Raw genomic sequence first — 55033 nt, forward strand, 5'->3', positions numbered from 1 at the left:
TGACGCGCGCGAAGTGGTCGTGACCGCTGACCGGGTTGCGCACGACGACCGCGAGGTTGAGCGAGAGACCCGAGATGTACGGGAAGGGGTGCGCGGGGTCCACGGCGAGGGGGGTGAGGACGGGGAAGATCTGGTGCCGGAACAGCGTGAAGAGGCGGGCCTGCTCCTTCTCCGTCAGCTCGCTCCAGCGGACCAGGTGGATGCCCTCCTCCGCGAGGGCGGGGGCGATGTCCTCGTGGTACGTCGCGGCGTGCCGGGCCATGAGCTCGCGCGAGCGGGCCCAGATCATCTCCAGCACCTCGCGCGGCTGGAGACCGGAGGCGGAGCGGGTGGCGACGCCGGTGGCGATGCGGCGCTTCAGTCCGGCCACCCGGACCATGAAGAACTCGTCCAGGTTGCTGGCGAAGATGGCGAGGAAGTTCGCGCGTTCGAGGAGGGGGGTGTTCGGGTCCTCGGCGAGCTCCAGGACCCGCTCGTTGAACGCGAGCCAGCTGCGCTCCCGGTCGAGGAAACGACCCTGGGGCAGCTCGGGCCCGTCGTACGGCGACTCCTCGTAGGCGTCGAGGTCCGCGTCGATGTCGGGTTCCAGGTCGGAGACCGCGGCCGACACGGTGTGCGGGCGGTGCGCGGCTATGGAGCCCACTGAGGGCTGTGCGTGCTGGACCTGTGCCGTGGCGTCTGACTGGCTCATAAACCCATTGTTCCGCGCCAGCAGCGTGACAGGCGCGTCTGAACGTGCGGGCGGGATCGCGGCGGACCCTTTGGGGGGCTGATTCCCCTCGGGGGGCGGCGAAGGCTCGGGCACGGCGGGGTTCATTCACCGAGCGTCGCAAGGTCATCTGAACCGACGGTTACGGCGACATGGCGTGCGGGATATCGGGGGGCGGCTCGCGGGGGTGGCTCGTGGGTGTCGCGTGGGGTGGCGCGGAGGATGCTCGCGGGCTGACGGCCGGCCGGGAAACACAGGGTGCGTACGTCCTTCCCCCCGTGGAGGGACGTACGCACCCCTGGTCTCGCGGGTTCAGGCGGTGCGGCGGCGCAGCAGCCAGAAGGCGGCGGCGGTCACGGCGGCCGTGACGGCGAGCACGATGCCGGTCTCCACGAGGTGGAGCGGCCAGTAGTGGGACTCGGGGTGGTAGGTCAGGTACGAGCCTTGGACGCCCATGTCGTCGAGGCAACCCTGCGTCCTGGCGGTCGAGCCGCCGTAGCACCGGGTGACGTCGAGGTCCCGGACATGTCGGCCGTGGACGATGGCGCCGCTCTCCACCACCCACGCGGACGCGGGATAGTCGAGCTCCGCGGGCGACGCGGTGATGGTCACGGCGGGCCAGAAGGAGGCGCGGCACTGCGCCACGACGTAGCCGAGCAGCCCGGTCGCGACGACGGAGACCGCGAGGGCGGGCAGTGCGCGGCGTATCAGGAGCGCGGTGACCGCGCCGACGGCGAGGGCGCACAGGGCGTACGCGACGGTGGCCGGGCCGCGGGAGAGGTACGCGTCGTCGGACATCCAGCCGTGGTACTGCGGGTCCTGGGTGGCGTTCCAGGCCCAGCGGTACACGAGGACCAGGGCGGTGGCGCCGACGGTCACGACGAGCGCGGGTACGGCCAGCTTGGCGGCCAGCCAGCGGGTGGGGGAGACGCCCTGGGTCCAGGCGAAGCGCGCGGTGCCGCTCTCCAGCTCGCGCCCGACCAGCGCGCCGCCCGCGTACGCGGCCACGGCGAGGAAGAGGTACGAGGTCAGCAGGCCGATCCAGTCGACCGACACGCTGTGGCCGACCCAGTCGATGGCGCTGTCGCACAGGTCTTGGCCCATACGGTCACAGACCTCCGCGGCAGCGCGCGCGTCCCTGTCGGCGGCCTCGGTGGCCCATACCAGCCAGCCGCACAGGACCACCACGAGGCCGGCCCAGACGACGAGGGCGGCGCGGTGCACGCGCAGCACCGTGCGGGCGGTGCCCCAGGCACGGGGCAATGGTCCGGGCCGGCCGACGGTGGAACGACGGCTCGCATCGACGGCGGTGGTCATACGGGACTCTCCTGGCGGGTGGGGAGGGTGATGTGGCGTGTCCGGACGGTGGCGGGGGAGGCGGGGGCGGGGCTGTCGGCGGTGGTCATACGGTCCTCTCCTCGCCCGCGCGCGGGGTGGTGGCGGTGGTGCGCCTGAGGAGGACGAACGCGGCCACGGTGAGGGCGGCGGCGACTGTCAGCAGGAGGGCGGTCGTGGTCAGCTGGAGCGGCCAGTAGTGCGACTCGGGGTGGTAGGTGGCGTAGTAGCCGGTCGCGTCGAGCTTTGCGTACGCATCGGCACAGCCGTTCGGGAGGAGAGACGCGCAGCCGATGTCCGGGATGTGCGCGCCGGTGGAGGTGACCAGGCCCGAGTCGATCATGATGCCCACTCTGTCGGGGCCGGCACTGAGGCTCGTGACCTTGGTGACGCCCGGCCACAGGTGCGGCAGGGCCTGGTCGGCGAGCACGCGCGCGGCGCCGACGAAGCCGAGGGCGAGGACCAGCGCGGGCAGGGTGCGGCGCAGCAGCAGGCCGGCCAGGGCGCCCCCGGCCAGGCCGAGCAGGGCGAAGGCGACCGTGGTGGGGCCGTTGGTGTGCAGGGTGAGGTTGTCGTACCAGCTCTTGGTGGTGTCGATGCGGTTGACGCCCGCCGACCACATCAGGTGGTGCAGCGCCACCAGCAGGCCGGTGCCAGCGGCGATCAGGACGGTCGGCACGGCGAGCTTGGTGGCCAGCCAGCGGGTCGGGGACACCCCCTGCGTCCAGGCGAGCTGTGCGGTGCCGTGCTCCAGCTCGCGGCCGAACAGCGAGGCACCCGCCCAGGCGGCGACCGCGAAGGGGAGCGCGGTCAGCGCGCCGGTCGTGTACATGTACACGCTCTTGAAGCGGACGATCGCGTCCTGGTCGTACTCGCAGAGGCCGTCCTCGGGGCAGGCGCGGTACTGCCGCCAGGCGTCGGCCGCACTGTCGGTGAGCGGCCCCCACAGCCACACCAGGGCGACGGCGAGGGCGACGACGAGGCCGGTCCAGGCGTACAGGGCGCTCCGGTGCAGCCGCAGCAGCCAGCGCGGTCCGGGACGGCGTTCGGGGGTGCCCTTCGAGGCGGCCGGGGAGAGGGCGAGTGCGGTCATACGGCGGCCTCCTCGGGCGCGGCCGGGGTGAGCGGAGCGGCCTGCGGGTTGCGCAGGTAGGCGAGGAGGAGGTCCTCCAGGGAGGGCGTCGAGGTGCGCCAGTCGTCGGCGAGCGGGCCCGCCGGCCGCACCAGGGCGGAGAGCTGACGGCCCGTGATCCGCGACTCGACGACCATGTGCGGGGCGAGATCCCGGCCGGGGTCCCGGGCGAGGTCCGAGGCGCTGGACTGCGTCGGTGCGCTCACGCGCGCGTGGGCGGCGAGCAGGTCGTCGATCTCACCGGCGAGGCGCACCCGACCGCCGCCCACCAGCAGCAGGTGGTCGCAGGAGTCCTCCAGCTCGGCCACCACATGCGACGACATCACGATCGTCGTGCCGTACTGCGCCGCGCAGGCCATCAGGGTGCCCATCAGCTCGTGCCGGGCCAGCGGGTCGAGGTCGGCCATCGGCTCGTCGAGGAGGAGCAGTTCGGGCTGCTTGGCCAGGGCCAGGGCGAGTGCGACGCGGGTGCGCTGGCCGCCGGAGAGGGAACGGATCCTCTTCTTGCGGTCGAGATCGCCCGCGGAAACGATCCGCTCGGCTGTGGTGGCGTCCCAGCGGCCCGGGTTGAGGTCGGCGCCCACGAGCAGCGTCTCGGCGACGGTGAGCTGCGGGTACAGGGGCTTGTCCTGGGCGACGTAAGCGACACGCGCGCGTGCGGACGCCGGGTCCGTCCCCAGGACGGTGATCCGGCCCTCGGTGGGGGCCAGCAGACCGGTGGCAAGGGCGAGGAGCGTGGACTTGCCCGCGCCGTTGGGCCCGACGACGGCACAGACGCGCCCGGCGGGGAGCCGGAACGTGCAGTCGCGCAACGCCCAGCCCCCGCGTCGGCCGAAGCGCTTGCCGAGCGCGGTTGCCGCCATGGCGGTGTCGGTCATGAGGGGTCTCCCTGGGGGTGCTCTCGCTCACGGGTGGTGAGGGTGTCGGATACGGCAGGCACGGCGGGTGCCGTGGATACGGCGAACTGTTCGTCGAGTACGGCTGTGAAGAGCGCGGAGACGTCGTCGCGGTCCAGCCCGGCCGCTCGGGCCCGGACCGCCCAGCCGTCCAGTTCGGTGCGCAGGGGCGAGTCGGCCGGGGCGGTGCTCAGCCCGCGCCGCACGAAGGTGCCGAGGCCGCGCCGGGCCTCCACCAACCCGTCGCGCTCCAGCTCGCGGTACGCCTTCAACACGGTGTTCGGGTTGATGGCGGTCGCCTCGACGACCTCGCGGGCGGTGGGCAGCTTGTCGCCGGCCTGCAGCATGCCCAGGCGCAGCGCCTGCTTCGTCTGCTGGACGATCTGGACGTAGGTGGCGACGCCGCTGTGCCGGTCGATGCGGTATTCGACCACTGGACAACCACCCTTTCACTAATTGAGTAGTGAAAGGGTGGTGGAACGCGGCGCGGAAGTCAAGATCGGCAGGTGGGGCGAGTGGGGGCAGGTGGAGCAGGCGGGGGGAGTGGGGGTCGGTGGGGCAGGCGGGGGCAGTGGGGGATGTGGGGGCGGTGCCGGTGGGCCCGAAAAAATCGTGTGGGGAATCGTGAACCGATCGGCGGGGCTCGTCCGATGAGGGGTTGTGAGCGAAACGAGAAGCGACGGGGAGCTGCTGCGGGCCATCGCGGCGGACCGGGACCGTCACGCCTTCGAGGAGCTGTACCGGCGGTACGCACCGTGGCTGACCGCGCGCCTGCGCGGCCGCTGCGCCGACGCCGGGATAGTCGACGACGTCGTTCAGGAGACGTTCCTCGCGGTGTGGCGCGGCACCGCCCGCTACCGCGAGGAGAGCGCCTCCGGCGACGCCGCGGGCTGGCTGTGGCGCATCGGCGCGCGGCGCCTCGTCGACGCCGTGCGCGGCGACGGGGCGCGCGGCCGGCTGCGCCAGGCACTGACCCGTCTGCGTCACCGTGACGAGGCCTCGGCGGAGGAACGCGTGCTCGCGGGGGTGGAGCACGGAGACCTCGCCGGGGCCCTCGTCCGGCTCTCGCCGGAGCTGCGGGCCGTCCTGCAGGCGACCGTCATCGACGGGCTCACCACCCGGGAGGCGGCCGTTCTGCTCGGCATTCCGCCCGGCACCGTCAAGACGCGGGCCCAGCGTGCCCGCAAGCAACTGCGGGAGGCGCTGGCATGAGGCGGTACGTGTGCGGAGTGGGCTCGCGCGCTCGCGTGGGCGACGAGCAGTCGAGGGAGGACCTGGCATGACGTGGCACGTGGCGGAAGAAGACCTGCGCGCCTACGCGCACGGCGAGTTGGCGCCCCCCCTGCTGTGGTCCGCCGACACCCACCTCACCGGGTGCGCGCAGTGCCGGGCCCGGCTGGCGGCGACCACCGACCCGGTCGCGCTGGACGCCGGCTGGGAACGGCTGGACGCCGAGTTGGACGCGCCGCGCCCGAGCCTGCTCGAACGGCTGCTGGTGCGGCTCGGCGTGGCCGACCACACCGCGCGGCTGCTCGCGGCGACTCCGGTACTGCGCCGCTCCTGGCTGCTGTCGGTGCTGTTCCTGCTGGTCATGACGGTGCTGGCGGTGCGTGTGGCGGACCAGCCCGCGCTGTTCCTCGCACTCGCCCCGCTGCTCCCGCTCGCAGGCGTCGCCCTGTCCTACGGACCGTCCCTGGACCCGACGTACGAGATGGCCGTCGTCGCCCCGCTGCACGGCTTCCGGCTGCTGATGATCCGTACGGTCGCGGTGCTCACCGCGGGCCTGGTCTTCAACGGCCTGGCGACGCTGGCCCTGCCGGGGTACGGGCTGCTGGCCCTGTCCTGGCTGCTGCCCGCGCTCGCCCTGACCGCGACGGGCCTCGCGCTGACCGCCCGGCTGGGCCCGGTCGTCGCGGCCGCCCTGGTCGGCGGCGCCTGGCTGACCCTGCTGATGGTGGCCACGGCCCGGACGCCCGAGCACGACACACTCGCCCCCTTCACGGCGGCGGGCCAGTCGGCCGCGGCAGCGGTGGCGGCCCTGGCCGCCCTGCTGCTCTACCAGTCCCGAGACCGCTTCGACGCCCGCCCCCTGGCCGGCTTCCCAGAAGGCGGCACACGATGACCCACCCACCAACCCCGATGCCCCTCACCCCGACGCCCCCTACCCGCGCGGCCCGCGTTCCAATGACCTCGGTTCCGGCGTCTCTCGGCCCGGCCTTCAGGAGTTCCACATGACCACGGCCTCTGTCTCCGGCTCCACCACCGTGACGGTCACCGACCTCTCCCTGCGTTTCGGCGGCACCCGCGCCCTCGACGGGGTGTCGCTGCGGCTGGGTCCTGGTGTCACCGGGCTGCTCGGACCCAACGGCGCCGGAAAGACCACCCTGTTGCGGGTGCTGGCCACGGCAGTGCCGCCCGACGGGGGCTCGTTCACGGCCCTCGGTCACGATCCGAGTACCGCCACCGGCCGCCTCAACCTGCGTCGCACCCTCGGCTATCTCCCCCAAAGCCCGGGATTCCACCCGGACTTCACCGCCTTCGAGTTCGTCGACTACGTGGCGATCCTGAAGGAACTCACCGACCGCGCCGCCCGGCTGCGTGAGGTGCGGCGTGTGCTGGAGGCCGTCGACCTCTCGGAGGTGCGCGGCAAGCGCATCAAGCGGTTGTCCGGCGGCATGCGGCAGCGCGTCGCCCTGGCCGCCGCCCTCGTCGGCGGCCCCGGCTTCCTCGTGCTGGACGAGCCGACCGTCGGCCTCGACCCCGAACAGCGCATGAGATTCCGTGAGTTGATCGCCCAGGCGGGCGAGGGCCGCACGGTGCTGCTGTCCACCCACCAGACCGAGGACGTGGCGATGCTCTGCCACCGTGTCGTGGTCCTGGCCGGCGGCCGGGTCCGCTTCGAGGGCACCCCGGCCGACCTGACGGCCCGCGCGGCCGGCCGGGTCTGGAGCAGCGCGCAACGCGACCCGAAGGCCCTGGCCGGCTGGCGCACCGGCACCGGCGCCTTCCGTAACATCGGCGACCCGCCGACCGGCGCCGACCTCCTCGAACCCACCCTGGAGGACGGCTATCTGCTCGCCCTCGACGGCGAGAGCGCGGAGGCGCCGGCATGAGCACCAGCATGAGCACCAGCAACCCGACGGTGGGCCAGCCGGCCCCGACGCGCACCGAGTCCCCACGCGAGGGCCAGCGCGCCGGAGCGGTCCTCGCCCTTGCCCGCTTCGAGACCCGCGAACTGCTCCAACAGGTCCCGGTGCTGTTCTTCTTCGCCCTCTACGTCGGCTTCGTCGTCCTGCGGCTGATGAGCAGGGACGGCATGGACGACTTCCCCGTCCTCAACACGGTCGACCGCCGGACGCAGGTGGCACCCCTCCTCTTCGCCGTCGCCCTGCTCATCTGCACCAACTCCGCCACACTGCGCTCCCGCAAGCACGGCACGGTCCAGCAGTTCGACGTGCTGCCCATGGAACCCTGGCGGCGCACCCTCGCCCATGTGCTGTCCGTGATCCCCTACGCGGCACTCACCGCGCTCGTCGTCGTGGCCGAGTTCACCCGGGAGGCCCTGAAGCCCGGCGCGATCGGTCACGGCTCCCTCGGGGAACTGGCCGTCGGGCCGCTGAGCGTCCTGATGGCGGGCATCACGGGCGTGCTGCTGGCCCGCCTGCTGCCCTCCCCCTTCATCCCCATACTCTTCGTCATCGCCCTGTACGTGCTGATCACTTTGGCTTCCGCCGTCGTCGGCATCGACGGCAAGTGGGTGGGTTGGCTCTCCCCGATCCTGTTCTCCGATTCCAGCGGCGGCGACCCGGTACCGGCTGACCTCCTCGGCCGTCCCGCCGGCTGGCACGCGCTGTATGTGACGGCGGCGTGCGTCCTGCTGGCCTGCGCGGCACTACTGCTCTCGGGCGGGCGGACCCGAGCCGTCAAGGCGGCGACCGCTCTCGCCCTCGCGGCCACCGTGGTCGGCGTGATCGGCCAGATCCCGCGCGACACGGCGGCCCTGGACGCGGCCCGCAAGACGGCGTCCGAGACCCCGCAGAAGGTCCAGTCGTGCACGCGGTACGGCGGCTCGACGTACTGCTCGTTCCCCGAGTGGAAGGGCGTGCGGCCGGAATGGGCCGAGGTCGTCGACCGGCTCCAGTCCCTGGCGGGAGGTTCGGCGGCGCAGGCTCCGCTGACGGTCCGCCAGCGCATCTACAACGGTGAGGAGGTCGACGCCGCCCTGGACCCCTCCTCCACCCCGGGCGAGGTGACCGTCGGCACACGCTGGGGCGGCAACCGCGTCCCCGAGTTCGCGGTCGGTGCCGCCTCGGTCCTGGTGGGTGGTTCGGAGAGCGTGACGCTTCAGGAGATGTGCGACGCCCGCACGGTGACCGTCATGTGGCTGGTGCTGGGCGCCGACCCCACTCCGATGGCCACGTTCCAGCACGTGCGGCTGGACGACACCACCAGCGGTTCGGGCCAGGTCCTGGCCCCGACGAACGGACTGAGCATGACGGCGACGCAGACGGCGGTGGTCCGCGAACTCCTTGCCGCCCCGCGCGCTGAGATGACGGCCCGCGTCAAGGCCCACTGGGCGGAACTGACGTCCGCGAGCACGACGACCGCCCAGGCCGCGAAGCTGCTGGGCGTCGAGGTGCCGAAGGAGGCGGAGAAGTGCGAGAAGTAGGAGGACGAGAAGCGGAAGCCGCAGTCGAGGCGGAAGCCGCAGTCGAGGCGGAAGCCGCAGTCGAAGCGGAAGCCGAAGCCGAAGCCGAAGCCGAAGCCGAAGCCGAAGCCGAAGTCGAAGCGGAAGCGGAAGCGAGGCGGGTTCCCACGGTCCCGCTCCGGTCCTTGCTGCCGCTGGTGTGGCGCAGTCTCCCCTGGCAGGCGCTGGCCACGACCGGTGGGATGGGCCTGCTGCTGGCGGCGACGGTACGTCTGCCGGAGCACGCGCCGGACGCCGACCTGGGCCGGCTGGTGCTGCGCCTCACCGCGCTCACCGGAGCTCTGGGCCTGGCCTTTCTCCTGGACGACCCTGCCCGCAACACGACCGCGGCGACACCGGTGGGCCGCGCCCGGCGAACCGTCCTGCGCCTGGCCCTTGTGGCCCCGCTCACCTTCCTCTGGTGGGCGACGGCCCTGCTCCTCCTCCCCGCGCCGACCCGCCCCGGACTCGGCCCGGCCACGCTGGAAGCGGCGGCGATGGCCTGCGCCGCCCTCGCCCTCGCGACGATCGCCGTCCGCCTCACCGCAACGGCGGAAGTGGGCAGAGGCACGGCGATCTGGCTGGCAGTGGCGGCCGGAGTGACCGTGCTGGTCCCCAACAGGTGGGGCCTGCTGGGAACACCCCACGACCCCTACTGGGTGGCGACCCAGCTGAGATGGGCGGTGGTGCTGGGCGTGACGGTGACACTGAGCGCGATATGGACACCGGAGCCTTTGAAGGGGCGCCGGTTCTTGAGCCCGTCCGGCGTTTGAGGGCGAGCCCCTTCAGGGCCGAACAACGAAGGCTCACGTCTCCGTCCGGTACATCAGATCCGTCTCGTACGTGGTGAACCCCAACCTCTCGTACACAGACACCGCCGCCTTGTTGTCGGCATCGACGTACAGCATCGCCGTGGGCAAGCCCTGCCCCGCAAGATGCCGCAGGCCGATCGTGGTGAGGGCCTTGCCGAGGCCGCCCCCCTGCACCCCGGGGGCGACGCCGAGGACGTACACCTCGCCGAGTTGTTCCTCGGCGTGGACCTTCGTCCAGTGGAAGCCGATGAGCTGCTCACCGCGGAAGGCGAGGAAGAAGCCGGCGGGGTCGAACCAGGGCTGGGCCTTGCGGTCGTCGAGGTCGCGCTGGGTGAGGGAGCCCTGTTCGGGGTGGTGGGCGAAGGAAGCGGCGTTGACGGCGAGCCACGCGGTGTCGTCCTGCCCGGGCACGAAGGTGCGGACGGTGACACCCTCGGGCAGCCCCGGCTCGGGCAGCTCCAGGTCGGTCAGGGGCCGCCGCAGCTGGCGCAGTTCGCGGAACAGCGACAGGCCCAGGACCTGGGCGAGGTGCCGGGCGGCGGAGTGCCCGCCGTGGGCCCACACGCGAAGTCGCTTGCCGGAGGCGGCGAGGAGGGCGGAGCCGAGCGCCCGCCCGTGCCCGTGACCGCGGTGGGAGGGGTGGACGACCAGTTCGGCGGCGGGCGCCTCGACCGGGTCAGTGTCCTCCAGCTGGGCGTAACCGACGAGTTCGTCGCCGAGGGTGAGGACGAGGTGGGAGACGCCCTCGCGGGCGCCTCCGCGCAGCTGCAGCCGGCCCTGTTCGGACACCGCCTGCTGGCCGTCCGTCCGGGCGGCCTCCGCGAGCAGGTCGAGGACGGCCTCGACCTGCTCGGGGGTGAGCTCGGAGTGGGTCTCGATGGCTCGGGAGCCGGGGATCCGTGCGGTGTCGTCGCTGGTCATGCGTACGAGGGTAAGGGGAGGGCGCCGCAAAGTGGGCGCACGGGAGAGGGTAAAGGAGAGGGCAAAGGGAAACCAGGATGTAACCCTGAACCCCCTGTCGCGCTACGCGCGTTGACTCTAGGCTGCGCCCGAACGGGGCCACTTACCTGCCACTTACCTCAGTCGATCCACAGGGGGGCGCATGCCAGCCACATCCCAGCCGAACCCCGGCCGCAGACGTCGTACGTACCGTCTGCTCGCGACCGCTGCCACGCTCGCCACCGTCGGCGCCCTGGCCGCCGCCCTCCCGGCGGACGCCCACGACGGCAGGCACGGCAAGCCGCTGCCGAGCCGCTACCAGGACGTGCAGCTGCTGTCCTTCAACGACCTGCACGGCAACCTGGAGCCCCCGTCGGGTTCCTCCGGCCGGGTCACCGAACTGCAGGCGGACGGCACGACGAAGACGATCGACGCGGGTGGTGTCGAGTACCTCGCGACCCATCTGCGCGAGGCGCGCAAGGGCAACGCGTACTCGATCACCGCGGCCGGCGGTGACATGGTCGGCGCGTCCCCGCTGATCTCGGGCCTGTTCCACGACGAGCCCACGATCGAGGCGCTGAACAAGCTCGACCTGGATGTCACGAGCGTCGGCAACCACGAGTTCGACGAGGGGGCCAAGGAGCTGGCCCGCCTGCAGAACGGCGGTTGCCACCCGACGGCCGGCTGCTACACCGACAAGAAGTTCCAGGGTGCCGACTTCCCGTACCTGGCGGCGAACGTCCTGGACGAGAAGACGAACAAGCCGATCCTGAAGCCGTACTACGTCTGGAAGAAGAAGGACGTCAAGATCGGCTTCATCGGTGTGACGCTGGAGGACACTCCCGGTGTCGTCTCCGCCGAGGGCGTCAAGGGCCTGAAGTTCAAGGACGAGGTCGAGACGATCAACAAGTACGCCAAGGTGCTGCAGAGGCAGGGCGTGAAGTCGATCGTGGCGCTCATCCACGAGGGCGGCCTCCCGGCCTCGGGCGCGTACAACTACAACTGCGACTCCCCGGGCGCGGGCGCCGGCATCTCCGGCCCGATCGTCGACATCGCGAAGAACATCACGCCGGCGGTGGACGCGCTGGTGACGGGTCACACGCACGCTGCGTACGCCTGCACGATCCCGGACCCGTCCGGCAAGCCGCGCACGGTGACCTCGGCCGCGTCCTTCGGCCGTCTGTACACGGACACCACGCTGACGTACGACCGTTTCACCGGCGACATCGCCCGCACGGCGGTCAAGTCGGCGAACCACGTGGTCACCCGGACCGTCGCCAAGGCGCCCGACATGACCGAGCTGATCAGCAAGTGGAACACGCTGGCGGCGCCGGTCGGCAACCGCGCGATCGGCTACATATCGGCGGACGTTCCCAACACGGGCACCGAGTCCCCGATGGGCGACCTGATCGCGGACGCCCAGCTCTGGTACGGCCGTGGGCTCGACCCGGAGACGGACCTCGCGCTGATGAACCCGGGAGGCGTCCGGGCGGGCCTCACCTACGCGGCCAAGGGCAGTGAGGGCGACGGCGTGGTCACCTACGCCGAGGGCTTCACCGTGCAGCCGTTCTCCAACACGGTGAACCTGCAGAACTTCACCGGCGCCCAGCTGATCCAGGTGCTCAAGGAGCAGGTGAGCGGCACGAACGCGAGCGCGCCGAAGATCCTGCAGCCGTCCGCCAACCTGACGTACACGCTGGATCTGACGAAGAGCGGCGCCGACCGCGTCGTCACGGACTCCATCCGGCTGAACGGCGCGGCGATCGACCCGGCCGCGACCTACCGCGTCTCGACGAACAGCTTCCTCGCGGGCGGCGGCGACGGCTTCACCACCCTGGGTCAGGGGACCAACGACCTCGTCGGCACCGACGACCTGACGGCCCTGCAGCAGTACCTCACGGCGAGCTCCTCGGCCACGGCCCCGATCGCCCCGCCGGTCCCGAACCGGATCACGATCGTTCAGTAGCCCACGGCCACACCGATGCATGAGGCGGTCCCGTCACCGACGGGGCCGCCTTTCGGCGCGCCAGATCGTCCACCCCCTGCGCCGACGGACGACACCGCTGGTGCCGCGCGGGCGGTGAACGCACATCTCCCCGCCCACACGGCACACGCGCGTGAACGGGGAGAGGGGAGGACGTACGGCTGTCTGCCGTGCGGTTCAGCAGGTCCGCAGCGGGTCCGCAGCGGGTCCGCAGCGGGTCCGCAGCGGGTCCTCAGCAGGTCACTGGATGACCCAGCCGAACGCCTTGCCGCCCGCCGGGATGCCGCCCGTGCCCGGCCGGAGCACCGTGACGTTCTCGTCCGCGTCGGCGCTGCTCGCGTGCGAGGTCACGTTGTTCCACGGCACCTGGTAGACCGCGCCGCCGGCCTGCGGGCCGTTCGGCATGCCGATGGAGACGTGCGTCGGGGACACCGCGAGGTACTGGCCCAGGTGCTGGCCCGCGCCCGGCGTGCCCGGCACCTTGTTGTATCCGGCGTACAGGACGTCGTTGTGGTTGCCCGGCGCGCCCACCAGGGAGAAGGTCTGCACGGAGCCCGCGCCGGCCACCGAGCCCTGGGACTCGCCCGGAACGCCCACCGCGAGCTGCAGGTCGGCCCAGCCCGGCGTGGCCTTGCCGGGGGCGAGGTTGACGGCGGCGAGGGTCTCGCCGAACCGGTCGCCGGTCTCGACGCCGCCGACGACGTTCGGCTGGTCCTGGTTGATCACCGCCTGCTGCGACCAGTCGCTTTTGGCGGGGAAGTCGATGACGAAGACGCTGCCGGCGTTCGCCACGTTCGTGGTGCTGCCGGACGGGACGATCGACTCGCCCGGGGCGCCCACGACGATGAGCGAATCGTCGTTCGTGCCCTTGGGGATGATGGCGACGGACTTGCCCATCTCGTCGCCCTTCTCCGCGCCTCCGGAGATCTTGTCCGAGTTCTGGTCCAGGCCCGCGCGCACGATCGGCTTGCCGTTCGGGCCCAGGTTGTGGGTCAGGACGGCGACGCCGCCCGCGTCGGCCTTGTCGCCGATGTCCTCGCCCGGCTCGCCGATCACGATGTTGGTCATGTCCGCCGCGACGGAGGTGCCCACTCTGTCGCCGGCCTCCGGGGAGCCGGGCAGGCCGGCGTTCTGCGAGAGCCAGACGTTGGTGTTGCCGTGCACGTACACCACGGAGCCCGCGTCGGCCTTGTCGCCGACGTCCTCGCCCGGGTCGCCGATCACGATGAACGGCTCGTCGTCGCGGGTGATTCCGGCGGCGAGGGAGAAGCCGAGCAGGTCGCCCTTCTCCTTGCCGGCTTCCTTCAGGGCGCCGTTGCCCTCGCCCTGGGCGTAGTTGTCGGAGGCGCGCCCCTTGCCCAGGCCGGCCGGGGAGCCGTAGATGACGGAGACCATGCCGACGTCGGCGATGGACCCGGCGTCCTCGTAGGGGCTGGAGACGGCGAGGTCGGTGTAGCCGTCCTTGTTGTAGTCGACGGTGGCCAGGGCGTAGCCGAAGCGGTCGCCGGCCTCCGCGTCGCCGGGCACGACGTCCTGGCCCTGGTCCAGCTCGGCGGTGCCCTTGCCGCCGCCGTAGACGACGTGGACGGCACCGGCCTCGGCGTCGCCGCCGATGGTGGCCTTGGGGTCGCCGACGGCGGTGTCCTCGACGCCGTCGCCGTTGAAGTCGGCGAACGGGGCTGATTCGGTGGTGGACCTGACCCAGGCGGCGATGTCGTCGGTGCGGGTGACGACACCGGCCGTGGAGGTCTGCGCGGGGTCGGTGCCGAAGCAGCCGCCCTGGTCGGAGCGGGAGGCGACGCCGAGCAGGCCGGCGGAGGTGAACACGGGCGCGCCCGAGTCACCGGCGCAGATCGCCGCGCCGGAGGCGCCGTGGACGGCGAGGTCGGTGGTGTTGACCTGGTCGACCTGGAAGCTCTCGCCGTGGAGTTTCAGCGGCGCCCACTCGTCCTTGGTGCGTCCGTAGCCGGTGACCGACACGGCGGAGTCCTTGGCGGGGGCGGCGGTGGCGAGGCCGGGCAGGGCGATGCCGGCGACGGGCGCGGACAGCCGGGCCAGGACCAGGTCGCGGTCGTCGCGCGGGACGAGCTGCACCACTTCGCGGACGGCGCCGGCGGTGGTGGTCAGGTCGGTGCGTCCGATGGTCGCCGTGGTCTTCAGCTTCGGCGCTCCGGCGGGGACCTTGACGGACGCGGCCGGGTTGTCGGCGAAGCAGGACGCGGAGGTGGCGAGCCACTGGGGGGCGATCAGGGCCGCGGAACAGGCCTTGGCGCCGCCGCCGATGTCGAGGCGGGCGGTGTAGGCGTGGCTGGTGTCGGTCTCGGGCTTGCCGGACACGGCATGCGCGGAGAGGGCGGGTGCGCCGATGACGGCGACGGTCACGAGGGCTGCGAGCGCGGTGGATCGCTTGCCGGTTGTGGTCATGGTGGTGTGGTCGTCTTCCCCGTTGTGGCGTTACTTGCTCGTGCGTATCTCGACCAGGACGAAGGCGCGTCCGTCCGGGTCGGCGGCCTCGCCGGCCGCCTTCCACTCGCCCTTGCCGACGTCGATGCTCTGCGAGGCGCCGTCGGTGGTGAGCTGCACGGCCGCCTCGTGGTCGGCCTCGCCCTTCACGCCGTAGACGGAGGGGATTTCGAGGCTGAGGTAGCCGGAGGGGCCGGTGGCGCGGAAGCAGACCTTCTCGGTCTTGCGGGAGTACACCTCCATCAGACCGGTGCCGGAGGCGCAGTCGGCGAGCGTGATGTGGCCGTCGCCGCGCTTGAGGGTGATGCCCTTCTGCGCCTTGATGGCGTCGGCGCCCGGGTAGTTGAAGTCCTCGGCCAGGTAGCCGGGTGCGCCGTCGACGACCGTGGCCGCGCGGGCGGCGGAGTGGTCGGCGGAGGTGTGGTGGGAGGCGCCGTGGGCCGACGCGAAGGCGACCGCGCCGGCGCAGGCCGCGGCGACCGCACCGGTGGCGATGATCCGCCGTGCGAGTTTCATGGTTGTCCCCCTGATTGGAGTTTCCTTGCGTGCCCTTTGCGTTTCCTTTAGGGAAGGGCGAGTTGAGTCCGTGCGCCGCCTGAGGCATGCCGAAAGGGCATCCGGCGCGCGACCGCGGGTCAGGTGGTCGCAGAGGACGGTGCATTCAAACAGGTGTGCGAGTTGACTGCCACTGATTTGACCGATGGATCCCGGAGGAATCCGGACAGACGGGTCGTGTGGTCTTTCTCATTGCTCCCCCGTGTAACTGAGCACTGGTCAATTTACACACGGATCCCATAAGTTCACCCCTGCAACGACACCATCTGTTGACAGGTGCGGCAGCAGCCGCCGCGTGCGTCGGGGCCCGACCAGCCCGTTCCGCACCGGCATGGACCCGCACAGGTTCAGCCGACGACACCCGGCGGCCCACCCACGACCAGGGCGCCACCGCCACCGGGTGCATATCCATGGGGGATTCTTGGACACCACGTACTGGAGCAGGCGCCGTCTGCTCACCGTCGCCGGCGCCGCCACCGCGGCCACCGCGGTCTCGCTCGCGGCACCCTCCCGGGCCCTGGCCGCCGCCGCCACCGCCTCCGCCTCCGCAGGCTCCACGGACCTGCCGAGGCTCCCTCAACTCCCGGACACCGCCCGCGCGAAGGTCGTCACCGCGTGGAAGATCGGCGGACGGTCCGTCAAGAGCGCGGCGACCCAGGCACTGACCGGCTCCGCCGCCGACATCGAGAGCTTCCTGAGCACGGGTCTGGCGAGCGCCACCGCCGAGGACAACCGTTTCGCCCTCCTCAAGGCGCTGCCCGCCACCGGCAAGGGCACCGCCCGCGACGCCGCCGCCGCACTCACGGCCGGCGACGACGCCATCGCCGCCTTCCTGACCGAAGGCTTCAAGTCCGCCGAGCTGGAAGACCTCCGCGTCACCACCCTGACCATCCTGAACAGCGGTGGTACAGGCGTGAAGCGCGAGGCGCAGAAGGCCCTCGACACCGGCACCGGCGACGCCCTGACCGACTTCCTGCTGAACACTCAGATCACCGCCCGCCGGGAGGACGAGCGGGCCGAGGTCTTCAAGGTCCTCGCCACCGCCTCCCCGGAGGTGAAGAAGTACGCCGAGCGCGCCCTGGACGACGGCAGCCCCTCCGCGATCCACTGGTTCCTGAACACCGGCCAGTACATCGCGCGGGCCCGGGACCAGGAGACCGCCACCATCGAACAACTGGTGGCGATCGTGGAACGCGAAGGCAAGCGGGCCCAGCTCACCTCCGACCGGGCCGTCGCCGCCTCCGCCAAGGCCAAGGAGGCCGCCGACAAGGCGAAGGAGGCAGCCCAGCAGGCTGCCGCCGAGGCCGCCGCGGCCCGCGACGACGTCGCCAAGTCCGGCAAGGCGGCCCGCAAGGCCGCGTCCGCCGCGCAGGGCGCCGCCGCCGCGTCCCGCACCGCCATCCAGGCCTCGGCCGCCGCGCACTCCGCCGCCCGCCGAGCCTCGTACGCCGCCACCGCGGCCGCCCAGGCCGCGGCGACCGCCGGACGGGCCGCGTCCACCGCCTACTCCGCCGCCATCGCCGCGGCGAACGACGCGACCAAGGCCAAGGCCGCCCGCCTGGCCGCCGACGGCGCGAACAAGGCCGCGTCCCAGGCCCGTACGGCAGCCAAGGCCGCCGACGCGGCGGCGACCGCCTCCAACCAGGCGGCGGCGGCCGGTTCGGCCGCCGCCGGCGCGGCCCGCAACTCCGCCGCCGCGGCCCAGGCCGCCGCCACCGCCGCCGCGGCGTCGGGTGCCGCCCAGTCCGAGGCCGCCGAGGCCAAGGCCGCCGCCGCCGAGGCCGACGCGCAGGCGGCCCGCGCCACCCGCGCCGCGAACACCGCGCAGTCGTTGGCCAACACTGCCGCGCAGGCTGCCGCCGCCGCCCGCGACGCGGCCAACTCCGCGGCCACCCACGCCGAGAACGCGGCGAAGGCGGCCAAGGCCGCGGCGGACGGCGCCGTCAAGGCGGCCGAGTTCGCCGCGACGGCCACCAAGTGGGCGAAGGAGTCGGTCACGGCCGCCGAGGCCGCGGTGAAGGCCGTCCAGGACGCCGAGGCCGTCGAGAAGGCCGCCCGCGACTCCGAGGCGCAGAAGCTGGCCGAGGACACCGAGCAGTCCCTCATCGAGGCCCGGGAGATGGCCCGCGCGGAGGCGGAGGACCGGGAGAAGGCCGGCAAGGCCACCACCCAGTCCGACGCCCTGGACACCGCGACCAAGGACCTCATCGCCAAGGCCGAGAAGGCCTACGCCGCCGGGGACACCGCGCAGGCCGTCTCCGTCGGCCGCCAGGCCGCGATGAACCTGATCTCCACCACGATCGGCACCTGGACCCGGGACGCCGCCGAGCACGCCCTCGCCGGCGCCGACGAGGACGTCCTGGCCTGGGTCGCCGCCGACCGGCAGATCGCGCAGAACCAGGACGACCGTGAAGTGGTCCTGGCCGTGGCGAAGGTGTCCACCGAGCTCGTCGCGAACGCCGCCCAGGCGGCACTGGCCGCCACCGACGCGGGCGCCGTGGGCGCCTTCCTGACCACCGGGATCAAGGCGGCCGCCGCGGAGGACAACCGCGTCGCCCTCCTGAAGATCCTCAACGGCAACCCCGGCAAGGCGGTCTCGGCGGCGGCGCAGGCCGCGCTGAACGACGGCTCGCCCCAGGCCCTGCACGGCTTCTTCACCACGTACGCCGACAACATCAAGCAGGACGACCAAGTCGCCGTCTTCACCATCCTCAACACGGCCGGCCCCTACACCAAGGCCGCCGCCCAGGTGGCCCTCGAGGGCCCGACGTGGATGCGCCGCGACTTCGTCACCACCGTGTGCCACCGTACGGCGCAGCTCGACTACGACTCCGCCACACACGTCGCGGCCATCCGGGCCTCCATCGCCCGCGCCGCGAAGATCGCCCAGGACGCGCAGAAGGACGCCTACGAGGCGTCCAAGGCCGCGGCCGAGGCGCGCAAGGCGTCGGACGAGGCGGCGAAGTGGGCGGACAAGGCGAAGGCGTCCTCCAAGCAGGCCGGCATCTACGCCACGCAGGCCGACGCCAACGCGACCGACGCCGAGCAGTCCGCGAAGGACGCGCAGGCGTCCGCGGACAAGGCGAAGACCGCCGCCGCGTCCGCGCGCACCGCGGCACGGCAGGCGAACTACTCGGCGAACCAGGCCGTGGCCTCCGCCGCTGCCGCCGTCGCGTCCGCGAGCCAGGCGCAGGCGTCGGCGAACGCGGCCCGCGCCTCCGCCGACGCGGCCGGCAAGGACGCCGCGGCCGCCGCCAAGGCCGCCACCGAGGCCCGCGCGACGGCGGTCGCCAAGCGTCAGCAGGAGCTCGCCGAGGCCGCGCGCAAGGCGGCGGAGGCGGCGAAGCAGAACAAGCAGAACGGCGTCGACCCCGCCGACAACAACGGCAACGACAAGGTCGACAACCCCGAGGGCTGGGGCAGCAAGGACGACTGGCGCAACGTCGCGCAGGCGCTGAACGCCATCAGCGCCGTCTCCGGCACCGTCGCCGCGTTCAGTCTGCTCATCCCGCCGCCCGCCGGTGAGGCGATCGCCGGGGTCGCGGGCACCATCTCGTGGGTCACCGGCATCGGCTCGGCCGTCATCACCGGTTTCACCGACGGCTGGACGTCCGACGCGTTCTACGGCTCCGTCGCGGGTCTCGCGGTCGGCGCCCTCACCGGCGGCTTCGTCCTCGGCAAGATCAAGGTGCCGGGCATGTCCGGTGCCATCGAGTGGGGTGCCCAGGGCCTGAAGAGCGGTCTGGTGACGGCCAGCCGGATCGGCCATGAGATGGTGGGCCCGGCCGTCACCTATGCCACGACGGCGTGGGATTCGGCGGGTAACGCCGTGTCGGACGTCGGAGACGCCATCTCCGACGGCTGGGACTCACTCTTCTAGGACCTCTGTTCAAGGGCTCCTCTTCCAGGGCCATCTTTCTAGGACCACCCATGTTCCTGTCGCTGTCCACCAGCGTCTGGATCCTCATCGCGGCGGGGGCGACGATCGTCAACCTCGCCGCGATGCAGTGGATCATCCAGATTCCGAAATACAAGAAGAAGCAGTTCTGGATGCCGGCCATCGGCATCGTCGGTCTGGGCGCACGAGGCCTGGCCCAGCACGACGCGCTGCCCGCGACCCTCTATCTCTACGCGGCGGTCATGGTCATGTTCCCGCTGATGCTGGCTCCCGTGCGCGGCACGATCACCCGGGACTACTACCGGTGGGTCGAGGACCCGACGACGAAGGCCAGCACGGGCGCGATGGCATGGATCATGACCTCGATGACGATCATGCTGATCGTCATCGGCGCCGTCTACGCGGCGGGCGTGTAGGCGGCGCCGATCGCTTCAGGACGCGCTGGGCGTCCAGTCGCCCAGCCAGTCACCGACCTCCTGGCCGGTGGCCTGGGAGTCGGTCAGCTGGGGGCGGTCGGAGCTCGCCGCGCCCGCGCCCGCACCGGTGTTCTTGTACTCGGCGAACCGGTCGTCCTTCCAGGAGAAGCCGCCCATGTCGGACCACGGGGTGGTCTTGATCGCGGCGCTGAGGGAGGTGTTGCGGACGGTGGCCTGTGGGTCGAGGCTCGCGTCGCCGCCCGCGTGCCAGTTGCGGCCGAGGTAGAAGCTGCGGTCGGACACGTCACCGTTCACCGTGGAGTTGGCGATCAGGATGCCCTTGCGGTTCGCGGCCGTGCTGGGGGCCGTGACATAGCCGGCCGAGGTGCCGTTCCAGCGCTTCTTCAGGGTGATGACGGACTTGTCGATCACCGCGGTGGCGCGGCCGAAGATGAAGTCGGTGTTGCCGACGACGTAGGAGTTGGTGATGTAGACACGGCCCAGCCTGTCCTTGGACGCGGTGTCCACCAGCAGGGTGTCCTGGTCGCCGCTGACGATGACGGAGTCGAGGAACACCTTGTCGGCGGAGGTGCGCAGGGCCACCGCCTGCTGGGCGATGTCCTGGTGGGCGGCCTCGTCGAAGTCGTTGGAGATGGTCAGGTTGCGGGCCTGGAAGTCGTCCGCGTCGACGGCGACGGTGGCGCTGCCGCCGGTGCCGTACGTGCCGGAGCCGTCGGGCTTGGGCGTACCGGACGCGTTGTTGTAGACGATCGTGGTGTCCTTGCGGCTGCCGCCGGTGCCCTGGATGGTGACGTGCGGCTTGTTCGCCGGGACCTTGACCAGTTCGCGGTACGTTCCCGGCTTGACGGCGATCACCACGCGCGAGGGGTTGTTCGCCGGTACGGCGTTCACGGCGGCCTGCACGGTCGAGTACTGCCCGCTGCCGTCCTTGGCGACCGTGAGCGTGGTGGCCGCGGCGGCCTTCGGCGTGGTCGTCGTGGTCGTCGTGGTGGCGGTCGTCGTGCCGATCGAACTGCGCGGCCCGGCCCCCGACTTGAGGAGGGCGGGCACGTCCGCCGCCTTGTCGAGGGAGTAGCCGTAGTACGTCTTCGGGTCCCAGACCGCGCCGCTGCCGCCGCTCTCGTTCTTCCCACTGGTCCCGGAGAACACGTTGCCGCGCTCGACGAGGGTGGCGGTGGCGTCCCGGACGACGGGGTTGGTCATGCCCTGGAAGTAGGAGTTCTCCAGGACCATGTTGGTCCTGCCGCGCGAGTAGTTGCCGTAGGACGACTTGATGTCCGTCCCCGCCACGTCCTCCAGGAAGTTGTTGTACAGGTGCGCGTGGGCCACGTTGTCCGTGGAGGGATTGCGCTGCTCGGTCTCGCGGATCCAGTTGTGGTGGATCGTGATGTCGGCGGTGACGTTGTCGGTCCAGCCGATGCCGAACGCCTTGTTCTCCTGGCTCAGCTTGTTCCAGGAGACGGTCAGGTAGGTCGTGTCCTTGCGGCTGTCGATGAGCCCGTCGGCCATGTGCCGGATGTCGTTGTGATCGATCCACACATGGTGCGCGCCGTCCATCTGGATGCCGTCGAAGTCGTGTTCCTTGTCGTTCCAGACACCCTGGTACGCGTCCCGGATCGTCAGGTTCCGGATGATGACGTTGTGAACGCCCTGCCCGAGGAAGAAGCCGCCGCCGACGATCTGCCCGGACGTCCCGGACCCCACGATCGTCTTGTTCGACTGGACCTTGATCTCTTTCCCGACCGGGTTCATGTTGATCGTGGCCGCCACGACGATGACGTACGGCTCACTGGCGGTCGCGTACTTCTCGAGATCGGCGAGGGTCTTCACGGTGACGGTCTCGCCGTCCCGGCCGCCGTAGGTGCCGTTCTGGCCGAGCGCGTTGACGGAGGCGAAGCCGTCGGCGACGGCGGTGGCCCAGGTGGGCGCGGCGGCGGTCGCGGCCGAGGCGTTCGCCTGCCCGCCCGCGCCTAACAGCCCGAGGTCCGTGCCGTAGGCGAGGGTGCCGGCGGCGGTGAGAGCGAGGGGAACGCCGACGGCCAGCGCCCGCCTGCTTCTGCGGTGACGAGGCTTGGCGGACGACTCGGACGACTTGGATGACTCGGGCGGCTCGGGCGGCTCGGGCGACTTGCGGCGGTGGTCGCTCATGCGGCGAACCTTTCCATGCGGGGGGTTTGACTGCCCGTGAGTCGCCACGCCGTACGGAAAGGTTGCCGTTGTTCAGGAGTTCATCCGTCCGCCCCGGCTGACGGCGATGCGGAGTACGTCTCCCAGCGACTCCGTGGCCCTGGTGAGCGCGAAGCGCACCGCTCGCTCGCCCGCCTTGGCATCGGCGAGCACGGCTCCGGCTCCCGCCAACACATGTTCAGCGGAGGCGAGTTGAGCCGCCTCGACGTTGTCGGCGAGGAGGGAGAGACGGCTGTGATCGTCGTCGGTGTCGAGGTAGCAGGGTCTGCCGTCGAGGTTGGTCCAGGGCAGGAGACGGAGGCCGCCGGAGCTCATGCGGACGCCTCCTCTTCCCTGCGCCTCTCAAGCTCGTAGAGCTCTTGGACCCTTTCGAAGCTGAGGAGGTGCGGGATCCGTGGGGGCCGGGCGTCGGCAGGGGCCGTCGGCAGCAGCTCCTGGCTTGGTGGTTCGGGCTGGACGTCATGGTGCGGGTTCCGGTGCCGGGCGGGCAGCGGGATTCGCGCAAGTGTGCGCAGTAGCGACTCGCGAAAACCCGCGATACGTTCCCTCATGCTGGCGGTCCTTCTGAGTACGTCGGCCACGCCCCCGGGTCGAGTGCAGTCGGCCGCGGGGGTTTTCTGTCGTCTGTCGTGGCGTTGGCCTGGCGAGCGGTGATTACCGTTCGTGCCCTGATCGTCACAGGTGCGACGTACTCTGCGGAAGAGGTTCGGTGTTGCCTGGAGCGCCAGGCAACGGGGAGGGGTGACGTGGCCGAAGTGGTCGACGGGGAACGGGAGTCGGGGCGGGTCGTGCTGGGCCGGACGCTGAAGTTCCTTCGGGAGAAGGCGGGCAAATCGCTGGGCCAGCTCGCCGACGACACCGGGTACGACAAGAGCTATCTGAGCCGTCTGGAGTCGGGTGAGCGACTGTCCAAGGTGACCGTCATGGAGGACCTGGACGGGTACTTCGGGGCTGGTGACCTGCTGGTTCGGCACTGGCGCGCGGCGCGGCTGGATGCGTTTAGGGACCAGTACAAGGACTACATGAAGCTGGAGGCGACGGCGCGGGTCATGCGGCTGTTCGCGCCAGGCATGCCTGGGCTTCTGCAGACCGAGGATTTCGCGCGGGAGGTGTTGTCTGGGGCTCAGACAACACCTGACGGCGACGAGGCTGTCGAGGAGCAGGTGGCGGCACGGCTCGGACGGCAGTACCTCCTGCGCCAGAAACCCGAGCCCGACGTCCGCGTCATCATGGATGAGTTCGCGTTTCGGCGCCCCGCGGCCCGGGGCAAGACGTGGCACGATCAGCTGCTTCATCTGGAAGCGGCTGCGATGTGGCCCAACGTGGCGTTGCAGGTACTCCCGTTCTCAGCGGGTGTCCACCACCATATGAATGGGTCGCTGACCCTGCTCTGGCAGAAGGACGGGAGTGCTGTTGCCTACACGGAAGGCAACAGCAGCGGTCTGCTGGTCGAGGATCCGGACGAGGTCCTACGGCAGCGATTGTCCTACGATCGGCTCCGCGACCTGGCGCTGTCCCCGTCGGACTCGCTCGCGTTCATCAGGGACGTACTAGAGGAGTACAGACACCATGACGCACACTCCTGATCTCAGCGCCGCGGCGTGGCGCAAGTCGTCTTACAGCGACGGGGGAGCCAACAACTGCGTCGAGGTCGCCGACGGCTTCCCCGGCATAGTCCCCGTCCGGGACAGCAAGTCCCCGACGACCCGCCCGCTGGTCTTCTCGGGCCCGTCCTGGTCCCGGTTCGTAGCAGGGGTCAGGGGAGAGGCCGGTCCGCGCACGTTCGGGTGACATATGCCGGAAGTCCTGGTGTTCGAGGCGTCGCCGCCAACACGCTGGATCTCGTGACCACGACACGAACGACTGATCCACGGAGTGCGAGGCGGCTATGGTCGTAGACACGAAGCGTCGAAGGAGGGCATCGGTCATGACCGCTCACGCCACGGAGAACGACCAGGTCATCCCGCCCATGCCCGAGCGGACGCCGAAAGCGCTGCGAGCGGCCATTGCCCAGCATGCTCCCGAGCTCCTCCCGAGTTTCGACGAGCACTGGAAGTGGGCGATCGCTGACGCATACAACGTGACCCCCGTGCACGCGTTCATTGCCCTTTGGTGGGGCGAGTTCGCCATCGCCCGCGACCCCGAGTTGGACGCGCACGTGCGCGATCTCGAACACCGAGCCGCGTACGAGTGCACCGACGTCGCCGAGGCCAGGGCACTCCTGGAAGAGGCGTCCAAGATCTACTACCGGGTCCGAGAATTGGAGCCCGGAGAGTGACTGACGGGTTCATGGGGCCGCCCTGGCAGATGGACTGGCGGCTCGATGCTCATGCTGCCTTCGAGGCACTGCCTGACCACGTTCGTGAGATCGTTTTAGCCGCGCGTGGCGAACTGGTCACGGCGAAGGACCCGTATTTTCGAGGAATCGACGCCGATGCCGGGCTTCCCGAAGGCATGCGGGTCATGCCGATTTGGTCTACTGATCCGAAGGGTCGCCACGTCTGCTTGTTCGACAACGGCAAGGGCTGGCTGAAGTACACCTTCGTCCGCCGAACCGATGATCCACAGATCGTGGTCGAAGAGGTCTTCTGGCTGGGCGACGACCCGCCTAAGGAACCTCCGGCGGAGGCGTAGGAGCCCCCGGCAGTCGTACCGTAGCCACCGTGCCGCCGCCGTCCGCGCGGGACAGGGTGATGTCGCCGCCCGCCTGCTGCACCGTCCGCGCGACGATCGACAGGCCCAGGCCCGAGCCCGGCAGGGCTCGCGCGCTCGGGCTGCGCCAGAAGCGGTCGAAGACGTGGGGGAGTTCCTCGGTGGAGATGCCGGGGCCGTGGTCGCGGACGGTCAGGATGCCGCTGCCCAGCTCCACCTCGATCGTGCCGCCCTCGGGGCTGAACTTCACGGCGTTGTCGAGGATGTTGACGACCGCCCGCTCCAGGGCGGAGGGCTCCGCCCGGACGTACCAGGGCTGCAGATCGGCGGTGATGGTGAGCTCCGGGCCGCGGAGCCGTGCCCGGCGCAGGGCGGACTCGACCGTGTCCTCCAGCGAGACCACCTGCACGCGTTCGCCGTGCTGGCCTTCCGAGCGGGACAGTTCCTGCAGGTCGCCTATGAGGGCCGCCAGCTCCGTCATCTGCGCCTTCACGGAGGCGAGCAGCGCCTTGCGGTCCGCCTCGGGGATCGGACGGCCCGTCTCCTCGCTGCGGGTGAGGAGCTCGATGTTGGTACGGAGGGAGGTGAGGGGCGTGCGCAGCTCGTGCCCGGCGTCCGCGATCAACTGCTTTTGCAGCTCACGGGAGTTGGCGAGGGAGGCGGTCATCGAGTTGAAGGACCGGGAGAGCCGGGCCACCTCGTCGTCGCTGTCGTCCTCGACGGGGATGCGGATGCCCAGGTCCTCCGTCCGGGCCACATGCTCGACGGCTTCCGTGAGCTTGTCGACGGGACGCAGCCCCGCCCGGGCGACCGCGAGGCCGGCGGCCCCAGCGCCGAGGACTCCGATGCCGGAGACGAGGAGCAGGATGAGGGCGAGGTCGTTGAGGGTCTTCTGGGTCTCCTTGAGGGAGACGCCGAGGACGAGCGCGTAGTCGGGGTAGAGCTGGGTGGCGGGTCCGAACCCTGCCATGAGGGGAGTGGTCCGTACCCGCACGTCCTTGCCGTCGGAGTCGGTGGTGCTGTGGAAGGTGTTCATGCCAGGGACGGGGTTTGCCGCGACGCTCATGTCCTCAGCCGTGGCCTTGACGACACCCTCCGATTCGCTGAACACGCAGACAGTGCCGTCCGACTTCACCACCTGCACGTAGTAGTCCCTGGGGCGCATGCTGTCGGACGAGCCGCTCGCGGTCTTCGGACAAGCCGCCAGCAGAGCCGCAACGTCGCCTTGGTTCAGCCTCGCGTTGGCGCTGCCGAGCTGCGCGTCCACCTGGTCGTACAGCTTCCCCTGCACGATGAACCAGCACGTCACCGAAACCGCCGCCACCGCGAAAGCCACAGCGGCAGCGACCAGCATCGACAGCCGGGCCCGAATGGGAAGGGTCCGCAACCGTCGTAGGACCTTGTTCACTCCGCGCCGCCCTGTCGCAGGACGTAACCCACGCCCCGCACGGTGTGCACGAGACGCGGCTCACCGCCTGCCTCGGTCTTGCGTCGCAGGTACATCACGTACACGTCCAGCGAGTTGGACGACGGCTCGAAGTCGAAGCCCCAGACCGCCTTCAGGATCTGCTCCCGGGTGAGGACCTGGCGCGGGTGTGCCATGAACATCTCCAGGAGGGTGAACTCCGTGCGGGTCAGTTCGACCGCGCGCCCGCCCCGCGTCACCTCCCGCGTCGCGAGGTCCATGCGCAGGTCGCCGAAGGTGAGGGCCTCGTCCTCCTCGGCCGCGACCGCGCCGGCCGCCGCCGCGTAGGAGCTGCGGCGGAGCAACGCACGCACCCGGGCGAACAGCTCGTCCAGTTCGAACGGCTTGACCAGGTAGTCGTCCGCGCCGGCGTCCAGTCCCGTGACACGGTCGCCGACGGTGTCACGGGCCGTCAGCATCAGGATGGGGGTGGTGTCGCCCGCGCCCCGGATGCGGCGGGCCGCGGTGAGGCCGTCCATGCGGGGCATCTGGATGTCGAGGACCACCAGGTCGGGGCGGTAGGCCGTCGCCTTGTCCAGGGCGTCGGCGCCGTCGACCGCGACCTCCGTGTCGTAGCCCTCGAAGGCGAGGCTGCGCTGGAGTGCTTCGCGCACCGCCGGCTCGTCGTCGACGATCAGGATGCGCTGGGTGTCACGGTCGCCTTCGGCGGGGCTCATGGGCGTGGATTCCTCGGGTGCGGTGGGACGACGGGAGGCTGGACCTGCTGATCGTGCCTGAGTGTCCTCAGCCTCGCACGGTTCCCGATGGGCGCGTGGAGAGCGGGTCGGGGTGGGATCAGCCGCGCAGTGACGCGAGCCGGTTCAGCTGAACCTTGCGCAGGTGCGGGCGGGCGGCCGTGGTGCGCAGGCCCATCAGCTGCGGGACTGTGGGGACCGTGAGCTGCGGGACCGCCACCTCGGGGGCCCGGCTCGGGGCCGTCGGGGCGTGCAGCCCGAATGCCACGTCGAGGGCCAGGGCGAGGTCGGCCGCGCCGACACCGGTCACCGTGTGCGAAACCTGCTTGATCTGCTGGATCATGACGTACTCCCTGGCTGGTCTCACTGGTCGGATGTCAGCTGGTCAGCTGCCGGGTGTCAGCTGCCGGGTGTCAGCTGTCGGAGCCGCCGGCCCGCAGCGTGGCGAGGTCGGCCTTGACGGTGTTGATGGGGATGGCGAAGCCGAGGCCGACGCTGCCGGCGTCGGAGGAGGAGGACGAGTCGGCCGCTGCGGAGTACATCGCGGAGTTGATGCCGATGATGTTGCCGCCCGCGTCGATGAGCGCGCCGCCGGAGTTGCCGGGGTTGAGGGAGGCGTCCGTCTGGAGGGCCTTGTACGTCGTCGTGGACGTGCCCGTGTCGCCGTTGAACTGCCGGCCGCCGAACTGGAACGGCCAGTTGCCGTCCCCGCCGCCCTGCTGCTGGCCCTGGCTCTCGTCGGTCGAGACGGTCACATCACGGCTCAGCGCGGAGATGATGCCGCTGGTGACGGTGCCGGTCAGGCCCTCGGGGGAGCCGATCGCCACCACCGTGTCGCCGACCTTGACGCCGTCGGAGTTGCCGAGGGTCGCCGCCTTCAGGCCGGAGGCGTTCTCCAGCTTGATCAGCGCGAGGTCCTTCTTGCTGTCGGTGCCGACGACCTGCGCGGTGTACGACTTGCCGTCGCTGGTCGTGACCTTGATCGAGTTCGCGCCCGAGATGACGTGGTTGTTGGTGACGACCTCGCCGCCGCTGGTGATGATCACACCGGAGCCGGTGGACGTCCCGTTGCTGAGCGTGGCGCTGACCTCGACGACGCTCGGGCTGACCGCCGCCGCGATGGTCGCCACGTCACCCGTCTTGCTGGAGGGCACCACGTTGGTGGTGGTGGACGAGGAGACCACCTGGTCCTTGCCGGTCAGCTCCTGGATGCCGTAGGCCGTGCCGCCGCCTATCGCCGCCGCGACGATCGCCACGGCGGCGAGCAGCGTGAGCGGACCGCGGGTGCGCTTCTTGCGGGGGGCGGGTTCGGCGGCGACCGGCATTCGGTGACCGGTTCCGCCATGGCCGCCATAGCCGCCGTGACCGCCGTGACCGTCGCCCCCGGCGGGCTGGTAAGCCGGCGGAGGCGGCCACTCCGGGTTCACCGGAGAGGAGCTCATGGAGGAGGCGTGCTGCTGGGCGCCCTCGTACGGGGCCTGGTACGGGTTCTCGACGTTCTCGTACTCGCCGCTGCGGCGGATGCTCTCGGTCATGGAAAGAAGCTTCCCGCCCAACCATGAGAGGTTCCTGAGCGCTCCCTGAGAACGCCGCCAGAACCTCGTTCGTCCGAAATAAAGACGGCTCCGCGCGTCCGCGCAGGTCTCTCAGACGAACCTCATAAAGCCTGCCCACAGGCCGCCGGAGGCTACTGACAGCCGCAGGACCTGCGGATCACCAGCCGCGACGGGAACACCTTCAGCCGCTCGCGCCGCGAGCCCACGACCCGCAGCCCGTCGTCCAGGACGAGGTCGACCGCCGCGCGGGCCATCGCCGGGCGGTCCGATGCGATCGTTGTCATCGGCGGGTCCGCGAGGCCCGCTTCCTTGATGTCGTCGAAGCCGATGACCGCGAGCTCGCCCGGCACGTCGATGCGCAGTTCGCGCGCCGCGCGCAGCATGCCGATGGCCTGGTCGTCGGTGGAGCAGAAGATCGCGGGCGGCCGCTGGGGGCCGGCGAGGATCTTCAGGGCGACCTGGTAGGCGTCGTAGCGGTTGTACGGCGCCTCGAAGAGACGGCCCTCCGTGCTCAGCCCGGCCTCGTCCATCGCGCGCCGCCAGCCCTCGACGTGGTCGGAGACGGGGTCGCCGACCGAGGGGGTCTCGGCGGTGCCGCCGACACACGCCACGTACGGGTGGCCGTGCTCCAGGAGGTGGCGGACGGCGAGCTGGGCGCCGCCCAGGTCGTCGGTGACGACGGCGACATCGTCGATCGCCTCGGGGCGTTCGTGCAGCAGCACCACCCGGGCGTCCCACGCGTCGATCTCGGCGGCCGCCTGGTCGTTCAGCGCGTGGCTGACGAGGATGAGGCCCGAGACGCGCATGCCGAGGAACGCCCGCAGATAGTGGACCTCGCGCTCGGCGACGTAGTCGGTGTTGCCGACCAGCACCATTTTTCCGCGCTCGGAGGCGGCCTGCTCGACCGCGTGCGCCATCTCGCCGAAGAACGGCTGACGGGCGTCGGGGATGATCAGGCCTATGAGGTCGGTGCGCCGGGAGGCCATCGCCTGGGCGACCCGGTCGGGCCGGTACCCCAGCTCCTTGATGGCGGCGAGGACACGCTCGCGCGTGGCCGGGGCGACCGGCCGGGGTCCGTTGTTGATGACATAGCTGACGACGGCGGTGGAAGTCCCCGCCAGTCGCGCCACATCATCCCGAGTCACCTTGGCCACCCGCGGAGTCTACGCGGATGGACCCGCTCCGGGCAGGGCGCACGGAAGCTTCCTGTGCGGGAGCAACGCCCTGCCTGAGCGGGTGCTCGGGCCTACCGGCGGGTACTACGCCTCCGCCGAGACCTCTTCGGCGTCCCGGGCTGCCGCGTTGTCCGCATCCTCCGGGTTTGACCGCTCCGGCCGGTCCGTCTTGGCCTTGGCCTCGTCCGTGGCCCGCTCCCCCTTCTCGGGGGTAACGAATCGATAACCCACGTTCCGCACGGTCCCGATCAGCGACTCGTGCTCCGGGCCGAGCTTCGCGCGCAGCCGTCGTACGTGGACGTCGACCGTGCGGGTGCCGCCGAAGTAGTCGTAGCCCCAGACCTCCTGGAGCAGCTGTGCACGGGTGAACACCCGGCCCGGGTGCTGGGCGAGGTACTTCAGCAGCTCGAACTCCTTGAAGGTGAGGTCGAGGACCCGCCCCTTCAGTTTCGCGCTGTACGTCGCCTCGTCGACCGACAGGTCGCCGTTGCGGATCTCCATCGGGGAGTCGTCGTTGACGATCTGCTGCCGGCCCATGGCCAGCCGCAGTCGCGCCTCGACCTCGGCCGGGCCGGCGGTGTCGAGGAGGACGTCGTCGATGCCCCAGTCGGCGGTGACGGCGGCGAGGCCGCCCTCGGTGACGACGAGGATGAGTGGACAGCCGGGGCCGGTGGAGCGCAGCAGCTGGCACAGGCTGCGGACCTGGGGCAGGTCACGGCGTCCGTCGATGAGGATGACGTCGGCGCCTGGGGTGTCGACGAGGGCGGGGCCCTCCGCCGGGGCCACTCGCACGTTGTGCAGGAGCAGGCCGAGAGCGGGGAGCACCTCCGTCGACGGCTGGAGGGCGTTGGTCAGGAGCAGCAGAGAACTCATACGTCTGGTTCCTCCTCGGTCCCTGCGAGGACGTGGGCACTGCGGCACTGCACTGGTCTGCGCTGTCCGCGCTGCGTTCCCGGGGGCCGTACACCAGCGTCCACCTGGCGTTTCCCGCCCGGTCGCCGCTTTGTATACAAAGCTTCCGAAAGCACAAAAGGACCCGGGGGCTACGCTGCCCGAGTCCTCTGTCTAGCAGAATAGCCCACATGAGCAGCAGTCCGGCAGGTCATGTGGCACGTTCCACCGTTCGTCCGAATCCCGAGACGGACACGCACACCCCATTGCGGACGTTTCTGCCCACCGGCGACGGGATTTCCATCGATTCCGTATACGAACCGGGTGAGGTCGTATACGACGCCTCCGCGCCATCTGCCGGTCATCCCGCGTTCGTGATCGCCCACGGGTTCACGGGGGACGTGGACCGCCCGCATGTGCGGCGCGTGGCGTCCGCGTTCGCCCGGCACGGGGCCGTCGTCACCTTCTCCTTCCGCGGGCACGGCCGCTCCGGCGGGCACTCCACCGTCGGCGACCGCGAGGTGTTCGACCTCGACGCCGCCGTGCGGTGGGCGCGCTCGCTCGGGCACGCGCGCGTGGCGACCGTCGGCTTCTCGATGGGCGGCTCGGTGGTCCTGCGGCATGCGGCGCTGCACGCGGGGACGGTGGACGCCGTCGTCTCCGTGAGCTCCCCCGCCCGCTGGTACTACCGCGGCACGGCCCCCATGCGACGGCTGCACTGGCTGGTCACCCGCCCCGAGGGCCGTCTGGTCGGCCGCTACGGCTTCCGTACCCGTATCCACCACCGCGACTGGGACCCCATACCGCTCTCTCCGGTCGAGGCGGTCCCGAAGATCGCCCCCACTCCTTTGCTGATCGTGCACGGCGACCAGGACGGCTACTTCCCCCTCGACCACCCCCGGATGCTCGCCGAGGCCGCCGGTGACCACGGCGAACTGTGGCTGGAGCCCGGCATGGGCCACGCCGAGCACGCGGCCGACGACGGCCTGCTGGCCCGGATCGGGGACTGGGCGGTCACGCGGGCGGGCTAGCCTGACCGTGTACACAGCCGATCGACAAAGGAACGAGATGCCCAAGGTCACGGTGCGCTACTGGGCGGCCGCCAAAGCCGCGGCCGGGGTCGCCGAGGAGCCGCTGGACGCGGACACCCTCGCCGAGGCCCTCGACGCCGTGCGTGCGCGACACCCCGGCGAACTCGTGCGTGTCCTGCAGCGATGCTCGTTCCTCGTCGACGGTGACCCCGTGGGCACCCGCGAACATGAGACGGTACGGCTGGCCGACGGCGGCACGGTCGAGGTGCTCCCGCCGTTCGCAGGAGGGTGACGATGACCGACCAGCAGCCGTATCAGCCGTATCAGGGGCACCAGCAGCACCAGCAGCACCAGCAGCATCAGGGGCACCAGCCGCAACAGGGCTACCAGGACTATCAGGGTTCCCCGGCCCATCAGGGCTACGACCAGCCGGAGTGGCCCGGGCAGCAGCAGGCACAGGCGCAGGCACAGGCACAGGCGCAGACACCGGCGCAGGCGCAGGGCTACGACGACCCGGACCCGCAGGCCCACCTCCAGTACACGCAGCAGTGGCAGGGCCAGACCTGGGAGACGAGCGTCCAGCCGCCGGTCACCGCGGCCGACCCGGCCCGGACGGCCTACGGCAACCCGCAGTCCGCGTACGGCGACTACGCCGACGGCTACGCGCCCGACGGCAACTGGCAGCAGCAGGCACCCCTCCAGGCACAGCAACCGTCCGCCTACACCCCACCGGCACCTGCACCCCCGCAGGCACAGGCACCCGTACAGGCACCCGCGCCCGCGACCGGCGGCACCGCCGCGACCTACGGTCCCGCCACCCTCGCCGGCAACGCCCGCATCACCGACGCCCAGCGGGCCCGCCTGGAGGGCCGTTCGCCGATCATCGAGCCGGGGATGCAGCCCGCCGCGCTCACCGCGCTCCTCGGACTGCTCCTCTCCGGCACGGCGGCGATCGGCTCGTACGCGCTCCTCGTCCCGCTCGTCGTCCTACAGGCCGTCACGGCGGCGGGCTGGTTCCGGCTGAACGGCATGTGGCCGGCCCGGCAGGGCATCGCGCTGGCCTTCCTGGGCGCGCTGGTCTCGGATGTCGCGCTTCTCGTGGCCGGCCGCGAGAACGCGCCCGCCGCGATCCTCGGCTCCCTCGGCGTCTGGGTGCTGCTCTGTCTCGTCCTCCAGCTGCGCTCGCACGCCGACCCCGACGAGCGCATGTACGGCCTGATGGCGACCGTCGCCTCCTCCGCGCTCGCCATCCTCGCCACCGGGCACCTCGGCGCGGAGCCGGACGCGGTGACGGTCGGCGCGGCCGCGGTCGCCGTCGCCGTACTGGCCCGGGCGCTGCCGCTGCCCACCCCGGCCTCCGTCGTCGTGGCCCTGCTCGCCGCGGCGGGCGCGGGCATCGCGGTGGGTCAGATGACCGGGCTGGGCGCGAAGGGCGCGCTGCTCGGCGCGGGCGCGGCGGTCTGCGCGCTCATCGGCCACCGGGTCGCGAGCTACGACTACCCCTCCCGCTTCGTCCACTTCACGGCGGGCGTGGCCCTGCCGCTGGCCGCCGCGGCGCCGGCGGTCTACGTGCTGGGGCGCGCGCTGGCGTAGGGAAGCAAGAGGCGGTAAGGGTCTGTCACAGGTGATCGACAATTCGGCGGACGCCCTTCCACGGCGGGTTACCTTGAACTCTCGTCAGTGAGTCGTGAGCCAGTGATGTCAGGGTGTCAGGGGGAACCACCGCATGCGTGCGCTTCGAATACTGCTGGTCGTCGTCGTGATTCTGGGCGGCCTGTTCGTGCTCGCGGACCGGCTGGCCGTGAACTTCGCGGAGGGCGAGGTGGCCGACAAGCTGAAGGCCAAAGAGGGCCTCGCCACCACCCCGGACGTGTCCATCAAGGGCTTCCCGTTCCTCACCCAGGTCGTCGGCGGCTCGCTGGACGACGTCGAGATCGGCATCAAGGACTACGAGGCGGCCACCGGCACCAGCGCCCGGACGATCCGCATCGATGACCTCCAGGCCGACATGAAGGGCGTCGACTTCTCCGGCGACTACAGCTCCGCCACCGCGGCCAGCGCCACCGGCACCGCGTCCATCACCTACGCCGAGCTGCTGAAGACGGCGAAGTCCGAGCCGACGCAGGTGGTGCGGGGCGTCACCGCCAATGTCATCGGCCTCTCCGACGGCGGCAACGGCAAGATCAAGGTCGCCGTCGAGGCCACCGCCTTCGGCAGCAAGCTGCCGCAGCCCGTGTACGTCCTCAGCACGGTCACCGTCTCCGGCGACACCGTCCGGGTGCACGCCGACTCGCTGCCCAGCTTCGGCGGGGTCCGGGCCGCCGAGAACGAGGTGCGCTCGATCACCGACTTCGAGCAGAAGATCGACGACCTGCCCGGCGGGATCAAGCTCGACAAGGTCGTGGCCGCGAAGAACGGTGTGGAGATCTCGGTGAAGGGTTCGAACGTCAGGCTGGCAGGGTAAGGCTGATCTCCGTCGGCCGATGCCTGGCGGAGCGGCCGACCTCTTGGTGGACGGCAGATGTCCGACAGACGAGACGCCGCCGTCCGTACCGTAGATGTGATGACGGATGCAAGCGCCCGGAAGCCGTGCACCGACGGCCCGGGCGCTTCTCGTGTCCCACTATCCGGACGATCGCATCTCACCATTCGGAGTACTGGTGACACGCCCGCCTGTCCGTCCCTACGATCGACGGCATGATGCAGCGACAGGCGGATCTCACGAAGCGGCGGGCAGTAGACCTGTGCCGCGTCGCCGCCATGCTCTGTCGCCCCTTCTGAGCGGAAGCGCCGCCGGCCTTCCGCGCCTCCCGGCGCCCTCACCCGAGGGCATCCGTGCGCCGGCCGCCGGCGAGACCCGCCTCGCGCACCCCCTTTCTTGCACACCCCCGCCGCACCTGCCCCGGAGGAGAACGAGCATGAGCCGCAGCGACGTCCTGGTCGACGCCGACTGGGTCGAGGCCAACCTCGACAACGCCGACATCGCCATCGTCGAGGTCGACGAGGACACGTCCGCGTACGAGAAGAACCACATCCGGAACGCCATCCGGATCGACTGGACCAAGGACCTTCAGGACCCGGTCCGCCGTGACTTCATCGACCAGGAGGGCTTCGAGAAGCTCCTGTCGGCGAAGGGCATCGCCAACGACACGCTGGTGATCCTGTACGGCGGCAACAACAACTGGTTCGCGTCCTACGCCTACTGGTACTTCAAGCTGTACGGCCACGAGAACGTCAAGCTTCTCGACGGCGGCCGCAAGAAGTGGGAGCTGGACGCCCGCGAGCTGGTCGAAGAGGTGCCCGAGCGCGCCGAGACCTCCTACACGGCCAAGCCGCAGGACAAGTCCATCCGCGCCTTCCGTGACGACGTCGTGGCGGCCATCGGTTCGCAGAACCTGGTCGACGTGCGTTCGCCCGACGAGTTCAGCGGCAAGCTGCTCGCGCCGGCCCACCTCCCGCAGGAGCAGTCGCAGCGTCCGGGCCACGTCCCGTCCGCCCGCAACATCCCGTGGTCGAAGAACGCCAACGACGACGGCACCTTCAAGTCGGACGACGAGCTCAAGGAGCTCTACGCCGACGAGCAGGTCGACCTGGCCAAGGACACGATCGCCTACTGCCGCATCGGCGAGCGCTCGGCCCTGACCTGGTTCGTGCTGCACGAGCTGCTGGGCGTGGAGAACGTCAAGAACTACGACGGCTCCTGGACCGAGTACGGCTCCCTGGTCGGCGTTCCGATCGAGCTCGGCGCCAACAAGTAAGACCGCCCCTTTCAACGACCTCTGGAGAAGCACATGTGTGGAGCGAAGGCCGGCGGCCCGGACGCCTCGACGATAAAGCCCGGTGAGACCACGATCCAGGGCCAGGTGACCCGCGACGGCGAGCCGGTGGTGGGCTACGTCCGCCTCCTGGACTCGACCGGCGAGTTCACCGCGGAGGTCCCCACCTCCGCCACCGGACAGTTCCGCTTCTACGCGGCCGAGGGCACCTGGACCGTCCGCGCCCTCGTTCCCGGCGCCACCGCCGACCGCACGGTCGTCGCCCAGCAGGGCGGCCTCGCGGAGGTCGCGATCGCGGTCTGAGCACGACGGAAGGGCCGTACCCACGGGTGGAACACCCCGGGGTACGGCCCTTTCGGCGTGTACAGGCCTACCCTGAAGGTATGTACGCCCGCCGTCGGCACGTCTACTTCGCCATGATGGGGACCTGCATCGGGTTGTTCGTCCTGGCCTGGGGAGTCGTGCGCCTCTGGTCGATTCCCGTGGCCGTCGGGATGTGTGTGGTGGCCATGGTCATCCCGCCGGTCGCCGCGATGATCGCCAACCGGCGAGGGCCCGAGGACCGCTGGTGGGACGACCCCTCGGGCGACCCCAAGTCCGACGAGTGGTGGGACGAGCTGGACGGCAAGAAACGCCGCCCCCAGGACAGGCCCTAGTACACGAGCGCCTGCGTGTCGTCTCTCAGCGCCTCCTGTACGAACACCTGTGCGCCCGCGATCCGTACGCCCTCGATGACGTCCTGCTCCGTGATGTGCCGGCGGGCCGCGCACTGGGTGCACAGGGTGAGGCGGCCGCCCGCGAGGATCGAGTCGATCAGGTCGGGCAGCGGGGCCGCGTGCGGAAGCTCGAACTCGGCGGCCCGGCCCGGCAGCGCGAACCAGGAGGACTCCCCGGTCAGCCACAGGGAGACCTCGACCCCGCTGGCCACGGCCACCGCCGCGACCGTGAACGCCTGAGAGCACCGCTCGGGGGCATCGGCCCCCGCCGTCACCTTGATCACGAGCTTCTTCGACATGACTGAATCGTAATCAGCTCCCTACGACTGGCGTTGTCCCGCGTTGGAGGGTGCACCTCACAACGAGGGCCGGTCCCCGGCCGCGTAAGCTGGGGCCCGGCCCTGTTGTACGTACGGAACCGACACGCTCATCCGAGGAGCACCCCGTGGAGATCTTCTTCGAAACCCTGCTGGTCCTGGTCTGCGTCGGTGTCCTCGCCTTCGCGGGTCTGACCGTGAAGAAGCTGTACCAGGGCCAGCGCTGATCCACCCGAGGAACTGCCACTCATGATCGAGATTCCGTCCGACCTCCACAAGGACCTCGTCCCCCTCGCCTTTCTGCTGGGCACCTGGGCGGGCGCGGGCGTCCACGACTTCCCCGGTTCGGAGAAGTGCAACTTCGGGCAGGAGGTCACCTTCGGTCACGACGGCCGGGACTTCCTGGAGTACCACTCCCACACCTGGGTCCTGGACAACGACGGCAACAAGGTCCGGCCCCTGGAGTCGGAGTCCGGCTTCTGGCGCGTCGACGCCGACCGCAAGGTCGAGGTGACCATGGTCCGCGACGACGGCGTGGTCGAGATCTGGTACGGCGACCTGGCCGCCAAGAAGCCGCAGATCGACCTGGTCACGGACGCGGTGGCCCGCACGGCCGCCTCCGGCCCCTACACCGGCGGCAAGCGTCTGTACGGCTACGTCAAGAGCGACCTCATGTGGGTCGGCGAGAAGCAGACCCCCGAGGTCGAGCTGCGCCCCTACATGTCGGCCCACCTGAAGAAGGTCGTCACCCCGGAAGACGTCGAACGCTGGGCGAAGGCCCTCCCGGACGACATGCCGGACGACGGAATCGCCTTCTTCAAGTAGTCCTGTACGGTCCTAGACTCTTCGGTGTGGTGAACACTGGAAGCACCGACTGGAAGAGCGATCTGCGGCAGCGTGGCTACCGGCTGACGCCGCAGCGGCAACTCGTGCTCGAAGCCGTGGACACCCTGGAGCACGCGACCCCCGACGACATCCTCGTGGAAGTGAGGAGGACGGCGTCGGGGGTCAACATTTCCACCGTGTACCGGACCCTGGAGCTGCTTGAGGAGCTCGGGCTGGTCAGCCACGCCCACCTGGGGCACGGCGCGCCGACCTATCACCTGGCCGACCGGCACCACCACCTCCATCTGGTCTGCCGGGACTGCCAGAACGTCATCGAGGCGGACGTCCAGGTGGCCGCCGAGTTCACGGCCAAGCTGCGGGGGACGTTCGGCTTCGAGACCGACATGAAGCACTTCGCGATCTTCGGCCGCTGCAAGGACTGCTCCCTCAAGGCTTCAACTACCGAGTCGTAGGCTTAGGCGTATGAAGAGCCCTCTGCTGTCCCTGCCCGGCGCCGTCCCCGCCGAGGGTGTGGACGAAGGCGTCGCCGGTCACTACGGCGACCTGTTCCGCGAGCAGCGTGCCCTCGCCGACGGCACCGGTTTCGTCGACCTCTCGCACCGCGGGGTCGTCGCCGTCACCGGCGACGACCGGCTGAGCTGGCTGCACCTGCTGCTCACCCAGCACGTCACCGACCTGCCCGTCGGCCAGGCCACCGAGGCGCTGATCCTCTCCGCGCACGGCCACATCGAGCACGCGCTCTACCTGGTGGACGACGGGGAGACGGTCTGGGCGCACGTCGAGCCCGGCACCCAGGACGCGCTGATCGCGTACCTGGAGTCGATGAAGTTCTTCTACCGGGTCGAGGTCGCCGACCGGACGGCGGACATCGCGGTCGTCCACCTCCCGGCGGGGTCGATCGCCCCCGTCCCGCCCGGCGTCGTCGTCCGCGAGACCGCCTACGGCCGCGACCTCTTCCTCCCCCGCGTCGACCTGGAGTCGTACGCCGATCAGGCCGGCCCGCCGGTCGGGATCCTCGCCCTGGAGGCGCTGCGCGTCGAACAGCACCGTCCGCGCCTCGGCTTCGAGACCGACCACCGCACCATCCCGCACGAGCTGGGCTGGATCGGCTCGGCGGTGCATCTGCAGAAGGGCTGCTACCGGGGGCAGGAGACCGTCGCCCGGGTGCAGAACCTGGGCAAGCCGCCCCGGCGCCTGGTCTTCCTGCATCTCGACGGCAGTGAGGTGCACCTTCCGGTCGCCGGCACCGAACTCCGGGTCGCCGACGAGGACCCCGACGGCCGCAAGATCGGCTTCATCACCACGTCCGCCCGCCACCACGAGCTGGGCCCGGTGGCCCTGGCCCTGGTGAAGCGCAACGTTCCGGTGGACGCCCCACTGCTGGCCGGCACGACGGCGGCGGCCCAGGAAGTCGTCGTCGAACCCTAGTTGCATTGCCCTGCGAGCCCGGGTCCGCCGGCTCGCCGCATTCCGCTCGCTACATCTCGATCAGGACGGTGAACGGGCCGTCGTTCGTCAATGACACGCGCATCCGCGCCCCGAACCGGCCCGTCGCCACCGTCGCGCCCAGGGCGCGCAGCTGGGCGACGACCTCGTCGACGAGAGGCTCGGCGATCTCGCCGGGGGCGGCCGCGTTCCAGGTGGGGCGGCGGCCCTTGCGGGCGTCCCCGTAGAGCGTGAACTGGCTGATCACCAGCAGTGGGGCGTCGATGTCGCTGCACGACTTCTCGTCCTGCAGCATGCGGATCGAGAAGAGTTTGCGGGCGAGCTGGGCCGCCTTCTCCTTGGTGTCCTCGTGGGTGACCCCGACCAGGACGCACAGGCCCTCGCCGTCGATCTCCCCGACCGTCTCGCCGTCCACGACGACGCTCGCGCCGTCCACTCTCTGCACCACCGCTCGCATGCGGACCATGATGCCGGGTCCCCGGCACGCACTCACGGGGGGCCCATTTTTGATCCTTAAGCCCCTATCTGGGCCGTTCGGGGGGACTCGGTCACATCGCGGCGACTTGGGGTGGCACGATGCTTCCACCACACGCCGGTCGAGGGGACGGTAGAGGGACATGAGCACACCGAGTACCGGGCGGCCTGCCACCCACAGGCCACCGGCACAGCGCAGCGACAGCCCCGTGCTGCCCGCACAACCATCGGAGCCCGACCTGGCCCGGCTGAGCCTGCCCGAACTGCGCACCCTGCGCCGGGACGCCCAGCGCGACGAGGCCGACCTGAGCTACGTACGACGGCTGCTCCAGGGCCGCATCGACATCCTGCGCGCGGAGCTGGCCAGGCGGTCCCCGACGGGCGCGGCCTCCGTGGTCGACCGGCTGCCGGAGATCCTCACCGACGCCCCGGCCCGGCACCGCTCCTCGGCCCGGCACGTCACGCTGGGCACCCCGCACAGCGAGGAGTACCGCAGGCTGGCCGCCGACATGCTCGCCGACGTCGAGCTCTCCGACCTCGACGCGCGCACCGACCCGGAGCTGCACGAGGCGATGGCCCGCCTGATCCGCTACGAACAGCAGGTCTCCAGCCGCCGTCAGCACCTCCAGCGAACGGCCGACGAGTCGGGCGCGGAGATCAGCAGGCGATACCGGGAGGGCGAGGCCCAGGTGGAGGACCTCTTGGTGTGAGCGCAGCCCCCACGGAGGGTACGGGCAGGGGCGGCGGGGCGAAAAAATCCCCGCACACCCACCCCCCACCTGCCTACCGTGGCCTCATGACCGACGTACGCCTCATCACCGACGCCGAGCTGCCCGACTGGATACGCACCCTGCGCACCGGCTTCCTGCGCCCACCCACCGTCACCGACCGAGCCGTGGCCGACCGCCGGACGGCCACCGGGGACTCCCGCACCTCGGGAGCCTTCGACGAGGGCAGATGCGTGGCGACGTTCCGCTCGTTCCCGCAGGAGCTCACCGCGGTGGGCGGCGCCCCCGTCCCCGCCGACGCCATCTCCAACGTCTCCGTCGTGGCCACCCACCGCCGCCGCGGCCTCCTCACCCGCCTGATGAACGACGACCTCACGGCCGCGAAGGAACGCGGGGACGTCGTCGCCACCCTGATCGCCGCCGAGTACCGGATCTACGGGCGGTACGGCTTCGGCCCGGCCACCACGATGACCGAGTGGACGATCGACGTGCCGCGCGCCGGGTTCGACCCGCGCCGGCCGGTCCCCGGCGACGGCGGCCGCATCGACCTCGTCGACGGCGAGGAGGTCCGCAAGGTCGGCCCCGAGCTGCACGAGCGGCTGCGGCGCGCCCAGCCCGGCGCCGTCAGCAGGGACGAGCACTGGTGGACGGCGCAGACCGGGCTGCTGCGGCTGTACGACGACTCCTGGACCGAGCCCTTCTTCGCGGTGTACCGCGCGGCGGACGGCACGGTGGAGGGTCTGGTCTCGTACGAGACGGACGACGAGTGGAGTGACGGCAAGCAGCCGGTGAACACGGCGAAGGTGAACTGGCTGATCGCGGTGAACCCGGCCGCGGAGCGCGCCCTGTGGAGCTACCTGTGCTCCATCGACTGGATCACGCGGGTGAAGACGGGGTGGCGTGCCCCCGACGACCTGGCCCCCCTCTACCTGCCCGACCCGCGCGCGGCGCGTGTCACCACCCAGGCGGACTGGCTGTGGGTGCGGATCCTGGACGTCGTACGGGCCCTCGAGACGCGTACGTACGACGCGGCGGGCACGTTGGTGCTGGAGGTGGTGGACCGGGCCGGCCTGGCCGGAGGCCGCTTCCTGCTGGACGCGACCCCCGACGGCGTGTCCTGCACGCCGACCACCCGCAGCGCCGACCTCACCCTGGACGTCGCCGAGCTGGCGACCCTGTGGCTGGGTGACGAGTCGGCGGGACGGCTGGCGGCGCTGGGCCGGCTCGGGGAAGAACGACAGGGCGCCGCCCGGAAGGCCGACGCCCTGCTGCGCGCGTCCGGGCGTCCATGGTGCCCGGACATGTTCTGACGGCTCCTTTCGACCGGGTGTCCGTGTATCTGGGTATCCCGTGTTGTTCGTGTATCCGTGCTTGTTCTTGCTTGTTCGTGCATCCGTAGCTGTTCAGTTGTGGCTGTGCGGTCGATCTGAAGTTGTGGCTGTGCGGGATGTTCAGTTGTGGCTGTACGTCGGTGTCGGCTGTTCGGGCTCCCGGCTCCCCTCCGGAAGGGAGTCCGACCGGCCAACCGTCTGGAAGTTTGACCATGTCGTTGAAGTTGGTGACCAACTTCACTGTGCTTATGTCCGTTTGGAAGCGTCCTATAACCATCTCTCTTTGAACTGCCCAAAGATGGCGGGAAGTTGTACTGTGCGGACGTGGAGCCGGAAAATGCCTCCGTCACTGCACGGAGGGGGGCGGAGCGGCCGCAGCGGTCACACCGCGAGGTGGCCGACGAGCTGCGCACCCGGATCAGAACCGGGGTGCTGCGGCCGGGCCAGCGCATGCCCACCCAGGCCAAGTTGGCGGACGAGTTCGGCGTCGAGCGGGGTGCCGTACGCCAGGCGCTTCGCATTCTGCAGTCCGAGCAGCTTCTCACCAACGTCTCGAAGGGAAGTCCGGCGACGGTAGCCGTGCGGCCCGGCGCGCTCGTCCCCGCGGTCGGTTCCGGGGCCGCGCCGCAGCCCGCGATGGTCGGGCTTCCGCCCCGTATCACCGAGGCCTTCGCGGCCGAGCACGTCAGGGTCGACGCTCTGTGCCTGACAGCGGTCTCGCTGACCGCCGCGCTCGGCGAACCCCTGCGTCAGATCCACGCGGGGCGACTGAAACCGGCCAAGATCGACGTCCGTGTCCTGCTGCCGTCCCGGGACATCGACCTCGCCTTCCCGGTACCGCTGGACACCTCGGCCACCGGGCGGCTGCAACGCCGCTGGCTGGCCCATCGCAACGCCCAGGGTCAGGTGTTGCGGCACAACCTGCTCACCCTGCGCTCCACGCACGGCATCGACGTGCACGTCACCTTCCGCGCACTGCCGTTCACCCCGCCCGTCAAGCTGTACCTCCTCAACGGGACGGAAGCGCTGTTCGCCTACTACACGGTGGAGCTGGGCGAGCAGACGATCGACCAGGAGCACCTGGAGATGTACGACGCCGAGGGCACGCGGTCGGTGCTGTTCGCCTTTGAACAGGGAGCCGGACCGCGTGACACGACGTTCGTGGAACAGTCCCGCCTGTGGTTCAACGCGCTGTGGGAGACGATCAGTTCGGAGCTGGTACTCACGAGCTGACGGCCGGCCCGCTGGCGAGGAGGGCGAGGATCACGGCCCCGACAGAGCTGATCATGGGGCTCTTGGCCTTGATGCCGACGCTGAGCAGGAGCAGACCGACGGCGCCGGCGGTGCCGTACTTCCACTGGATGGTCTGCTCGACGCCGACGACGAAGGCGGCGCAGAGGAGGACGAGGACGGGCATGGGTGGTTCCCCCCTTCGGAGGTGGGGAGCGGGAAGCAAACCTTCCGCCAACTTGCTAAAGTTGGCAACCAACTACAACTATGTTGTCCCCACTTGGCAGCAACCGCTAAACAACTTTCAAGCAACTCCCGTCAGATGGGTGGAAGTTGTAACGTTTGGTCGTGACTCAGGAGAACGTGGCAGTGAACGGCAGTAGAAGCGTCACGCCCCAGCAGATCGCCAACGCCCTGCGCGAACGCATCCGCGCCGGGGAGCTCAAGGCCGGTGACCGCCTGCCCACCCAGGCCGAGCTCGCCGACGAGTTCGGCGTGGAACGCGGCGCCGTGCGCCAGGCCCTGCGCGAACTGCAGAACGACGGGCTCCTCAGCAACGTGAGCAAGGGCAGCCCGCCCCGGGTCGCGCAACCGTCCGCCCCGGGGCGCGACGAGCCCCAGCCCACGATGGTCAGCCTGGCCCCGCGCATCACCGAGGCCTTCTCCGCCCCGCACGTCCGTATCGACGCGGCGTGTCTGACCGCCGAAAGCCTGATTCCCGCCCTCAGCGAGCCCCTGCGGCTGATCCACGGGGGCGTGATCCATCCGGAGCGCATCGACGTCCGCATCCTGCTGCCGTCCCGGGACATCACACTCGCCTTCCCGGTCCCGGTCGACGGCCGCGGCGACGACGACCCCGTCCACCAGCGCTGGCTCGCCATGCGCAACGCCCAGGGGCATGTGCTGCGCCACAACCTCCAGACCCTGCGCTCCCACGGCATCGACGTCGACATCAAATTCCGCGCCCTGCCCTTCACCCCACCGGTGAAGCTGTACCTCCTCAACGGCACGGAGGCGCTGATCGCGTACTACCGGGTGACCCGGCGCGAGGAGTCCACCGACAGCGGCACCCTCGAGATGTACGACGTCCTGGGCACTGAATCCCTCCTGTTCTCCTTCGACACCACGGCCGGCCCGCGCGACGCCGCGTTCGTGGAGGAATCCCAGAAGTGGTTCGACGCCCTCTGGGAAACCATCACCACGGACCTGACACTCTCCTAGTGACCTCTGATACGCAGCAGACTCAACAGGCGCTTCCCGCGCCCCCCGTCACCGAGACCGAGGCGGCGGATCTGCGGGAAGTGATCAGGCAGGCGCGGGTCGTCCTGTGGGACTTCGACGGGCCCATCTGTCGCCTCTTCGCCGGTCACTCGGCGGAGAGCGTGGCCGAGGGGCTGGTGCGGTGGCTCGAAGGCCGGGGGCTGCACGGCCTGCTCACGGAGTCCGAGCGGGAGTCGCTCGACCCGCACGTCGTGCTGCGCGCGGTGGATCGCCGGCACCAGGGCAGCGACCTGGTCACGGAGTTGGAGGAACGCCTCACCCAGGAGGAGCTGAAGGCCACGTCCACGGCGATGCCCACGCCCTACGCGGACCCCCTGATACGCACGCTGAGGGCCCGTGGCCTGCGCCTGGCGATCACCACCAACAACTCCCCGCGGGTGGTCGACACCTACCTCGACACCCGCGGCCTCACCTCCTGCTTCGCCCCCCACATCTACGGCCGCACGCAGGAGCTGCGTCACCTCAAGCCGCACCCGCACTGTCTGAACCGCGCCCTGCGCGCCATGGGCTCCGCGCCCGACACCGCCCTGATGATCGGCGACACCCCCTCGGACTTCCTGGCCGCCCGGGAGGCGGGCGTGCCCTTCCTCGGCTACGCGCGTAACGAGCGCAAGGAGAAGACGCTCAGGGGCGCGGGCGCGACCCGGGTCGTGAACTCGCTGGAGCCGGTGCTGCAGGCGGCCCGCCAGACCTGAAGCCCGCCAGACCTGAAGCCCGCCAGACCTGAAGCCCGTCAACCGCACCCGAGCCGCGGTCAGGACGGCCTCAGCCGTGGCCGCAGAGCGGCCTGAGCCGATGGTTCAGGGGGATCTGAGGAGCAGGGCCACGAGTACGACGGCCGCTCCCACGGCGAGCATGTTGTGCCGGGCCCGGACGCCCACGGCCACGGTGAGCAGCAGCATCACGCCCACCGCCCCGAGTTTGGCCTGCACCGTCCATCCCGCGAAGAACGCGAGGAGTTCCCAGACTGCCGATAACAGGAGCATGGCCTTCCACCTCCCTGCCATTCTCAGTGAACCTTGCAAGTCCCGGTCCAATTGGACTGGTTGCCTTGAAGTGGCTTTCCCCTGGCCTGCTGATCCTTAATCGGCCTGTGTTGTCCGGGATTTGACTGGCCGTGGTTTGTCATTGGACGGATGGCGGTACGGTCGCTGTGTGGAGGCGCAGCAGAGTGGTGGTGACGGCGGCGGCCGGGAGTTCCAGCGGGTCGCCGACGAACTGCGCGCCCGGATGACGGACGGCACCTATCCACTGCACGCCTTCCTGCCGTCCCAGCGCGATCTGGCCGAGGAGTTCGGCGTCTCCCGGGACACGGTCCAGCGTGTGCTGCGCGAGCTGGTCAACGAGGGCTGGATCGAGTCCCGGCAGGGCAGCGGGTCCCGGGTGGTCAAGACGCAGCGGATCCAGTCGTCAACGCCCAGGGCGACCCGGCAGCGGCACGGAGCGACGCTGGGGCCGCTGCTCAGTGAGGCCTTCGAACAGCCCGAAGTCACCCTGGACGCCTACACGCTGACGTCCGAGTCCCTGGACGCGCACATCCGGCTGCAGGCCGAGCGGATCCTCGGAGGCTCCATCGCGCCGGAGCGCATCGGCCTTCGGATGATCCTGCCCTCCGAGGATCTGCACGTGCCCTATCCGAGGGTGCGGGACGACAAGGAGGACCCCAGGCTCCGGGATCGCCTGCACGACATCACCAACCGGCACACGGAATCGCTGCGCGGGGTACTGAAGGCGCTGAAGACGGAGAAACACGTGGAGTCTGTCGACGTCCAGATCCGGCACGCGCCGCTGACGCCGGCGTTCAAGCTCTACCTCTTCAACGGCGCGGAGGCGCTGCTCGGGCCGTACGAGGTGATTCAGCGGCAGATCGAGCTGGAGTCCGGCGAGGAGATCACCGCCCTCGACGTGCTCGGCCTGGGCGCCACGCTCACTCATCATGTGAAGGACGCGGACCCGAATTCGTCGGGCACCGTGTTCGTCGACAGCTGGCAGGCGTGGTTCGACTCCGTATGGAACCTTCTCGCCGAATAGCCGGGACGGCGTGCGCTAGCATTCCTCAATCGCGCGAGCAATCGCTCCCGTCCATACGTATGAGACGGCGAACCAGCCAGTCTCGGACGGCCTGACGTGGATGAGTGGCACACCACCCATTGGCTCACTTGATCATCGCTCCGGTCGTGCGGCGCCTTTACCGTTTGCCCTAACCAGCCCAGCGCGAGTACCCGGAGCGGCCAGTGGTCGACCACCTTGTTCCCCCTCGTCACCTCGGGGAACGAGCCGCCGAGGACGTGCCCGGGGTGCTCCGGGCCTTCGTCAGGGCCGCCGAATCGATGAAGGAATCCAGCGGCCATCACAATCGCAACTATGTGCTACCCCTGACGGAGGGAGTGGCCCGGCTGGTGGGCCGGGAGGCCGGCACGTCGGTGATCGTGCGCATCCGCCGCTCCGACGCGCTGCCCGTGGTGATCAGGACCTGGCAGGACGAGGCGGACATCCTCGACGCCGTGCACGGCGCCCTGCCGCACGCGCCCGAGTGTCTGCTCAAGACGCCGGGCTACGCCATCCACAGCCATGTGGAAGGAGTGCCGCTCTCCACGATCTGCGGAAACGGTAAGCCTGTCGACACCCTGCTGATGAAGGCGCTGGCCGGGCTGCTGGCGCGGATGACCCAGGTGCGCCGGGCGGCGCTGCCGGACCTGCCGGGTTCCTGGCCCGCCAACCACAGCGACAGCCAGGCCTTCCTGAAGACCCTCGCCCATCTCGCCGACGAACAGATCCGCAAGCCCAACTGGCGTGAGTTCGGCGGTCTGTTCAAGGCGCTGGGCATCGCCGACGACGCCCTGCTCCGGCTGGCCGAGCGAGTGCCCGCGATGACGCGGCGGCCGTACAGCCTGCTCCACGCGGACCTGCACCGGGACAACCTGATCGTCTCCTACGACGGCGCGCCGCCGCTCGTCTGCGTCGACTGGGAGCTGGCCACCTACGGCGACCCCCTGCACGACCTCGCCACCCACCTGGTGCGCATGCAGTACCCCGACCACCAGTGGGACGAGGTCGTCAACGCGTGGGAGGAGGCCATGCAGGAGCTGCGGCCCAGCGCGGTCAAGGGCCGGGCCAAGGATCTGCGCCACTACGTCGCGTTCGAGCGGGCGCAGTCCGTCTACCCGGACGTGATGCGGGCCGCCCGGTCGCTGCAGGAGTCGTTCACGCAGAAGAGCATGGACGAGGCCACCGCCGAGGTCCGCCGGGCGCTGCAGACGGCGGCGGAGCCGCTGCGGCTGAGGAACGTCCCGGCGAAGGACGAGATCGCCAGCGCCCTCTTCCGCTGGCTGGCGTCGCGGGGCGACGGAGGGGTCAGCGGCCGGCACTGGATCGCGAAGGCCACCGCCTGGCAGCCGGACCCGCGGCTGCCCGAGAACCCTCTCTTCCCGGCGTCCGCCGTGCGGGAGGCCCTGCTCGCGGAGGGGGCCGCGCCCGCGGACCGGGTGTTCAAGGGGACCGCGCATCTCAACTCGGTGGTCTGGGTGCGGGACATGCCCACCCCCGTCGTCGTGCGGCGCAAGCTGCGCAACGTCTCACGGCGCGAGCCGAGCTACCTGAGCGAGCACGCCGTCCTGCGGGCCATCCAGGAGTCCCGGGTGCGGGTGGCCGCGCCGAAGGTCCTGGCGCTGGGCGAGAGCTACCCGGACGACGCCTTCAGCATCCACACCTACGTCGGCACCCGTATCGACCAGCCGCCGAGCCATCCCGTCAACGGTCTGCTCCCGCACGAGGCGGACGCGCTCATCGACCAGCTGTGCCAACTGACGGGCGTGGACCATACGTTCGTCGACCCGCATGCCGGGCGGCTCGACTTCTACGAGTGGCTGAAGGAGCAACTCGTCGGCCTGGTGCGCAACCTGCCGAAGGAGTCCCTGCAACTGGCCCGCACGCTGGGGCTGCCCGACGAGTGGCGGCTGCGGGAGATCCTGTCCAGGCACCGGGTGAGCCACCGGGCGCCGGCCCTGCTGCACGGCGACCTCAACCCGTGGAACCTGGTGCGCCGCAACGACGAGCTGGCCCTGACCATCATCGACTGGGAGATGGCCCTGGTCGGTGACCCGCTCTACGACCTGGTCCGGCACATGCACCTGACCCCGACCCGGCCGGAGATCCGCACGCGGATGTTCCGGCGGTGGGAGGAGAAACTACCGAAGCGGTACACGAGCGACTGGAACAAGGACTGGTCTGTCTACCGCTGGATCGAGATCGTCCGCTCCGCGTACATCGACCTCGACCGGCTCGCCACCCGCGCAAGCCTGGACGCCCCCAACGTCCGCCGAGCCGTCGACTCCTACGCCGGCACCCTCGCCGCCGCCACCGCCTCCCTGGGCCTCCCGGTATCAAGAACAGCAAACCCCTACCTGGCCCGAGCCTTGGCCTAGGACCGGGCGCCGGCCCGGTACCGGTCGCCGTAGGCTCGGCTCATGAGTGAGACCGGGCTGCGTGAGCGCAAGCGGCAGCGGATGTTCCAGGCCGTGTCGGACGTCGCCGTCCGGCTCTTCATCGAGCGCGGGTTCGACGCGGTGTCCGTGGCGGAGATCGCCGCCGCCGCCGAGATCTCCAAGCCGACCCTGTTCCGGTACTTCCCGGCCAAGGAGGACCTGGTCCTGCACCGGCTCGCCGATCACGAGCAGGAGGCGGCGCGGGTCGTCACCGCGGCGCACGCCGAGGGAGTCGCGCCGCTGCCCGCCCTGCGCCGGCACTTCCTCGACGGTCTGGCCGCCGAGGACCCCGTCACCGGGCTCAACGACCACCCCGGCGTCCGCGCCTTCTACGACCTCCTCTACGGCACTCCGTCACTGGTCGCCCGGCTGTACGGCTACCTCCAGCGCTCGGAGGCCGCCCTCGCCGAGGCCCTCGCTCAGGTGCTCGGCGGCTCGGTCGGGGACGACCGGTCCGACGCCCTCGACGCCCGGTTGGCGGCCGGTCAGATCGTCGCCGTACGGCGGATCCTCGCCGAGGAGAACTGGCGGCGGATCTCGGCGGGGGAGCGGCTGGAGGACGTCCGGGAGGACGCGGTGGCGGAGGCGGAGCGGGCGTTCGCCGTGCTGGGAGCGGGCCTGCCGCGGCTGACCTGACCCCGGGGCCATTCTTGTACTCAGTAAAATATGTGACTCGGTCACGCTATTCGCTACGCTGGCTGTATGACGGCACCCGAACTCACCCCGAAGGACGCCGCGGCCCCTGACGCACAGGACCTCGACACCGCCCTCCGCCAGGAACGCGCCCACCACGAGACCTGCCGTGCCGCCCTCACCGCGATGGTCGAGGGCGCCGACCTCCAGGTGATCACCGGCGAGGACGTCTCCGCGTCCGGCGCCGACGCCGAAGTCCTCGGATACCGGTTGCGCAGCCACGCCAAGGCCCTGCACGAGCTGCCCGAGGGCCCCCTCTTCTTCGGCCGGCTCGACTTCGCGCACGGCACGGGCAGTGAGCACGAAGGTCTCGCCCAGCACATCGGCCGGCTCCGCATCAGCGAGCACCCGGCCGCCCCGCCCCTCGTCGTCGACTGGCGGGCCCCCGTCTCCCGCGCCTTCTACCAGGCGAGCACCCGCGACCCCCAGGGCGTGGCCGTCCGACGCCGCTTCGGCTGGGCCCCCGGCAGCCGCGGCGACTCCACCGACCTCACCGGCCTGGAGGACGAGCGCCTGGGCGCCGGCGAGCGGCCCGCGGACGAACAGCTCGGCCGGGGCGGACCCACGGCGCCGGGCGGGCCCACGGCGCCGGGCGGGCCCACGGCGCCGGGCGGCATCGTCGCCCGCGAGATCGAACGCCCCCGCGTCGGCCCGATGCGGGACATCGCCGCGACCATCCAGCCCGAGCAGGACGACCTCGTACGCGGCGACCTCACCGAGTCGGTGTGCGTGCAGGGCGCCCCCGGCACCGGCAAGACCGCCGTGGGCCTGCACCGGGCCGCCTACCTCCTCTACACCCACCCGCGGCGCATCCAGCGCGGCGGCCTGCTGATCCTCGGCCCCAACCGCACCTTCCTGCGCTACATCGCGGAGGTCCTGCCCTCCCTCGGCGAGACCGGCGTACGGCAGTCGACCCTCCACGACGAGATCGCCCGCCACCCGGTGACCGGGGCGGACTCCGACCGGACCGCCGCCCTCAAACACGACGCCCGGATGGCCGAGGTGCTGCGCCGCGCGGTCTACGGACGGGTGACGGCCGACCGCGCCGAGGGCCTCTCCGTCCCCGACGGCTCCTACTGCTGGCGCGTCCCGGGCCGCGCGCTGGCGGAGATCGTCGCGGGCGTGCTCGCCGAGGAGCTGCCGTACGAGACCGGGCGGGAGCGGGTGCGCAGTCGGATCGTCCGCCGGATCCAGGAGCAGGCCGAACGCCGGAGCGGGCCGCCCCCGGGCGCCTGGATCCGCCGGATCGAACGGGCGCGGGCGGTCAGCGAATGCGTGGACGCCATGTGGCCGAAGACGCGCCCGGAGGAAGTGCTGACCCAACTCCTTACCCACCCAGAGGAGTTGGCGCGGGCCGCGGCCGGCCTCCTCGACCCCGACGAACAACAGGCCCTGCACTGGCCGCGCCCGCCCCGCTCGTTCAAGTCGGCGCGCTGGTCGACCGCCGACCTGGTCCTCCTCGACGAGATCGCCGGCCTCCTCGCCCATCCCCAGGGGTACGGCCATGTCGTCGTCGACGAGGCCCAGGACCTCTCCCCGATGGAGTGCCGGGCCGTCGCCCGCCGGGTCCCCTTCGGCTCGCTCACCGTCCTCGGCGACCTGGCCCAGGGCACCGCCCCCTGGGCGGCGACCTCCTGGCCGGTGCAACTGGCCCACCTGGGCAAGCCCGACGCGACCATCGTCCCGCTCACCACGGGCTTCCGGGTCCCGGCCGCCGTCCTCACCCTCGCGAGCCGCCTCCTCGACCGCCTCGACGCCGACGTGCCCCGCGCCCACTCCCTGCGCCGGGACGGCGAGCTGCGCATCCGGCGGGCCGACGGCGACCTGCACGCCGCGGTCGTCGCCGCCGTACGCGACGCTCTCGCCCATGAGGGCTCGGTCGGCGTCATCGCCGCCGACACACAGGTCGACGGCGTCCGCGAGGCCCTCACCACGGCCGGCATCCCGAACTCCGGCCCGGACGACCCGGCCGCCCGGGTGACGACGGTCCCCGCGACCCTCGCCAAGGGCCTGGAGTACGACCATGTCGTCGCCGTCGAACCGGCCGCCATCGCAGAATCAGAACAACGAGGCCTGAACCGCCTCTATGTCGTCCTGACCCGCGCGGTGTCCCGCCTGGACGTGCTGCATGAGCGGGAACTGCCTTGGGAGGGATGAGTGGCGGGCCTCAGTTCTTGAGGGCCTCTGCGATCTGCCGGGCGGCCTGGGCGGGGGTGAGGTGCGTGGTGTCGATGACCTCGGCCTCCTCGTGCAACCAGGTGCGGGCCGCCTCGGCGTAGGGCTCGAGGTATGCGAGGCGGAACGGGGAGTCGGGGCCGAGCACCGTGTCGCCCGCGATGCGTCCACGGAGGGTCTCCTGGTCGGCGTGGAGGACGAAGTGCCGTACGGGAATGGCGTGTTGGGCGAGGCCGGTGCTGATCTCGCGCCAGTACTGCTCGACCAGGACGGTCATGGGCATCACCAGAGTGCCGCCGGTGTAGTCGAGCACGCGGCGGGCGGTCTCGACCACCAGCGGACGCCACGGCGGCCAGTGCTGGAAGTTGTCCGTCGCGGGCAGCCCCGGCGTGATGTCCATGAGCGTCTCCCCGACCTTCTCGGCGTCGAACACCCGCGAATCCGGGATCAGCCGCTGCACGAGTGCACTGGTCGTCGTCTTGCCCGCGCCGTGGGTCCCGTTGAGCCATACGATCATGACACCCCACGCTAGGGCCTGTCCGGCGGGCCGTGTTCCCGGCGGTCCCTAGGTGAACCCCTGAGCCCGGTGTCGGGGCGGGCGGGCCTTCGCTCCGGGAAACCCCTTCGTTCCACGCGTGGATTCGTCGCACCGGCGTGGACGGCAGCATCGTCCACGCCGGTGCGACGGGGACCACAGGGAACAGCGAGGGCGGGAGAACGATGAGAGGCTCACGATTCGGGGCGTTGGCGCTGCTGACGGTGTGCGCGCTGGTTTCCACGGCGGGCGGTGCGGTCGCCGCGCCGCCCCCCGCGGTACCGGACGGAACCGCGTTGCAGGCGGCACTGGACCAGGTGACGGCAACCGGCGCGGTCGGCGCGGTCGCCGAGGTCCGCCAGGGTGACGCCGTATGGCGCGGCAGCAGCGGCAGGGCCAGGCTCAACGGCCGGCAACCCGCCCCCGTCGACGGCCGCTTCCGCGCCGGCAGCGTCACCAAGACGTTCACCGCCACCGTGGTGCTGCAACTGGTGGGCGAGGGGCGGCTGCGGCTGTCCGACACCGCCGAGCGGTGGCTCCCCGGGCTCGTCGCCGCCCCCGGAGGCGACCGGATCACGGTCCGGGAACTGCTCCAGCACGCCAGCGGCCTGCCCGAATACACCGACGGGCTGCTCGACGGCGACGCCCCCCATGACCGCTTCCGCACCTGGACACCCGCCGAGCTGGTCCGACGGGCCGTCAAGGACGGCGACCGCAACCGCCCCCTGCTGTTCCCGCCGGGCACCGATCACCACTACTCCAACACGGACTTCATCGTGCTCGGGATGATCGTCGAGAAGGTCACCGGCCGCTCGTACCGCACCGAGATCGACCGGCGCATCATCCGGCCCCTCGGACTGCGGGACACCCGCCTGCCGGGCTCCTCTCCCTTCCTCACCGGGCCGCACTCCCACGGCTACGAACCGGTGGAGAAAGAGGACGGGACCGTGGTCCCGGTCGACTACACCACCGTCAACATGTCCATCGCGGGCGCCGCCGGCGAGATCATCTCCACCACCGCCGACCTGGACCGCTTCTTCCGCACCCTGCTCAGCGGCGGCCTGCTGCGCCCGGCCGAGCTGCGCGAGATGACCGTCGACACCAGCGGCGAGGGCTGGGGCCTCGGCCTGGAGACGGCCACGCTGCCCTGTGGCACCATCGTGGGCCACGGCGGCGGCACTCCCGGCTACCGCACCATCTCCTTCCACACACTCGACGGCACCCGCCAAGTCACGGTGGACTGGACCGACTGGGGCGCCGACGCCGACGCCGGCCCCGCGGCCTTCGCCCTGATGACCGCCGCTCTCTGCCCCACGTAGCCACCGACGGCCGAGCGCGCCGCACTCCGGATGGCGTGCGGCGCGCATGTCCACCGATCGGCTTGGACATCATCCTCCGGGCCGTCGGCGAGATCGCTCAGGGCTGCGGCGGGCCGCGCGACGGGACCGGCTGGCCGTGCAAGGCGTGCTATTTTGTTGAGCGATCGTTCAACTACGGGAGTGTCGGTGGGACGCAAGCAGGTCTGGGATCAGACGGAGGTACTGGCCGGCGCCATGCGACTGTTCCGTCGCCGCGGCTACCTCGGGGCCTCGGTGCGGGACATCGAGGAGGCGACCGGGCTGCATCCGGGCAGCCTGTACCGGGTCTTCCAGAGCAAGGAGGGCCTGTTCTGCGCTGCACTGGACGCCTACAACGACCAGGTGGTGCAGGGTCGCGTCCGGGCCCATCTCCTGGAGCAGCCGGATCCTGTGGCCGGCATCCGGTCGTTCTTCACCTCGGCGTTCGAGACCGGTCTCGAACGCGATCCAGGATGTCTGCTCACCAACACCGCGGTGGAGTCCTTCACCGTTTCGCAGGCCGCCGCGGGAGTGCGCCGAGGGCTGGAGGCGATCGAGTCCGGCTTCGCCGACGCGCTGACGCGCGCCCGCGCTCTGGGCCTGCTGTCAGCGGATCTGGACGTCGAGGTGTCAGGAGCCCGCCTGCTGGCGCTCTATCAGGGCCTGCTGGTGCTGGTCCGGGCCGGCACCCCCGTCGCCAAACTGCACACCATCACCGATGGCGCGATGGCGTCGATCGGCTCCGACAAAGAAGGACAGCGATGAGCGACCCACAGCAGCTTTGGACGAACTACGCCGCGTGCTGGTCGGCCGACCCCGGCGAGCGGCTCGCCGCACTCGGCGTGGTCGCGGTCGAAGACGTCGCCTATCGGGACCCGGGCACGGAGGTGGGCGGGCTGACCGAGCTGGCCGCCTACATGGCCGGATTCGCCGCAGCCTTCCCCGGCCACCGGTTCCGCATCGACGAGGTGGTCGAGCACCACGACCGGTCGCTCGCACGGTGGACCCAGCTCGGCGAGCAGGACGAACCCGCCATGGCGGGCGTGAGCACCGCGCTCCACCGCGACGGCCGGCTCGCTGACATCACTGGGTTCTTCCTCCCCGCATGAGCGGATCCCGCAGCCTCGCCGAGCATGTCGCCGATCAGCTGGCGCCGCTCGGCGGGGTCACCGTCCACCGCTATTTTGGTGGCTGGGCACTGCGCAGCCGCGGCATCCAGTTCGCGATCGTGATGGACACGCTCTACCTCCGCGTCGACGACGCCACCCGCCTCTCCTACGAGGAGGCCGGGTGCACACCGTTCACCTACCGTGCTGCGGGCCGCGCGATCGTGGTGCACGCCTATTACAGTGCCCCGGCGCAAGTGATCGACGACCGGACCCAGCTGTGCGTCCTGGCACGCGCGGCACTCGCCTGACCAGGCGGTCCCCAACCGCCGAGCGATGGCCAGCCGCTCCTTGACCCCTGCCCGAGGTGGACCTCGCACTGAGCACCTGGCTTCGCCGCCCGTAGGTCGCCGTCGGGGTAGACGTGCGGTAGGGCGGTGGCGTCCGAATGCAGTGCCCGGGGTGGGTCGGTGACGGTGACTCGTGGCCTGCTCCGATGGCGGTAGACGATCCGGACTTTGTAGTTCCTGCTCATGGGGGTCGGTTGAAGGGGGAGCGTGCAGAGGAGTTCACCGCCCCGCACGGTCCCTCGGGTGTCGGGGACGGCGACCTTGATCGCGACCAGCTGGCGGCCGAGGTGGGGCACCGCGCCTGGTCACGCGTGCAGGGGATGAAACCCATTGATTGAGCCGCTCGGAATTGATTACCACCTGGATCTGACTGCCTGATCAACCTCGCGCCCCAGAGATTCGGTTGTGCCTGAACCCAACCGGACAGAAGGGAGCGGGGCCATGTCCCGTTCACTCCGCAAGAAGTTCGCCGGCGCTCTGGCTGTCGCCGCCATGGTGGGTGGGTCGCTGACCCTGGCCGCCGGTGAGGCCAGTGCCATCCCCGTCCCCAACCCCCCCTGCAACTCCCCCGTCTTCACCGCCTGCGTCGCGATCTCCAACCACAGCGTGGACGCGTACAGCTGGCGTATCAGTGTCACCCAGCCCAACGGCCACCGGTGGAACCGGTGCCTCCAGGGCAGCCGGCCCCACCACACGAGCCACTGGACGA

58 protein-coding genes (2 of these 58 only partly in view) are annotated in these 55033 nt (G+C 70.7%); 37 read left to right on the forward strand and 21 right to left on the reverse strand.

Features of this window, described 5'->3' with window-relative positions; all coding sequences use genetic code 11:
- From B5557_RS23945 to B5557_RS23965, 5 genes are all read right to left on the reverse strand, one after another.
- Positions 1 to 817, reverse strand: partial view of an RNA degradosome polyphosphate kinase gene (locus B5557_RS23945; RefSeq protein WP_099936539.1) — the start only. The gene continues 1541 nt to the left of window position 1, outside the view; 817 of the gene's 2358 nt are visible here — the first part of the coding sequence; it begins with the start codon at positions 815 to 817; its stop codon lies off the left edge, out of view.
- A gap of 204 nt (positions 818 to 1021) precedes the next feature.
- Positions 1022 to 2026, reverse strand: coding sequence for a hypothetical protein (locus B5557_RS23950; RefSeq protein WP_231976014.1), 1005 nt, complete (start codon positions 2024 to 2026; stop codon positions 1022 to 1024).
- 85 nt (positions 2027 to 2111) lie between these two features.
- Positions 2112 to 3137, reverse strand: a complete 1026-nt coding sequence (locus B5557_RS23955) for an ABC transporter permease (RefSeq protein ID WP_079661387.1) — start codon at positions 3135 to 3137, stop codon at positions 2112 to 2114.
- The gene (locus tag B5557_RS23960) at positions 3134 to 4054 is read right to left on the reverse strand and encodes an ABC transporter ATP-binding protein (RefSeq protein ID WP_079661388.1); all 921 of its coding nucleotides are present in this window, start codon (positions 4052 to 4054) and stop codon (positions 3134 to 3136) included. Before B5557_RS23960 ends, B5557_RS23955 begins: the two co-directional genes overlap by 4 nt.
- A complete protein-coding gene (locus tag B5557_RS23965) occupies positions 4051 to 4506 on the reverse strand; it encodes a GntR family transcriptional regulator (RefSeq protein WP_079661389.1) in 456 nt (151 codons plus the stop codon). Before B5557_RS23965 ends, B5557_RS23960 begins: the two co-directional genes overlap by 4 nt.
- 226 nt (positions 4507 to 4732) lie before the next feature.
- Here B5557_RS23965 and B5557_RS23975 point away from each other — a divergent pair, with 226 nt between their 5' ends.
- From B5557_RS23975 to B5557_RS23995, 5 genes are all read left to right on the forward strand, one after another.
- Positions 4733 to 5284: an RNA polymerase sigma factor gene (locus B5557_RS23975; RefSeq protein ID WP_079661391.1), complete on the forward strand. Its 552-nt coding sequence runs from the start codon at positions 4733 to 4735 to the stop codon at positions 5282 to 5284.
- A gap of 67 nt (positions 5285 to 5351) precedes the next feature.
- A complete protein-coding gene (locus B5557_RS23980) occupies positions 5352 to 6194 on the forward strand; it encodes a hypothetical protein (protein ID WP_079661392.1) in 843 nt (280 codons plus the stop codon).
- Between the two features lie 109 nt (positions 6195 to 6303).
- On the forward strand, positions 6304 to 7185 hold the full coding sequence (locus B5557_RS23985; RefSeq protein WP_079661393.1) for an ABC transporter ATP-binding protein: 882 nt from the start codon (positions 6304 to 6306) through the stop codon (positions 7183 to 7185).
- Complete coding sequence (locus B5557_RS23990; protein WP_231976015.1) at positions 7182 to 8741, forward strand: ABC transporter permease; 1560 nt, start codon at positions 7182 to 7184, stop codon at positions 8739 to 8741. Before B5557_RS23985 ends, B5557_RS23990 begins: the two co-directional genes overlap by 4 nt.
- A complete protein-coding gene (locus B5557_RS23995) occupies positions 8729 to 9532 on the forward strand; it encodes an ABC transporter (RefSeq protein WP_231976016.1) in 804 nt (267 codons plus the stop codon). The genes B5557_RS23990 and B5557_RS23995 overlap by 13 nt, the downstream gene beginning before the upstream one ends.
- 33 nt (positions 9533 to 9565) lie before the next feature.
- Here B5557_RS23995 and mshD read toward each other — a convergent pair whose 3' ends face one another.
- Positions 9566 to 10492, reverse strand: a complete 927-nt coding sequence (mshD, locus tag B5557_RS24000) for a mycothiol synthase (RefSeq protein ID WP_079661394.1) — start codon at positions 10490 to 10492, stop codon at positions 9566 to 9568.
- Positions 10493 to 10673: 181 nt separating this feature from the next.
- Between mshD and B5557_RS24005 the strand changes: the two genes are divergently transcribed.
- Positions 10674 to 12476 carry a bifunctional metallophosphatase/5'-nucleotidase gene (locus B5557_RS24005; protein WP_079661395.1) on the forward strand — a complete coding sequence of 601 codons (1803 nt, stop codon included), beginning with the start codon at positions 10674 to 10676 and terminating at the stop codon, positions 12474 to 12476.
- Between the two features lie 258 nt (positions 12477 to 12734).
- Here B5557_RS24005 and B5557_RS24010 read toward each other — a convergent pair whose 3' ends face one another.
- Both B5557_RS24010 and B5557_RS24015 read right to left on the reverse strand, forming a co-directional pair.
- Positions 12735 to 14918, reverse strand: a complete 2184-nt coding sequence (locus B5557_RS24010) for a trypsin-like serine protease (protein WP_079661396.1) — start codon at positions 14916 to 14918, stop codon at positions 12735 to 12737.
- Positions 14919 to 14948: 30 nt separating this feature from the next.
- Positions 14949 to 15473 (reverse strand): hypothetical protein, encoded by a 525-nt coding sequence (locus B5557_RS24015; protein WP_099936544.1) that lies wholly within the window; start codon positions 15471 to 15473, stop codon positions 14949 to 14951.
- A gap of 460 nt (positions 15474 to 15933) precedes the next feature.
- On the opposite strand from B5557_RS24015, the gene B5557_RS24020 reads away from it, so the two are divergent.
- The gene (locus B5557_RS24020) at positions 15934 to 19392 is read left to right on the forward strand and encodes an ALF repeat-containing protein (RefSeq protein WP_079661397.1); all 3459 of its coding nucleotides are present in this window, start codon (positions 15934 to 15936) and stop codon (positions 19390 to 19392) included.
- Positions 19393 to 19442: 50 nt separating this feature from the next.
- A complete protein-coding gene (locus B5557_RS24025; protein ID WP_079661398.1) occupies positions 19443 to 19826 on the forward strand; it encodes a hypothetical protein in 384 nt (127 codons plus the stop codon).
- Between the two features lie 15 nt (positions 19827 to 19841).
- Here B5557_RS24025 and B5557_RS24030 read toward each other — a convergent pair whose 3' ends face one another.
- Positions 19842 to 21995 (reverse strand): pectinesterase family protein, encoded by a 2154-nt coding sequence (locus tag B5557_RS24030; RefSeq protein WP_079661399.1) that lies wholly within the window; start codon positions 21993 to 21995, stop codon positions 19842 to 19844.
- A 72-nt stretch (positions 21996 to 22067) separates the two neighbouring features.
- A complete protein-coding gene (locus B5557_RS24035) occupies positions 22068 to 22349 on the reverse strand; it encodes a hypothetical protein (protein ID WP_079661400.1) in 282 nt (93 codons plus the stop codon).
- A gap of 431 nt (positions 22350 to 22780) precedes the next feature.
- Here B5557_RS24035 and B5557_RS24045 point away from each other — a divergent pair, with 431 nt between their 5' ends.
- The 4 genes from B5557_RS24045 to B5557_RS24060 all read left to right on the forward strand — a co-directional run bounded on the left by B5557_RS24045 (position 22781) and on the right by B5557_RS24060 (position 24668).
- Positions 22781 to 23620, forward strand: a complete 840-nt coding sequence (locus B5557_RS24045; protein ID WP_079661402.1) for a helix-turn-helix domain-containing protein — start codon at positions 22781 to 22783, stop codon at positions 23618 to 23620.
- On the forward strand, positions 23604 to 23825 hold the full coding sequence (locus B5557_RS24050; protein ID WP_079661403.1) for a DUF397 domain-containing protein: 222 nt from the start codon (positions 23604 to 23606) through the stop codon (positions 23823 to 23825). The genes B5557_RS24045 and B5557_RS24050 overlap by 17 nt, the downstream gene beginning before the upstream one ends.
- A gap of 136 nt (positions 23826 to 23961) precedes the next feature.
- Positions 23962 to 24312, forward strand: coding sequence for a DUF6247 family protein (locus B5557_RS24055; RefSeq protein ID WP_079661404.1), 351 nt, complete (start codon positions 23962 to 23964; stop codon positions 24310 to 24312).
- Positions 24309 to 24668, forward strand: coding sequence for a hypothetical protein (locus B5557_RS24060; RefSeq protein ID WP_079661405.1), 360 nt, complete (start codon positions 24309 to 24311; stop codon positions 24666 to 24668). The genes B5557_RS24055 and B5557_RS24060 overlap by 4 nt, the downstream gene beginning before the upstream one ends.
- On the opposite strand, the gene B5557_RS24065 is transcribed toward B5557_RS24060, so the two are convergent.
- The 6 genes from B5557_RS24065 to B5557_RS24090 all read right to left on the reverse strand — a co-directional run bounded on the left by B5557_RS24065 (position 24643) and on the right by B5557_RS24090 (position 30450).
- Complete coding sequence (locus B5557_RS24065) at positions 24643 to 26094, reverse strand: HAMP domain-containing sensor histidine kinase (RefSeq protein ID WP_079661406.1); 1452 nt, start codon at positions 26092 to 26094, stop codon at positions 24643 to 24645. The two genes, B5557_RS24060 and B5557_RS24065, sit on opposite strands and share 26 nt — an antisense overlap.
- The gene (locus tag B5557_RS24070; RefSeq protein WP_079661407.1) at positions 26091 to 26828 is read right to left on the reverse strand and encodes a response regulator transcription factor; all 738 of its coding nucleotides are present in this window, start codon (positions 26826 to 26828) and stop codon (positions 26091 to 26093) included. The genes B5557_RS24065 and B5557_RS24070 overlap by 4 nt, the downstream gene beginning before the upstream one ends.
- Positions 26829 to 26946: 118 nt before the next feature.
- Positions 26947 to 27189 (reverse strand): hypothetical protein, encoded by a 243-nt coding sequence (locus B5557_RS24075; RefSeq protein WP_079661408.1) that lies wholly within the window; start codon positions 27187 to 27189, stop codon positions 26947 to 26949.
- A gap of 70 nt (positions 27190 to 27259) precedes the next feature.
- Positions 27260 to 28381 (reverse strand): S1C family serine protease, encoded by a 1122-nt coding sequence (locus B5557_RS24080; protein WP_079661409.1) that lies wholly within the window; start codon positions 28379 to 28381, stop codon positions 27260 to 27262.
- Between the two features lie 152 nt (positions 28382 to 28533).
- Positions 28534 to 29556, reverse strand: a complete 1023-nt coding sequence (locus B5557_RS24085; protein ID WP_079661410.1) for a LacI family DNA-binding transcriptional regulator — start codon at positions 29554 to 29556, stop codon at positions 28534 to 28536.
- A gap of 105 nt (positions 29557 to 29661) precedes the next feature.
- On the reverse strand, positions 29662 to 30450 hold the full coding sequence (locus tag B5557_RS24090; protein ID WP_079661411.1) for a response regulator transcription factor: 789 nt from the start codon (positions 30448 to 30450) through the stop codon (positions 29662 to 29664).
- 209 nt (positions 30451 to 30659) lie between these two features.
- On the opposite strand from B5557_RS24090, the gene B5557_RS24095 reads away from it, so the two are divergent.
- From B5557_RS24095 to B5557_RS24130, 8 genes are all read left to right on the forward strand, one after another.
- On the forward strand, positions 30660 to 31499 hold the full coding sequence (locus B5557_RS24095) for an alpha/beta hydrolase (RefSeq protein ID WP_099936549.1): 840 nt from the start codon (positions 30660 to 30662) through the stop codon (positions 31497 to 31499).
- A 37-nt stretch (positions 31500 to 31536) separates the two neighbouring features.
- Complete coding sequence (locus B5557_RS24100; RefSeq protein WP_079661413.1) at positions 31537 to 31791, forward strand: MoaD/ThiS family protein; 255 nt, start codon at positions 31537 to 31539, stop codon at positions 31789 to 31791.
- Positions 31792 to 31793: 2 nt separating this feature from the next.
- Entirely contained in the window at positions 31794 to 33092 is a 1299-nt protein-coding gene (locus B5557_RS24105) for a hypothetical protein (protein ID WP_079661414.1), read from the forward strand.
- 133 nt (positions 33093 to 33225) lie between these two features.
- On the forward strand, positions 33226 to 33963 hold the full coding sequence (locus B5557_RS24110) for an LmeA family phospholipid-binding protein (RefSeq protein ID WP_079661415.1): 738 nt from the start codon (positions 33226 to 33228) through the stop codon (positions 33961 to 33963).
- Between the two features lie 236 nt (positions 33964 to 34199).
- Positions 34200 to 34280, forward strand: coding sequence for an Ms5788A family Cys-rich leader peptide (locus B5557_RS46300; RefSeq protein WP_351335063.1), 81 nt, complete (start codon positions 34200 to 34202; stop codon positions 34278 to 34280).
- 137 nt (positions 34281 to 34417) lie between these two features.
- On the forward strand, positions 34418 to 35257 hold the full coding sequence (locus tag B5557_RS24120; protein WP_079661416.1) for a sulfurtransferase: 840 nt from the start codon (positions 34418 to 34420) through the stop codon (positions 35255 to 35257).
- Positions 35258 to 35290: 33 nt separating this feature from the next.
- Positions 35291 to 35578 (forward strand): DUF1416 domain-containing protein, encoded by a 288-nt coding sequence (locus B5557_RS24125; protein WP_020122955.1) that lies wholly within the window; start codon positions 35291 to 35293, stop codon positions 35576 to 35578.
- An 80-nt stretch (positions 35579 to 35658) separates the two neighbouring features.
- Positions 35659 to 35931 carry a DUF3099 domain-containing protein gene (locus tag B5557_RS24130; RefSeq protein ID WP_079661417.1) on the forward strand — a complete coding sequence of 91 codons (273 nt, stop codon included), beginning with the start codon at positions 35659 to 35661 and terminating at the stop codon, positions 35929 to 35931.
- Here B5557_RS24130 and B5557_RS24135 read toward each other — a convergent pair.
- Positions 35928 to 36290 (reverse strand): DsrE family protein, encoded by a 363-nt coding sequence (locus tag B5557_RS24135; protein WP_079661418.1) that lies wholly within the window; start codon positions 36288 to 36290, stop codon positions 35928 to 35930. The two genes, B5557_RS24130 and B5557_RS24135, sit on opposite strands and share 4 nt — an antisense overlap.
- A gap of 267 nt (positions 36291 to 36557) precedes the next feature.
- Here B5557_RS24135 and B5557_RS24140 point away from each other — a divergent pair, with 267 nt between their 5' ends.
- From B5557_RS24140 to ygfZ, 3 genes are read left to right on the forward strand one after another with little or no spacing between them, the layout of a single operon-like run.
- On the forward strand, positions 36558 to 37133 hold the full coding sequence (locus tag B5557_RS24140) for an FABP family protein (protein ID WP_079661419.1): 576 nt from the start codon (positions 36558 to 36560) through the stop codon (positions 37131 to 37133).
- A 26-nt stretch (positions 37134 to 37159) separates the two neighbouring features.
- On the forward strand, positions 37160 to 37606 hold the full coding sequence (locus B5557_RS24145) for a Fur family transcriptional regulator (RefSeq protein ID WP_173877724.1): 447 nt from the start codon (positions 37160 to 37162) through the stop codon (positions 37604 to 37606).
- Between the two features lie 10 nt (positions 37607 to 37616).
- A complete protein-coding gene (gene ygfZ, locus B5557_RS24150; protein WP_079661420.1) occupies positions 37617 to 38582 on the forward strand; it encodes a CAF17-like 4Fe-4S cluster assembly/insertion protein YgfZ in 966 nt (321 codons plus the stop codon).
- Positions 38583 to 38631: 49 nt separating this feature from the next.
- Here ygfZ and dtd read toward each other — a convergent pair whose 3' ends face one another.
- A complete protein-coding gene (dtd, locus tag B5557_RS24155; protein WP_079664962.1) occupies positions 38632 to 39057 on the reverse strand; it encodes a D-aminoacyl-tRNA deacylase in 426 nt (141 codons plus the stop codon).
- A gap of 160 nt (positions 39058 to 39217) precedes the next feature.
- On the opposite strand from dtd, the gene B5557_RS24160 reads away from it, so the two are divergent.
- The 3 genes from B5557_RS24160 (at position 39218) to B5557_RS24170 (ending at position 42366) form a co-directional block, all read left to right on the forward strand.
- A complete protein-coding gene (locus B5557_RS24160) occupies positions 39218 to 39784 on the forward strand; it encodes an RsiG family protein (protein ID WP_079661421.1) in 567 nt (188 codons plus the stop codon).
- 86 nt (positions 39785 to 39870) lie between these two features.
- Positions 39871 to 41112, forward strand: a complete 1242-nt coding sequence (locus tag B5557_RS24165) for a GNAT family N-acetyltransferase (protein WP_079661422.1) — start codon at positions 39871 to 39873, stop codon at positions 41110 to 41112.
- Between the two features lie 330 nt (positions 41113 to 41442).
- Positions 41443 to 42366, forward strand: coding sequence for a winged helix-turn-helix domain-containing protein (locus tag B5557_RS24170; protein ID WP_079661423.1), 924 nt, complete (start codon positions 41443 to 41445; stop codon positions 42364 to 42366).
- Here the strand turns inward: B5557_RS24170 and B5557_RS24175 are convergent.
- Complete coding sequence (locus B5557_RS24175; protein ID WP_079661424.1) at positions 42356 to 42550, reverse strand: hypothetical protein; 195 nt, start codon at positions 42548 to 42550, stop codon at positions 42356 to 42358. The two genes, B5557_RS24170 and B5557_RS24175, sit on opposite strands and share 11 nt — an antisense overlap.
- A 155-nt stretch (positions 42551 to 42705) precedes the next feature.
- Between B5557_RS24175 and B5557_RS24180 the strand changes: the two genes are divergently transcribed.
- Together B5557_RS24180 and B5557_RS24185 are read left to right on the forward strand one after the other, a co-directional pair.
- A complete protein-coding gene (locus tag B5557_RS24180) occupies positions 42706 to 43584 on the forward strand; it encodes a GntR family transcriptional regulator (protein ID WP_099936550.1) in 879 nt (292 codons plus the stop codon).
- Entirely contained in the window at positions 43584 to 44339 is a 756-nt protein-coding gene (locus B5557_RS24185; RefSeq protein WP_231976017.1) for an HAD family hydrolase, read from the forward strand. Before B5557_RS24180 ends, B5557_RS24185 begins: the two co-directional genes overlap by 1 nt.
- Positions 44340 to 44444: 105 nt before the next feature.
- On the opposite strand, the gene B5557_RS24190 is transcribed toward B5557_RS24185, so the two are convergent.
- Positions 44445 to 44630 carry a hypothetical protein gene (locus B5557_RS24190; protein ID WP_079661427.1) on the reverse strand — a complete coding sequence of 62 codons (186 nt, stop codon included), beginning with the start codon at positions 44628 to 44630 and terminating at the stop codon, positions 44445 to 44447.
- Between the two features lie 169 nt (positions 44631 to 44799).
- Here B5557_RS24190 and B5557_RS24195 point away from each other — a divergent pair, with 169 nt between their 5' ends.
- From B5557_RS24195 to B5557_RS24210, 4 genes are all read left to right on the forward strand, one after another.
- Positions 44800 to 45675 (forward strand): winged helix-turn-helix domain-containing protein, encoded by an 876-nt coding sequence (locus B5557_RS24195; protein ID WP_079661428.1) that lies wholly within the window; start codon positions 44800 to 44802, stop codon positions 45673 to 45675.
- A 299-nt stretch (positions 45676 to 45974) separates the two neighbouring features.
- Entirely contained in the window at positions 45975 to 48068 is a 2094-nt protein-coding gene (locus B5557_RS24200; protein WP_079664963.1) for an aminoglycoside phosphotransferase family protein, read from the forward strand.
- Between the two features lie 42 nt (positions 48069 to 48110).
- Positions 48111 to 48764 carry a TetR family transcriptional regulator gene (locus B5557_RS24205; RefSeq protein ID WP_079661429.1) on the forward strand — a complete coding sequence of 218 codons (654 nt, stop codon included), beginning with the start codon at positions 48111 to 48113 and terminating at the stop codon, positions 48762 to 48764.
- Between the two features lie 66 nt (positions 48765 to 48830).
- Positions 48831 to 50978, forward strand: coding sequence for a HelD family protein (locus B5557_RS24210; RefSeq protein ID WP_079661430.1), 2148 nt, complete (start codon positions 48831 to 48833; stop codon positions 50976 to 50978).
- A 10-nt stretch (positions 50979 to 50988) separates the two neighbouring features.
- On the opposite strand, the gene B5557_RS24215 is transcribed toward B5557_RS24210, so the two are convergent.
- Positions 50989 to 51513 carry an ATP-binding protein gene (locus tag B5557_RS24215; protein ID WP_079661431.1) on the reverse strand — a complete coding sequence of 175 codons (525 nt, stop codon included), beginning with the start codon at positions 51511 to 51513 and terminating at the stop codon, positions 50989 to 50991.
- 203 nt (positions 51514 to 51716) lie between these two features.
- Here B5557_RS24215 and B5557_RS24220 point away from each other — a divergent pair, with 203 nt between their 5' ends.
- The 5 genes from B5557_RS24220 to B5557_RS24240 form a co-directional block, all read left to right on the forward strand.
- Positions 51717 to 52850, forward strand: a complete 1134-nt coding sequence (locus B5557_RS24220; protein ID WP_079661432.1) for a serine hydrolase domain-containing protein — start codon at positions 51717 to 51719, stop codon at positions 52848 to 52850.
- 186 nt (positions 52851 to 53036) lie between these two features.
- A complete protein-coding gene (locus tag B5557_RS24225; protein ID WP_079664964.1) occupies positions 53037 to 53633 on the forward strand; it encodes a TetR/AcrR family transcriptional regulator in 597 nt (198 codons plus the stop codon).
- Positions 53630 to 53977 carry a nuclear transport factor 2 family protein gene (locus B5557_RS24230; RefSeq protein WP_079661433.1) on the forward strand — a complete coding sequence of 116 codons (348 nt, stop codon included), beginning with the start codon at positions 53630 to 53632 and terminating at the stop codon, positions 53975 to 53977. Before B5557_RS24225 ends, B5557_RS24230 begins: the two co-directional genes overlap by 4 nt.
- Positions 53974 to 54285: a TfoX/Sxy family protein gene (locus B5557_RS24235; protein ID WP_079661434.1), complete on the forward strand. Its 312-nt coding sequence runs from the start codon at positions 53974 to 53976 to the stop codon at positions 54283 to 54285. Before B5557_RS24230 ends, B5557_RS24235 begins: the two co-directional genes overlap by 4 nt.
- A 480-nt stretch (positions 54286 to 54765) precedes the next feature.
- Positions 54766 to 55033, forward strand: the 5' portion of a protein-coding gene (locus tag B5557_RS24240; RefSeq protein WP_079661435.1) for a hypothetical protein. The gene runs 146 nt beyond the window's last position; the window shows 268 of its 414 coding nt (coding positions 1–268); its start codon is at positions 54766 to 54768; its stop codon lies beyond the right edge, outside the window.

The sequence above is a fragment of the Streptomyces sp. 3214.6 genome, assembly GCF_900129855.1.
Classification (GTDB): domain Bacteria; phylum Actinomycetota; class Actinomycetes; order Streptomycetales; family Streptomycetaceae; genus Streptomyces; species Streptomyces soliscabiei.

What these genes read in the sequence shown, in the direction of transcription:
- B5557_RS24090 (WP_079661411.1), bottom strand. Translation starts at nt 30,450, where the DNA reads ATGAGTTCTCTGCTGCTCCTGACCAACGCCCTCCAGCCGTCGACGGAG.
- B5557_RS24010 (WP_079661396.1), bottom strand. Translation starts at nt 14,918, where the DNA reads ATGACCACAACCGGCAAGCGATCCACCGCGCTCGCAGCCCTCGTGACC.
- B5557_RS24220 (WP_079661432.1), top strand. Translation starts at nt 51,717, where the DNA reads ATGAGAGGCTCACGATTCGGGGCGTTGGCGCTGCTGACGGTGTGCGCG.
- B5557_RS24015 (WP_099936544.1), bottom strand. Translation starts at nt 15,473, where the DNA reads ATGAAACTCGCACGGCGGATCATCGCCACCGGTGCGGTCGCCGCGGCC.
- B5557_RS23980 (WP_079661392.1), top strand. Translation starts at nt 5,352, where the DNA reads ATGACGTGGCACGTGGCGGAAGAAGACCTGCGCGCCTACGCGCACGGC.
- B5557_RS24130 (WP_079661417.1), top strand. Translation starts at nt 35,659, where the DNA reads ATGTACGCCCGCCGTCGGCACGTCTACTTCGCCATGATGGGGACCTGC.
- B5557_RS24035 (WP_079661400.1), bottom strand. Translation starts at nt 22,349, where the DNA reads ATGAGCTCCGGCGGCCTCCGTCTCCTGCCCTGGACCAACCTCGACGGC.
- B5557_RS24005 (WP_079661395.1), top strand. Translation starts at nt 10,674, where the DNA reads ATGCCAGCCACATCCCAGCCGAACCCCGGCCGCAGACGTCGTACGTAC.
- B5557_RS23950 (WP_231976014.1), bottom strand. Translation starts at nt 2,026, where the DNA reads ATGACCACCGCCGTCGATGCGAGCCGTCGTTCCACCGTCGGCCGGCCC.
- B5557_RS24075 (WP_079661408.1), bottom strand. Translation starts at nt 27,189, where the DNA reads ATGATCCAGCAGATCAAGCAGGTTTCGCACACGGTGACCGGTGTCGGC.
- B5557_RS24080 (WP_079661409.1), bottom strand. Translation starts at nt 28,381, where the DNA reads ATGACCGAGAGCATCCGCCGCAGCGGCGAGTACGAGAACGTCGAGAAC.
- B5557_RS23985 (WP_079661393.1), top strand. Translation starts at nt 6,304, where the DNA reads ATGACCACGGCCTCTGTCTCCGGCTCCACCACCGTGACGGTCACCGAC.
- B5557_RS24030 (WP_079661399.1), bottom strand. Translation starts at nt 21,995, where the DNA reads ATGAGCGACCACCGCCGCAAGTCGCCCGAGCCGCCCGAGCCGCCCGAG.
- B5557_RS23955 (WP_079661387.1), bottom strand. Translation starts at nt 3,137, where the DNA reads ATGACCGCACTCGCCCTCTCCCCGGCCGCCTCGAAGGGCACCCCCGAA.
- B5557_RS23960 (WP_079661388.1), bottom strand. Translation starts at nt 4,054, where the DNA reads ATGACCGACACCGCCATGGCGGCAACCGCGCTCGGCAAGCGCTTCGGC.
- B5557_RS46300 (WP_351335063.1), top strand. Translation starts at nt 34,200, where the DNA reads ATGCAGCGACAGGCGGATCTCACGAAGCGGCGGGCAGTAGACCTGTGC.
- B5557_RS24095 (WP_099936549.1), top strand. Translation starts at nt 30,660, where the DNA reads ATGAGCAGCAGTCCGGCAGGTCATGTGGCACGTTCCACCGTTCGTCCG.
- B5557_RS24230 (WP_079661433.1), top strand. Translation starts at nt 53,630, where the DNA reads ATGAGCGACCCACAGCAGCTTTGGACGAACTACGCCGCGTGCTGGTCG.
- B5557_RS24110 (WP_079661415.1), top strand. Translation starts at nt 33,226, where the DNA reads ATGCGTGCGCTTCGAATACTGCTGGTCGTCGTCGTGATTCTGGGCGGC.
- B5557_RS24215 (WP_079661431.1), bottom strand. Translation starts at nt 51,513, where the DNA reads ATGATCGTATGGCTCAACGGGACCCACGGCGCGGGCAAGACGACGACC.
- B5557_RS23990 (WP_231976015.1), top strand. Translation starts at nt 7,182, where the DNA reads ATGAGCACCAGCATGAGCACCAGCAACCCGACGGTGGGCCAGCCGGCC.
- B5557_RS24235 (WP_079661434.1), top strand. Translation starts at nt 53,974, where the DNA reads ATGAGCGGATCCCGCAGCCTCGCCGAGCATGTCGCCGATCAGCTGGCG.
- B5557_RS24070 (WP_079661407.1), bottom strand. Translation starts at nt 26,828, where the DNA reads ATGAGCCCCGCCGAAGGCGACCGTGACACCCAGCGCATCCTGATCGTC.
- B5557_RS24205 (WP_079661429.1), top strand. Translation starts at nt 48,111, where the DNA reads ATGAGTGAGACCGGGCTGCGTGAGCGCAAGCGGCAGCGGATGTTCCAG.
- B5557_RS24175 (WP_079661424.1), bottom strand. Translation starts at nt 42,550, where the DNA reads ATGCCCGTCCTCGTCCTCCTCTGCGCCGCCTTCGTCGTCGGCGTCGAG.
- B5557_RS24055 (WP_079661404.1), top strand. Translation starts at nt 23,962, where the DNA reads ATGACCGCTCACGCCACGGAGAACGACCAGGTCATCCCGCCCATGCCC.
- B5557_RS24135 (WP_079661418.1), bottom strand. Translation starts at nt 36,290, where the DNA reads ATGTCGAAGAAGCTCGTGATCAAGGTGACGGCGGGGGCCGATGCCCCC.
- B5557_RS24210 (WP_079661430.1), top strand. Translation starts at nt 48,831, where the DNA reads ATGACGGCACCCGAACTCACCCCGAAGGACGCCGCGGCCCCTGACGCA.
- B5557_RS24190 (WP_079661427.1), bottom strand. Translation starts at nt 44,630, where the DNA reads ATGCTCCTGTTATCGGCAGTCTGGGAACTCCTCGCGTTCTTCGCGGGA.
- B5557_RS24140 (WP_079661419.1), top strand. Translation starts at nt 36,558, where the DNA reads ATGATCGAGATTCCGTCCGACCTCCACAAGGACCTCGTCCCCCTCGCC.
- mshD (WP_079661394.1), bottom strand. Translation starts at nt 10,492, where the DNA reads ATGACCAGCGACGACACCGCACGGATCCCCGGCTCCCGAGCCATCGAG.
- B5557_RS24200 (WP_079664963.1), top strand. Translation starts at nt 45,975, where the DNA reads ATGAAGGAATCCAGCGGCCATCACAATCGCAACTATGTGCTACCCCTG.
- dtd (WP_079664962.1), bottom strand. Translation starts at nt 39,057, where the DNA reads ATGCGAGCGGTGGTGCAGAGAGTGGACGGCGCGAGCGTCGTCGTGGAC.
- B5557_RS24100 (WP_079661413.1), top strand. Translation starts at nt 31,537, where the DNA reads ATGCCCAAGGTCACGGTGCGCTACTGGGCGGCCGCCAAAGCCGCGGCC.
- B5557_RS24125 (WP_020122955.1), top strand. Translation starts at nt 35,291, where the DNA reads ATGTGTGGAGCGAAGGCCGGCGGCCCGGACGCCTCGACGATAAAGCCC.
- B5557_RS24025 (WP_079661398.1), top strand. Translation starts at nt 19,443, where the DNA reads ATGTTCCTGTCGCTGTCCACCAGCGTCTGGATCCTCATCGCGGCGGGG.
- B5557_RS24165 (WP_079661422.1), top strand. Translation starts at nt 39,871, where the DNA reads ATGACCGACGTACGCCTCATCACCGACGCCGAGCTGCCCGACTGGATA.
- B5557_RS24050 (WP_079661403.1), top strand. Translation starts at nt 23,604, where the DNA reads ATGACGCACACTCCTGATCTCAGCGCCGCGGCGTGGCGCAAGTCGTCT.
- B5557_RS24105 (WP_079661414.1), top strand. Translation starts at nt 31,794, where the DNA reads ATGACCGACCAGCAGCCGTATCAGCCGTATCAGGGGCACCAGCAGCAC.
- ygfZ (WP_079661420.1), top strand. Translation starts at nt 37,617, where the DNA reads ATGAAGAGCCCTCTGCTGTCCCTGCCCGGCGCCGTCCCCGCCGAGGGT.
- B5557_RS24160 (WP_079661421.1), top strand. Translation starts at nt 39,218, where the DNA reads ATGAGCACACCGAGTACCGGGCGGCCTGCCACCCACAGGCCACCGGCA.
- B5557_RS24120 (WP_079661416.1), top strand. Translation starts at nt 34,418, where the DNA reads ATGAGCCGCAGCGACGTCCTGGTCGACGCCGACTGGGTCGAGGCCAAC.